Genomic DNA, 57,289 nt, shown 5'->3' with positions numbered 1-57,289 from the left:
GCGCCCACCCCGACGAGCCGGCCCTCGACGACGGCCGCACCGTGCTCAGCTACCGGGCCCTGGCCGCCGAGGTCGAGCAGTTGCGCCGTCGCCTGTCCGCCGCCGGGATCGGCCCGGGCGACCGGGTCGGCGTCCGGGTGCCCTCCGGCACCAACGACCTGTACGTCTCGATCCTCGCCGTACTCGCGGCCGGCGCCGCCTACGTCCCGGTGGACGCCGAGGACCCGGACGAGCGCGCCCAGCTGGTCTTCGGCGAGGCCGCCGTGGCCGCCGTCCTCGGCGCCGGGCGCGCCCTGAGCGGCACCGCGGAGCGCGCGCCCGCCCCGGAGCGCCGCCCCTCCCCCGCCGACGACGCCTGGATCATCTTCACCTCCGGCTCGACCGGCAAGCCCAAGGGCGTCGCGGTCACCCACCGCAACGCCGCCGCCTTCGTCGACGCCGAGGCCGCGCTCTTCCTCCAGGAGGAGCCGATCGGCCCCGGCGACCGGGTGATGGCCGGCCTGTCGGTCGCCTTCGACGCCTCCTGCGAGGAGATGTGGCTGGCCTGGCGGCACGGCGCCTGCCTGGTGCCCGTCCCCCGCTCCCAGGTGCGCAGCGGCGCCGACCTGGGCCCCTGGCTGGCCGAGCAGGAGATCACCGTGGTCTCCACCGTCCCGACCCTGGCCGCGCTGTGGCCGGCGGAGGCGCTCAACGAGGTCCGGCTGCTGATCTTCGGCGGCGAGGCCTGCCCGCCCGAGCTGGTGCAGCGCCTGGTCACCGAGGGCCGCGAGGTGTGGAACACCTACGGCCCGACCGAGGCCACCGTGGTCGCCTGCGCCGCCCTGCTGACCGGTGACGGCCCGGTCCGGATCGGCCTGCCGCTGGACGGCTGGGACCTCGCCGTGGTCGACGAGGCCGGGCAGCCGGTCGCCCCCGGCGGCACCGGGCAGCTGGTGATCGGCGGGGTCGGCCTGGCCCGCTACCTCGACCCGGAGAAGGACGCCGAGAAGTACGCCCCGCTGCCCTCGCTGGGCTGGGAGCGCGCCTACCGCAGCGGTGACCTGGTCCAGGCCGACCCGGCCGGCCTGCTGTTCCTCGGCCGCACCGACGAGCAGATCAAGCTCGGCGGGCGCCGGATCGAGCTCGGCGAGGTGGACGCCGCGCTGCAGGCGCTGCCCGGTGTGGCCGGTGCGGCCGCGGCCGTGCGGACCGCGCGCGGCGGCAACCAGCTGCTGGTCGGCTACCTCGTGGTCCAGGACGGCTTCGACCGCGAGCGGGCCGTGGAGCGGCTGCGCGCCGAGCTGCCCGCCGCCCTGGTGCCGCTGCTCGCCCCGGTCGACACCCTGCCCACCCGCACCTCCGGCAAGGTCGACCGCAACGCCCTGCCCTGGCCGCTGCCCGAGCTGGAGGCCGCCGGGCCGGGCGAGCGGCTGTACGGCACCGAGGCCTGGCTGGCCGAGCAGTGGTCGGAGATCCTCGGCGTGCAGGTGGCCGGGGCCCGGGACGACTTCTTCGCCATCGGCGGCGGCAGCCTGGCCGCCGCCCGGCTGACCACCCTGCTGCGCACCCGTTACCCGAACGCCGCAGTGCTGGACATCTACCAGCACCCGACGCTGCGCAAGCTCGCCCGCCACCTGGAGCGCACGGCCACCGCCGACGGCGAGGCCCGTACCGTCACCCTGGTGCCGACCAGGGCCAAGCTGCTCCAGCTGCTCCTGCTGGTCCCGCTGTTCACCGTGGTCGGCCTGCGCTGGACGGTCGCCCTGCTGGCCGCCGGGAACCTCCTCGCGCACGTCGGCGACTACCCGTGGGCGCCCACCGCCTCCTGGTGGGCGGTCGGTGCGGGCGCGCTGCTGCTGTACAGCTCGCCGGGCCGGCTCGCGATCGGGGCCGGCGGCGCCCGGCTGCTGCTGCGCGGCCTGCGCCCCGGCCGCTACCCGCGCGGCGGCGCCGTGCACCTGCGGCTGTGGGCGGCCGAGCGGCTCACCGAGCTGAGCGGTGCGACCGAGCTGTCCGGCGCCTGGCTGGTCCCCTACGCCCGGGTGCTGGGCGCCAAGGTCGCGAAGGAGGTGGACCTCCACTCGCTGCCGCCGGTGACCGGGATGCTCAAGCTGGGCCGGGGCTGCGCCGTCGAGGCCGAGGTCGACCTGTCCGGCTACTGGCTGGACGGCGACCGGCTGGAGGTCGGCCAGATCAAGGTCGGCGCCGACGCGGTGGTCGGCACCCGTTCGACGCTGCTGCCCGGTGCCCGGATCGGCAAGCGCGCCCAGGTGCTGCCCGGCTCCAGCGTCACCGGCCAGGTGCCGACCGGCCAGCGCTGGGGCGGGGCGCCCGCCGTCAAGCTGGGCCGGGCCGAGTGGTCCTGGCCGACGGAGGCCCCCGTGCGCCGACCCGTCTGGGCCGCGCTGTACGGCGCCGGCGACGCCCTCATCGGCCTGCTACCGGTGCTGCCCGCCGCGGCCGCCCTCGCCGTGCTCTCCCGGTTCGTCGAGCAGGGCGCGGACCTCGGTGCGGCCCTCGGCGGCGCCCTGCTCGGCCTGCTGCCCGCCACCCTGGCGTACGGCACGCTGTACGCGGCGCAGCTGGTGGTACTGGTCCGGGCACTGAGCACCGGTCTGGTGCCCGGGGTGCACCCGCTGCACGGCCGGGTCAGCTGGCAGGCGTGGACGGTCAGCCAGCTGATGGACCGGGCCCGCGAGGTGCTCTTCCCGCTGTACGCCGGACTGGTCACCCCGCTGTGGCTGCGGGCGCTGGGGATGCGGGTCGGCCGGGGTGCCGAGGTGTCCACGGTGCTGGCGCTGCCCAGCCTCACCACCGTCGGGGACGGCGCGTTCCTGGCCGACGACACCCTGATCGCCCCGTACGAGCTGGGCGGCGGCTGGATGCGCCTGGGCGAGGCGAAGGTCGGCGACCGGGCCTTCCTCGGCAACTCGGGGATGACCGCGCCGGGCCGCTCGGTGCCCAAGCGGGGCCTGGTCGGCGTGCTGTCGGCGACGCCGGCGAAGGCGAAGAAGGGCAGCTCCTACCTGGGCATGCCGCCGGTGCGGCTGCCGCGCGCGGCCGACCGGGCGGACCAGAGCCTGACCTACGAGCCGCCGGCCCGGCTGCGCTGGGCGCGCGGGCTGGTCGAGCTGGCCCGGCTGCTGCCGGTGCTCGCCTCGGGGGCGCTGGGCCTGCTGACCGTGGCGGCGCTAGCCTGGCTGGCGGACGGCTCCCCGCTGGCGGCGGCGCTGCTGTCCGGCCTGGTGCTGCTGGCGGCGGGCGGGGTGGCCTGCCTGGTGGCGGTGGCCGCGAAGTGGCTGCTGGTCGGCCGGTTCCGGGCGGTGGAGCACCCGCTGTGGAGCGGCTTCGTGTGGCGCAACGAGCTCGCCGACACCTTCGTCGAGGTGCTGGCGGTGCCCTGGCTGGTCGGCGCGGTGCCCGGCACCCCGGTGCTGAACCTCTGGCTGCGCGCGCTCGGCGCCAAGGTCGGGCACGGCGTGTGGTGCGAGAGCTACTGGCTGCCGGAGGCTGACCTGGTCACCCTCGGCGACGGGGTCAGCGTGAACCGGGGCTGCGTGGTGCAGACCCACCTCTTCCACGACCGGATCATGCGGATGGATACTGTGGTCCTCCGCGAGGGCGCCACCCTGGGCCCGGGCGGGATCGTGCTGCCCGGCAGCACGGTGGGCGAGCGCAGCACGCTGGGCCCGGCCTCGCTGGTGATGCGGGCCGAGTCCGTCCCCGCGGACACGCGGTGGCTGGGCAACCCCATCGAGGCGTGGCAGACCACGTCGTGACCACCCCTCCCCCTGGTACGACCACCCCCACCCGTCCCGGCCCGCAGGAAGCGCCCGCCCCCGTGAAGCCCAAGCACGCCCCGCCGGCCGCCGCCGGTCCGGACCCGTACTTCCCCCACAGCGGCGACCACCGCTACCGGGTGCACCGCTACGAACTCGCGCTGGACTACCGGCCCGGGCCCAACCGGCTGGCCGCCTCGGCCCGGCTGAGCGCGGTCGCGGACGCGGCCCTGGCCGAGTTCGCGCTCGACCTGGCCGAGTTCCGGATCGGGCGGGTGCTGGTCGACGGCCGGGCCGCCCGCTACACCCACCGCGGCGGCAAGCTGCGGATCCGCCCGGCGAAGGCCCTCGCGACCGGTGCGGCGTTCACCGTCGAGGTGCACTACACCGGCAACCCCCGCCCGGTGCGCAGCCCGTGGGGCGGCCTGGGCTGGGAGGAGCTGACCGAGGGCGCGCTGGTGGCCAGCCAGCCGGTCGGCGCGCCGTCCTGGTTCCCGTGCAACGACCGGCCCGCGGACAAGGCGACGTACCAGGTGGCGGTCACCACGCCGTCCCCGTTCACGGTGCTGAGCGGCGGACGGCTGCTCACCCGGACCACCCGGGCGTCCAGCACCACCTGGGTGTACGAGCAGAGCGCGCCGACCTCGCCGTACCTGGTGACGGTCTCGATCGGGCACTACCGGGCGGTGCCGCTGGCCGCCCGGCCGTCGGTGCCGCAGACCGGGTACGTGCCGGAGCGGCTGGCCGGGGACTTCACCCGGGACTTCGCCCGGCAGCCCGAGATGATGGCCCACTTCGCCGAGGTCTTCGGGCCGTACCCGTTCGGCGAGTACGCGGTGGTGGTCGCGGACGAGGAACTGGACGTCCCGGTGGAGGCGCAGGGCGTGGCCACCTTCGGCACCAACCACCTCGGCGGCGGCTGGGAGCGGGAGCGGCTGATCGCCCACGAACTGGCCCACCAGTGGTTCGGCAACAGCGTCACGATCGCCGACTGGCGGCACATCTGGCTGAACGAGGGCTTCGCCAAGTACGCGGAGTGGCTCTGGTCCGAGCACACCGGCGGCCCGGCCGCGGCCGTGCACGCCGCCGCCGCGCACCGGCTGCTGGCCGGGCTGCCGCAGGACCTCCGGCTCGGCGACCCGGGCCGCCGGCTGATGTTCGACGACCGGCTGTACCAGCGCGGCGGCCTGGTGGTGCACGCGCTGCGGCGGGCGCTCGGCGAGGATGCGTTCTTCGCGATGCTGCGGGACTGGGCCGGCGTCAACCGGCACGGCGTGGTCACCACCGGCGACCTCCTCGCACACGCGTCCCGGTACACCACGGCCCCGCTCGGCCCGCTGTTCGAGGCGTGGCTGGAGCGGCCGGAGCTGCCGCCACTGCCGGGCTGAGCGGATATTCGGCCGGTTCCCGGGCCGGTTGGGCTACTGTCCGGGCATGCCGAACAGTGATCATCTGACCGACCTGCCCGACCGCCTGCTGCCCACCACCGCCCGCGCCCTCCTGCACCGCACCGCCGTCGCCCAGGCCGAGGGCCGCACCCCCTCGATGGTGGCGGGCGTGGTACGGGACGGCCGGCTGGTGTGGACCGGCGCCCGCAGCATGGTCGACGGGCACGGACCGGACCTGGACGTCCAGTACCGGATCGGCTCGCTCAGCAAGACCTTCGCCGCGGTCCTGGTGCTGCGGCTGCGCGACGAGGGCCTGCTCGACCTCGCCGACCGGCTCGGCCGCCACCTGCCCGGCACCCCGGCCGACGACGTCACCGTCGCCCAGCTGCTCGCCCACTCCGGCGGGCTCGCCGCCGAGACGCCCGGGCCCTGGTGGGAGCGGACCGACGGCGCCCTGCGACCCGGACTCGGGGACCTGCTGGAGGAGTCGAGCCCGGTCAAGCACCCGGCCGGGCGCCGCCACCACTACTCCAACCCCGGCTACGCGCTGCTCGGCGCCCTGGTCGAGCGGCTGCGCGGCGAGCCCTGGGGCGAGGTGCTGCGCCGCGAGGTGCTGGCCCCGCTCGGCATGGACCGCACCACCCTGCTGCCCGAGCACCCGCACGCAGGGGGCTTCGCCGTCCACCCGTGGGCCGACGTCATGCTCCCCGAACCCCTCACCGACACCGGGCTGATGGCCCCGGCCGGTCAACTCTGGTCCACCGGCGCCGACCTGGCCCGCTGGGCGGCCTTCCTCGCGGCCGGCGACGACCAGGTGCTCAAGGCCGACAGCCTCGCCGAGATGCGCCGCCCCGAGGTCGGCCCGGAGGACGCCGAGTGGACCTCCGCCTACGGCCTCGGCGTGCAACTCTCCCGCCACGAGGGCCGGGTGCTGTACGGCCACACCGGTTCGATGCCCGGCTTCACGGCCTGCCTGTGGATCAGCGCCGAGGACGGCCTGGCCGCCTTCGCGCTGGCCAACGCCACCGGCACCGGCACCGGCCGGCTGACGGCCGAACTGATCGGCATCACGGCCGCCCACGAGCCCCGGCTGCCCGAACCCTGGCGCCCGCTGCCGGAGGTGGACGAGGAACTGCTCGCCCTCACCGGGCCCTGGTACTGGGGCGCCGCGCCCAACGCCCTGCGGCTGCGCGCCGAGGGCGTCCTGGAACTGACCCCGCTGACCGGCGCGGGCCGGGGCTCCCGCTTCCGGCCGCAGCCGGACGGCACCTGGCTGGGCCTCGACCGCTACTACGCGGGCGAGACCCTGCGGGTGGTCCGGCACCCCGACGGCACGGTCAGCCACCTGGACGTCGGCTCCTTCGTCTACACCCGCGAACCGTACGGGCCGACCGACGCCGTCCCGGGCGGCGTCGACCCGGCGGGCTGGCAGGCCTTCTGACCTTCGGGCCGACCCCGGACCGAACCCCGGGCCGAACCCTTGGCCCGCCCCTCGGCCCGCCCCTCGGCCCGAGCCTCGGCCCGCCCCTCGGCTCGACGCTGCGGGCATTCTCCGGGGGCGCGTACGCATCAGGTACGCGCCCCCGTTGTCCACTCCGGACGAACGACCGCCCGGTGCCGGGCAGATGACCGACAGGCCAAGGCCCGCCGTGGGTGGTCCCATTCAACAGGTGCACATCTGCGCTCCTCCGGCCCGCAACGTGAATGCCAACCGGCTTGGAGACACATACGGGGACCGGTCCGCGCCCGATGCACGACCCCTGCGGGCCGGGACGGTGCCCTGGCGATCCACGGCACCGCCGATCGTGCTGCCCTGGAGGGTCCGCCATGACCACCGTCCCCACGTACGCTCCGTCCGCAGTCGCCCCCACCCACGACACCCCGGCGGTCCCGGCGCCCCGCACCCGGCCGGCCCCGGCGCCGACCGCCTACACCGTCTCCCTCGCCCGCGACGAGGACGACGTGCGCGCCGCCCAGCGGCTGCGCCACCAGGTCTTCGCCGCCGAGCTCGGCGCCGTCCTGCACAGCCCCGTCGCCGGACTCGACATCGACCCCTTCGACGAGTACTGCGACCACCTGCTGGTCCGCGAGGGCGAGGACGGGCCCGTCGTCGGCACCTACCGGCTGCTCCGCCCCGAAGCCGCCCGCCGGGCCGGACGGCTGTACTCCGACGGCGAGTTCGACCTCTCCGCGCTCGCGCCCGTCCGGCCCGGCCTGGTCGAGCTCGGCCGCTCCTGCATCAGCCCCGAGCACCGCGGCAGCGGCGCCGTCATCAACCTGATGTGGGGCGGCATCGCCCGCTACCTCGCCGACACCGGCAACACCTGGGTCGGCGGCTGCTGCTCCATCGACCTGGAGGACGGCGGCGCCACCGCGGCCCGGGTCTGGGACACCGTCAGCGCCAAGTACCTGGCCCCGGCGGAGTACCGGGTCACCCCGCACCGCCGCTGGGACGCCACCGGCGTGCCGCGTGCCGAGCGCGGCGCCCTGCCCGCCCTGCTCCGCGGCTACCTGCGGCTCGGCGCCTGGGTCTGCGGCGAACCCGCCCACGACCCGGACTTCAACTGCGCCGACCTGTACGTCCTGCTGTCGCTGGAGCGCACCGACCCGCGCTACCTGCGGCACTTCCTGTCCGGAGCGGCCGCCCCGGGCAGCTCGTCATGAGCGTCTGGCTGCCGACCGCGCCCTGCCGGCCGGAGACCTGCCTGCGCGAGCGCGCACCGGAGGTCTCGCACCCCCGGCGGGCACTGCGGCTCACCGCCTGCCTGGTGGTGGTGGCGGCCGGCGTGCTGCTCACCCTGCCGGTGCGGCTCCTGCCCTACGGCGCCCGGGACCGGCTGATCCGGCTCTGGGCGCGGATGGTGCTGCGCTCCCTCGGGGTGACCGTGCACCTCGGCACGGCCCGGACGCCCGGGGCAGCCGGGCGGACCGGGGCGGATGGCTCCGCCCGGAGCGGCTCCGCCCGGAGCCGGGACGGCCGGGCGGTCGGTGCCGACGGGGCGCTGGTGGTCGCCAACCACGTCTCCTGGCTGGACATCCCGCTGCTCGCGGCCGGTCGCCCGGGGCGGTCGCTGGCCAAGACCGAGGTCCGGCGCTGGCCGGTGCTCGGACCCCTGGTCGCCTGGGGCGGCACCGTGTTCCTGGACCGCGACCGGCTGCGCACACTCCCGGACACCGTGGCGGCGGTGGCCGAGGTGCTGCGCTCCGGACACCCGGTGATCGTCTTCCCGGAGGGGTCGACCTGGTGCGGGCGGGAGAGCGGGCGCTTCCGGCCCGCGCTGTTCCAGGCCGCGGTGGAGGCCGGCGCCTTCGTCCAGCCGGTGACGATCCGCTACCGGCTCGCGGACGGGCGGCCGACCAGCGCGCCCGCCTTCATCGGCGACGACGGGCTGCTCACCTCGCTCGCCCGGGTGGTCGCGGTGCGCGGGCTGGTCGCCGAGGTCACCTTCCTGCCGCCGATCCCGCCGCCCGGACCGCAGCCCACCCGGGCGGGGGCCCGGCGGGAGCTGGCCCGGGCGGCCCAGGCCGCGGTGGAGGGGATCCGCTGAGCCGGCGGGGCCCCGGATGTCAGCACAGTCCGGTAGCGCCCGCCCGGGACACCGCCCGCCCGGGGCACTGTCCCACCGGGGCGCCGGCCCACCGGGACTTACTGGTGCGCCCCGGCCAGCTCCTCCGGCTGCGCCGCGCCGGGGGCGTTCCGGGCGATCGGGCGGGCCCGGCCCAGCAGCACCGCGACCAGCACGGCGGTGACGGCCAGAGCGGCCGATCCGCAGCGCAGCGCCAGGTGGATGCCGTCGACGAAGGCGCCGTCCACCGCCTGCTGGACCGGCCCGGGCAGCGCTCCGGCCGGGCCGCCACCGCCGTGCGCGGCACCGGTGGGCGCGTCCGCGATCGGCCCCACCGCCCCGGCCGGAACACCGAGCCGGTGCAGCGCCGAGGTCAGCTCGTCCGTCATCCGGTTGGTCAGGACGGCGCCGAGCACCGCGATCCCGAGCACTCCGCCGAGTTCGCGCAGGGTGTTGACGGTCGCCGAGGCCATCCCGGTCTGCGCCGGAGCGACCCGCCGGAGCACCGCGATCGAGATCGGGGTGAAGGTGAGGCCCATCCCGAAGCCCAGCGTGAACAGCGTCCAGAGGTAGTCGACGTAGTGGGCACGGTCGCCGTACAACGACAGCCCGCCGAGGCCGACCGCGCAGAGCGCGAGCCCGAGCACCATCGGCGGCTGGGGGCCGTACCGGGCCGCCAGCCGGCCGGACAGCGGACCCGCCACCACCAGCATGGCGGTCATCGGCAGCCCGCCGTAGGCCGCGCCGGAGGGGGACCAGCCGAGCACGCCCTGCATCATCAGCGGCAGGAAGAACAGCGCCCCGAACATCCCGAAGCTCACCATGAATCCGCTCAGCAGCGCTCCGTTCAGCGCGCTGTCCCGGAACAACCGCAGCTCCAGCATCGGCTCGGCCAGGCGCAGTTCGAGCAGCAGGAAGGCGAGCAGCAGGGCGAGCGCGGCAGCGCCGCAGCCGACCACCAGGGAGTCGGTCCAGCCCCGTGACGGGCCCTCGATCAGGGCGTACACCATAAGTCCGAGGCCCGTTGCGGAGAGCGCGAAACCCCCGAAGTCGATCCGCCGGGCCCGTGGCGGGATGCCCGGGAGGACCTTGGCGGCGAGCACCACGCCGACCACGCCGATCGGCACGTTGATCCAGAACACGCCGGCCCAGCCGAGGTGTTCGACCATGGGGCCGCCGATCACCGGGCCGACCGACAGGCCCAGCGCGGACACCCCCGACCAGAGGCCGACGGCCCTGGTGCGCTCGCGCTCGTCGGTGAACACGTGGCCCAGCAGGGTGAGGCTACCCGGGGTGAGCAGCGCGGCCCCCACGCCCTGGACCATCCGACCGCCGACCAGCACCTCGATCGTCCCGGCGAGCGCGGCCACCGCGGAGCCCGCCGTGAACAGGCCCAGGCCCAGCACGAACATCCGGGTGCGGCCGTGGCGGTCGCCGAGTGCGCCGCCGGTCAGCACGAGCGCGGCGTAGACCAGGCTGTAGCCCTCGGCGACCCACTGGAGGCCGCTGATCCCGGCGTCCAGGTCCTGCCCGATGCGCGGTAGGGCGACGTTGACGACGACGTTGTCCAGCATGGCCATGAACATGGCCACGCAGAGCGTCAATAGCGCGAGCCGCTTGCGGCGGGCGCTCGTTCCTTCCATGGATTCCCTCCCACGCCTGAGCCCCTAACACCGTTAGGGGCTGGTCCGGTGCCCACAGAGTGCCCCTAACGGTGTTAGATTGCAAACGGGATTCCGCAGCCGCACCCGCACCCGGAGGTGTCCGCACAGCCGTGCCGGAGAACGACAGCGCCACACCGGCGCACCACACCACGCCCCCCGCCCTGACCAGGGAGGCCCTCGCCCAGGCGGCGCTCCGCGTGCTGGAACGGGACGGCCTGGCCGGGCTGTCCATGCGCAAGGTCGCCGCCGAGGTCGGCGTCAAGGCCGCCTCGCTGTACTGGCACGTCCGCAACAAGGAAGAACTGCTCGACCTGCTCAACGACGCGATCATCGCCTCGGCCGAGCCCCCGCCCCGCGAAGGCGGCTGGCGGGTCCAGATGCGCGGATACTGCTGGAACTACCGTCGACTGCTGCACGAGAACCGCGACGCCGCCAAGGTCCTGGCCGGGCGCCTCGCACCGGGACCGCACATGCTCGGCCTGCTGGACGACCAGCTGGACCGCCTGCGCGAGGCCGGGTTCTCCGACACCCACGCCGCCCTGACCACCTACCTGCTGAGCTCCTTCGTCCAGGGCTTCGTCCTCCAGGAGCAGTCGCCACTGTCGGCCGCCGAGGCCGAGGGCGCCAGCCGGCTGGACGTCGTCACCGAGGTCCGGGAGCGCTTCCGCGCACTGCCCGTCGAGGAGTTCCCCAACCTGGTCGCGCTCGCCGCCGACCTCACCGAGCCGAACCTCGACGTCCGCTTCGAGTTCTGCGTCGAGCGCATCCTCGACGGGCTGGCCGCCCTGCTGCCGCCGGACCACCGCTGACCTGCGGCGGCGCCGCGAGGATCCGCTACGCTACCCACCTGGTAAAGGGTGGGCAAAGGAGCGGGTGGGGCATGGCCGGGGAGCAGACAGCACCGGAGCAGGCAGGACCGAAGCAGGCGGCACCGGGGCAGGCAGCACCGGAGCCAGGGGCGGAGCCGGTCGGACACCAGCCCGGGGACCCGACCCCCGTCCCCGGCGGCCAGGTCGGACTGGCCACCGGCCTCGCCCGCCACTCGGCCGGCTGCCTCGGCGAGTTCGTCCTCGAAGCCGTCGGCGGCGTGGTGCTCCTCGCGCTCACCACGGCCTCGCTGGCGGGCGCGTTCCTCCTCGCCCAGGCGCTCCACCGGGCCAGCCCGGCCGCCGCCTACGCACTCGCCGCAGCGGGCCTGCTCGGGCTCGTCCACGGCATCCGCCACCGGCGCAGGCCGAAGGAACACCGCAGCCGGCTCGGCCGGATCACTGCCGGGATCGTGGGCGCGCTCGGCCTCTGGCTGATCCTCTGCGTCGGGTACGCCTCCTTCGACACCGCCTTCGGGCTGAACATCGGACTCTGAAAACCAGGCTCCGAACACCAGACTCTGAACACCAGGCTCCGAACACTGGCCTCCGAGTACCGGACTCCGCCCGGCCCGGCAAGGGGTAGGCTCGCCCGGCGCCCCGTCCGAACGTCCACGGAGGAGTCCCCCCGATGCCCGAGCCGTACCAGCACCACGAACCCTACGCACAGGGCCTGTTGGACGTCGGCGACGGGCAGCGTATCCACTGGAACACCTCCGGCACCCCGGACGGGAAGCCCGCCGTCGTGGTGCACGGCGGGCCCGGATCGGGCCACACCCCGGGCAGCCGACGGTACTTCGACCCGCAGCGCTACCGCGTCGTCCAGTACGACCAGCGCGGCTGCGGACGCAGCCTGCCGCACGCCGCCGACCCGTCGACCGGACTGGAGCACAACACCACCGCCCACCTGGTCGCCGACCTGGAGCGGCTGCGCGAGCACCTGGGCATCGACAAGTGGCTGCTGTACGGCGGCTCCTGGGGCTCCACCCTGATTCTGGCGTACGCGCAGGCCCACCCGGAGCGGGTCTCCGCGATCGTGCTCTGCGGGGTGACCACGACCCGCCCGGCCGAGACCGAGTGGCTCTATCAGGGGGTCGGCCGCTTCCTGCCGGGCCCGTGGGCGGAGTTCCGCGACTTCCTGCCCGCCGCCGACCGGGACGGCGACGTGTTCGACCTGCTCTCCGCCTACAGCCGGCTGCTCAACAGCCCGGAGGAGGGCACCCGTCGGGCCGCCGCCCGGGCCTGGGTCGCCTGGGAGGACGCGGTGATCTCGCACGAGGTGCTGGGCAAGCCGAACGCCTACTCCGACCGCCCCTCCGACGCCCTGATGGCCTTCACCCGGATCACGGCGCACTACTTCTCGCACCGGGCCTTCCTCCCGGACGACCAACTGCTGCGCGACGCCGGCCGGCTGGCCGGGATCCCGGGCGAGCTGATCCACGGACGACTCGACCTCGGTGGCCCTCTCGACACCGCCTGGCACCTGGCCGAGGCCTGGCCGGACGCCAAGCTGACGGTGATCGACGAGGCCGGGCACACCGGCAGCCCGAAGATGGCCGAGGCCCTCCACGCGGCGGTCGACCGCTTCGCCTGATCCACCTCTCCACGCCTCCCCCTACGATACGAACCATGCTCGCCTATGCTCCAGCCGCCCTGTTCTTCCTCCTGTTCGGAATCGGGGTGGTGCGCGACCGCCGCCAGTTCAGCAACGCCGTGCTGCTCGGCATCGCCGTCTCGCTCCTCACGCTCGCCCTGCTCGCCGAACTCCGCAAAGCCCCCACGCTGGTGGCGGAGCTCGCGGCCGTGGCGATCGTCCTGCTGCCCACCGTCGGAACGGTGGCGCTGGTCTGGTTCCTGCTCTCCAACGGCGTGACGATGATCCGCAAGGAGGGCACCCGTCCGGCCAACCTGCTGTCCCTGCTGGCCGGACTCGGCATCATCGCCGTGATCGCACTGCTGGGCGCCGCCCTCGTCACCCACTCACCGCGGCTGGCCATCCTGGCCGGCACCGCCGTCCTGGTGGTCGGCTACATCTCCTTCCTCTTCGTCTGCTTCGTCGGCTACGCCTTCCTGTACAGCCGCCACCGGCCGCGCCGGGACGTCGACTTCGTGGTCGTCCTCGGCTCCGGACTGATCGGCGGCGAACGCGTACCGCCGCTGCTGGCCAGCCGACTCAACCGGGGCCGCGAGGTGTACGAGGCCCAGGCCACCCGCGGCAACCCGCCGGTGCTGATCACCTCCGGTGGCCAGGGCCCGGACGAGAAGCTGCCGGAGTCCCACGCCATGGCCGACTACCTGGTCGAACGCGGCTTCCCCGCCGAGCACATCGAGCGGGAGGACCGCTCGCGCACCACCGAGGAGAACCTGCTGTTCAGCCGGGCCATCATGGAGCGGGCCAAGCCCGACTACCGCTGCGTCGTGGTGACCAACAACTTCCACGCCTTCCGGGCCGCGTTGACTGCCCGCAGGACCGGCGTCAACGGGCACGTCTTCGGCTCGCCCACCGCCCGGTACTACTGGCCGAGTGCGACCATCCGCGAGTTCGCGGCGATCTTCCTCTCGCACAAGCTGGTCAACTTCGGCATCTGCGGTCTCCTCGCGCTCTGCGGCGTGCTGGCGGCGCTCTGAGCAGTCCCCCTGCCCCCGGCCCCGGCCCCGGCCCGTCAGGGCGTCGGGCGGGGCGTCAGGATCGCACAGGTGGTGGCGGCGTGGGCGTACAGCTTGCCGGTCTCCGTGCCGACCGCCCGGGCCTCCGCCGCCGCCATGACGGCCGGCGGCTGCTGCTCGGGAGTGGGGCTGGGGTGGGGGTAGGGGTAGGGGTAGGCTGAGAGTTCGTCATGAGATCAACCCGCCCTCTTCGAACGCCCGGCTCAAGGCCTGCCGGACTCAAGGCCCTCCCCACTCACGGCCGATCGCTCATCTGCTCCTCCTCCCCGGCGTTCCGGCCGACCCGCAGCCCGGCGAACAGGTCGGTCTCCACCGCACCCGCCCCGCCCTCGGTGCCCGCCCCGCCGGCGCCGTCGGGACCGGCCACGAAGCTGCGCGCCAGGTGGTAGTCCTCGGTCGGCCAGACCTCGCGTTCGACGTCCCGCGAGTGGGCCATGAAGGCCACCCCGGGCTGGACCTGGGTGGCGTGCGCCAGCATCGCCGCGTCCCGGACGGCGAACTGCTCGGCGCACGCGATCCGGGTGGTGGTCGCGAGGGTGGGCGGGGTGTCGGGCCACCCGGCGAGCAGTTCACCCATCGACGAGGGGATCCCCCGCTCCGTCATGGCGTCGTGCATCGTCTGGAACCAGGGCCGGGAGAGCGCCAGGTGGTAGTAGAGCTTCGCCGTCTGCCAGGGTTCGCCGGCCTCGGGGTGGCGCTTCGGATCAGCGGCGGCCTCGAAGGCCTCCACGGCGACCTTGTGGGTCATCACGTGGTCCGGGTGCGGGTACCCGCCGGTCTCGTCGTAGGTGATCAGGACGTGCGGACGGAACTCCCGGATCAGCTCGACCAGCGGCGCCGCCGCGGCCTCCACCGACTGGGCGGCGAAGCAGCCCTCCGGCAGCGGTTCGTCCGGGCCCGGCACCCCGGAGTCGACGAAGCCGAGGAACTGCTGCCGCACGCCGAGGATGTCGCGCGCGGCCGCCATCTCCTCGCGCCGGATCCGGGTGAGGTCGGCGCGGACCTCCGGGCGGTCCAGCTCCGGGTTGAGCACCGACCCGCGCTCGCCTCCGGTGAAGGTGGCGACCAGGACGTCCACGCCCGCCGCGGCGTACCGGGCGAGGGTGGCCGCCCCCTTGCTGGACTCGTCGTCGGGGTGGGCGTGCACGGTGAGCAGCCGCAGGCCGCCGGGGTGCTTGGTGAACACGGATACCTCCGAGGTCGTGGTGCGAGGAGGGAACTGCGGAATGATCTTCGGTCAGGCCGCCCTGCGGGCGGCACCCGGGTAGAGCAGGGCCGGCGCGATCGAGAGTGCCGACAGGGCCAGCACCCACCAGAAGGTCGTGCCGAAGGCCGCGTCGGGAAGGCCCGGCCGCTCCGCTTGTGCGTGCTGGAGGACCAGCGTCAGCACCGCCGTGCCGAGTGCCCCGCCGAGCCGGTTGAGCACGTTCACCGCACCGGCGGCAGCGGGCACCTGAGCCTTGTCGACGCTCCCGTACACCGCCGCCATGCCGGGGATCACGATGATTCCCATGCCCACCCCGCGCAGCACCAGCGAGCCGACGATCAGCCAGTCCGCCGGGCCGGAGCCACGCCCCAGCTGGGTGAAGGCGAGGGTGCCGAGCAGCGAGCAGCCGATGCCGAGCAGGATCAGCGGGCGCGGCGCGACCCGGTCGGCTATTCGGCCGGACAGCAGCGAGGTGACCGCCGTGCCGAGCGCCTGCGGCGCGAGCAGCAGCCCGGCCGCGACGGCACCGGTGTGCTCCACCTGCTGGTAGTAGAGCGGCACCAGGAACATCGAGCTGTACAGCACGGCCCCTTGCAGGAAGCTGTTCGCCGTCGCCACCGCGAAGCCCCGCCGGGCGAACAGCCGCAGGTCGATCAGCGGGGCCCGGCCGGCACGGCGCCCGGCCCGCATCGCGTGCCACCCGTAGGCCACCAGCAGCGCCGCTCCCGCCGCGACCGCCACCCGGCCGAGCGCACCGCCCTCGCCGCCCTCGCCGATCGTGGCGAGCCCGTAGACCAGGGCGGTCAGACCGGGCGACAGCAGCGCCAGGCCCGTCACGTCCAGCCTGGGAACCGGGAGTTCGGACCGCTCCGCGGCCGGGAGCCACCGGGCCGCCAGCAGCACCGTCACCAGCCCGACCGGGACGTTCAGCAGGAACATCCAGCGCCAGTCCAGGTGCTCCAGCACCAGCCCGCCGAGGATCGGCCCCAGGACGGGAGCCAGGCTGATCGGAAGCAGCAGCGTGCCCATCACCCGGCCGATCCGGGACGGCCCGGCCGCCTGCACCATGATCGTCTGCCCCAGCGGCTGGATCATCCCGCCGCCGACGCCCTGCAGCACCCGGAAGGCGATCAGGCTCCCCGTCGACCAGGCCAGGCCGCACAGTGCGGACCCGAGCACGAACAGCACCACCGAGGCCAGCCAGGCCCGGCGGGCCCCGAACCGACCGGCGGCCCAGCCCGAGAGCGGCATGGTCAGCGCTATCGCCAGTAGATAACCCGTCGCCACCCACTGCACCGCCGCCACCGAGCTGTGCAGCTCACGGGTGACCGCATCGATGCCGACGTTCACGATCGTGGTGTCCAGCAGCGCCAGGACCGGGCCCAGCGCGAGCACCGCCCCCGTCTTCCTCAGGCCCGGCGGCAACGGCTCCGGCCCCGCCGACCGGGCCGCCCCCGGCCTGCCCTTCCTCGTGACCGAGATGGCCATGTGCCCTCCCCAGGCTCGTTCCTCCAGCAGCCGCTCCGGCCGCCGAGGAAGAACTTAGGACGGACCCATCGATTGGGTCAAGCCTAATTACTGTGACCGACCCAGCGAACTGCGCTAGGCTCACCGCCATGACCGACACCGGGACCGCACCGAACCTCCGCGAGCTCAACAAGCGCCGCACCCGCGAGGCGATCTCGCACGCCGCGACCAGGCTCTTCATCGAGCGCGGCTTCGACCGCACGACCATCGCCGAGGTCGCGACCGCGGCCGGGGTCGCCAAGATGACCGTCACCAACCACTTCCCGCGCAAGGAGGACCTCTTCTTCGACCTGCACGAGGAACTCGCCGGCCGGCTGGCCCGGACGGTCGCCGAGCGCGCCCCCGGCGAGTCCGCCCTCGGCGCGCTGCGCCGCGACTGCCTGGCCGGGCTCGACCGCCACGACCCCCGACTCGGCTTCTCCGGCCCGGACTTCGCCCGGACCGTCGCCGAGAGCCCCGCCCTCGGCGCACGGCTGCGCGAACTGCACGAACTGAGCGAGACCGCACTCGCCGAGGCACTCGCCGAGGCCGTGCACGCGATACCCGTCGACTTCGAGAGCCGGGTCGCCGCCGCCCTGCTCGCCGCGGTCGACCGGGCCGTGCTCGCCGAGGTCTTCCGCCGCACGCTGGCCGGCGAGGACCACGCCACCATCGCCGCCGCCGTCCGCCCCTCGGCCGTCCGGGCCTTCGACCGGCTGGAGGGCACCCTCGGCTCGTACGCCGTCCGCGAGGAGCCGGAGGGCCGGGCGGACGCGGGCGCTCCGGAGGAACGGCGGTGAGGCGGGAGGGAACGGCCCGGGCCGTGACACCCCGTCGGATCCGACAGCGATGAGCACTGGCAACGGAGGTGACGGACGCTCTTATCCTTCCCTTAGAACGTCCACCTAGCGTCTCGCCCATGATGACGCCACGCAGTGCATTCGGAGCCGTCGCCCTCACGGCCGTGACCCTGGCGACCACCGTCGGGGCGGCCGCCCCCGGCCAGGGCGCCGCAGCTCACACCCCCGGCAGGGCCGCCGCCCCGGCGTCCTACGCCCCGACGTCCTACGGCAAGGCGACGGACAAGGCGACGGACAACCTGTACATGTCGCTCGGTGCCTTCGAGGACGCCACGTCCGGCGCGGACCCGAGGGTCAAGGCCATGATCGACCGTGCCGACATCGGCGGTGTCCAGGTGGTGGCCCCCTGGAAGGCGTTGGAGGGGAAGAAGGGGGAGTACAAGTGGTCACGACTGGAGAGCGCGCTGGAGTACCTCCAGGAACGCCACAAGAAGTTGTTCGTCCAGGTTCAGGACCGCTTCTTCGACGTGGCCGTGGGGGACGCCAACCTTCCCCAGTACGTGAAGGACGAGGGCGGGGTCACGCCGACGGTCGACGAGAACCCCGACAACCCGACCACCCACGGGGCCATGGCCGCCCAGTGGAACACGCAGGTGCGGGCGGACTTCCAGGCCATGCTCAAGGCGATGGCGGAGAGGTTCGACGGCAGGCTCGCCGGGGTGAACCTGCCGGAGACCGCGGTCGAGGTGGACACCGAGAAGGACCGGACCGGGTACACCTCGGCGTCCTACATCGATGCCGAGATCGACAACATGCGCTACGGCAGGAAGGTCTTCACCAGGACGCAGTTCATCCAGTACGTCAACTTCCTTCCGGACGACGACGACCACAAGCGCATGAAGGAGATGTTCGACGTCGCCAGGGAGAAGAAGATCGGCATCGGAGGGCCGGACACCCTGCCGGACCGGCCGTACCAAATGGAGAACTCCTACAAGTTCCTCCACGAATACCGGAATTCCCTCCCCCTCGTCGCGATGGCCGTCCAGGAACCCGACATCAACGCCAAGGACCCGAAGACCGGCAAGCCGTACACCCGCGAACGGTTCACGGACTTCGCACACGACTACCTCGGCGCACGCCAGCTGTTCTGGACCGTCGAAGCGGACTGGCTGCAGCGACCCGAGGCATGACACCCGAACGAGTGCGGCCACCGGCCGGGCGGCACCCGATATGCTTCCCCGGCCACAATTCGCGACGTGACGATGGGGTGAATGCGATGCCTCTTGAGGGCGAGTACGAGCCGAGCACAGCACAGTGGGTGCGCGATCAGGTCGAGTTGTACGAGAGTTCGGGCGGCACCCAGGGGACGACGCTGCGGGAGACGGGCCTGCCCGTCATCATCCTCACGACGCGCGGCGCGAAGAGCGGCAAGATCCGCAAGACCCCGTTGATGCGCGTGGAGCACGAAGGCCGGTACGCGGCCGTGGCCTCGAAGGGCGGCTCCCCGCACCACCCGGTCTGGTACTTCAACGTGACCTCGGACCCGCACGTGGAGCTCCAGGACGGCCCGGTACGGCAGGACATGACGGCCCGCGAGGTCACCGGGGACGAGAAGGCCGAGTGGTGGGAGCGCGCGGTCGCCGCGTACCCGCCGTACGCCGAGTACCAGGAGAAGACCGACCGCGAGATCCCCGTCTTCGTGCTGGAACCCGCGCGGGGCTAACTCGCAGGGCGCGTCACACGACCGCCCGCGCCATCCGGAGCGGGGTCGAGACGGCGCGCCCGACCGGCCCGGCGGATACGTGCGGCCCGGCGGGTGCGTCCGCGCCGTCGAGCAGGAGCGCGGCGACCTCCGCCGGGGCCTCGCGCATCGCGTTGTGGCCGGTCGGCAGGTCGTGGACGGTCCAGGCCGGGTCGGCGAGCAGCCGGCTGCGCTGCGCCGCGAAGGGCGTACGGTCCTCCCACCCCGAGCAGTAGACGAACTCGCGCCGGGGGACGGCGGCGTGGGTGCCCGTCAGGTGGACCGCCTGCAGGAAGGCGGCGAGCGGGTGTGGGCGGCGCCGCGGGTCGCCGTCCGGCCGCCACGGGGGCCGGACGGCGTAGCCGGTGGCGGCGGCACCGGCGACGAACGACTGCCGGTAGCCCTCGTTCATGAGGGACCAGCAGGACTCGCCGTCACGCGGCACGCAGGCGTCCAGGTACACCAGGCGGGAGACCCGGCCGCCGGCGCGGTCGGCGGCCGCGGTGATCACCATTCCGCCGTAGCTGTGCCCGACCAGCGTCACGTCCTCCAGGTGGACGCGCTCCAGCAGGCGGAGCACGTCGGCGGCATGGGTGTCGAGGTTGGCGGCGGCGATCACGGCGGGATCGTCGTGGGGATGCAGGCCGGTCAGGGTCAGGGCGTGGACGGTGTGACCGGCCCGCTCCAGCAGCGGGACCACTGCCTCGAACGCCCAGGAGCCGTGCCAACCACCGGGCACCAGAACGAACGTCGCCATGGGACTTCTCCTTCGCACTGCTCGGCCGTGGCACCGGGGGCCACCGCTCACGACCGGAAGTCTCGTCGGGGCACGTCCTGGCGTGCCACCGGTAGAGTGCCAACCGATGCCCGTTCCCCGCCAAGCCCGTCCGGAAGCCGGCGCCACGTCCCTGACCTGGCCCTCCGGCGGGCGCCACCTGTGGTCCTCCGGCGGCAGCAGCGAGGAACGGGTGCACGCGCGCGGGCACCTGGTGTACGCGGCCAGCGGCGTGCTGGTGCTGCACACCGCGAGCGGGACGTCGATCGTCCCGGCCAACCGGGTCGCCTGGACGCCCGCCGGGTTCGCCCACCGCCACCGCGCCCACGGGGACACGGACATGCGGATCGTCTTCCTGCCGCCGTCCCTGGCCCGGCTGACGCCGGGGCGTCCGGCGGTGTTCTGCGTCTCCGGCCTGGCGCGGGAGGTCCTGCTCGCCCTGACCGGCCCGCGCGGCGACGGAGGCAGGAGCCGGGGCGAAGGCGGCGCCGAGGGCGGCATCGAGGGCGGAGCGGTGCCCGGTTACGGCCGCGCCGCGCGTCAGCGGCTGCTGCGGGTCCTGGTCGAGGAACTGCGCGAGGCGGACGAAGAACCGCTGCACCTGCCGCACCCGCGCGACGACCGGCTGCGGGCGGTGGAGCGGATCCTGTCTGAGACGCCCGCCGACACCACCACACTGGCCGGGCTCGGCCGGCAGGTCGGCGCCGGCTCCCGCACCCTGAGCCGGCTGCTGCGCGACGAACTCGGCATGACCTTCTACGAGTGGCGGACGCAGTTGCGCGTGCACCACGCGCTCGTACTCCTGGCCGAGGGCCACGACATCACCCACACGGCCCACGCCTGCGGCTGGGCCAACCCCAGCGGCTTCATCGCCGCGTTCACCGACCTCGTCGGCACGACCCCTGGCCGCTACCGGTCCGGCCACTGACCCAAAGCCAGGGCCAGGGCCGGGAGCACGGGCCGGGAGCACGGGCCGGGAGCAGGGGCGGGACCGACTCGGCTCGATCCGAAAGCCCTGCTCATCCGGGAGGAGACCGCAGCGCGTGCTCCCCGCGGAGGCGAGGTCGACCGCAACCGTCCACACCCACAGGCCCAGTTGATGGATCATCGGATCCCTGCGTGACGACGGCCCGCTGCGCGCGGAGAAGTCGCACGCAACGGGCCGTCGGGCACGCGCCGTACGGGCGGGCTGCCTCCGCCCCCCGCGTCACCCACCCACACCCGCCACCGCAGGGCCGACCGCCCGGAGCCGAGGAGCCGGAACGGTCAACACGCCCTTCGGAAGCGTATATTGAGCAGCGCGGGTCAGCGCACGGTCACGGTGAACACGGGCGAGGCGGTGTTCCCACCGATGATGCGCAGCTCGTTCAGGCCCTTGATGCCGAGCTTGACGCCGAGCGAGTAGGCCCCGTTGCGGTTGGTCTGCACGGAGGCGGGCAAGGTGACCCACGCGCCGTGCTGCTTCTGCTGGAGGGTCACCGTGCTGCCTGCCTTGAGGCCGGTGGTGGTGCCGGTGACCCGGAACAGCTGCCAGGCGGTCACCGAGGCGGCCGACGGCTTCGCGGTGATGGACGCCGACGCGGACACCGCGGCGGACGCAGGCGCGGAGGAGGAGTCGGAGGCGGGGGCGACGACCGCGGGAGCGGTCGCGGTCGCGGGCAGGGCCGGCGCGGCCGGACCGGCCGCCATGGCGGTGCCGGCCGTTCCGACGAGCAGCGCGCCCAGGGTGACGACGGCGGCCAGGCGCAGGGAGTTCCGCTTGGAGACGATCACGGGTGTACCCCTCTCAGGGGAGGTGGTCGTTCGACCCGAAGCACGGTCGGTGCGATCGGGTGCTGTCACCAAGGAGGACGTCCCACCCGGAGCCACCGGTTGTGTGCGGAACGTCACTGTCATGTAACAGTCGCCCGGCCCACCCGAACTCCCCAACCGACAGGGCCCGTAAGGTCGTTGCACCTCTCCCAGGGACCCCTCCCGGCCCCCGCGCCCCAGGCTCCTCAGCCCTGCGCCGTGGGCCGGACGACGATCTCGTTGACGTCCACCCCGGCCGGCTGGTCGATCGCGTAGCGGATCGCTTCGCCGATCGCGGTGGCGGGGATCGCTATCCCCATCTGCCCCTCCACCGCCGCCCTGACCGCGCCGTCGCCGATCGACCCGGTCAGCTCGCTGCGGGTCAGGCCCGGGCTGATCACGGTCACCCGCAGCTCCAGGCTCTCCTGGCGCAGGCCCTCCGACAGGGCCCGGACGGCGTGCTTGGTGGCGCTGTACACGGCAGCGGTCGGATCGACCCGCAGCCCCGACACCGAGGCGATGTTGACGATGTGTCCGGCGCCCTGGGCCCGCATGATCGGCAGGACGGCCGCGATGCCGTGCAGCACCCCGCGCAGGTTGACGTCGATCATGCGGTTCCACTCGTCGGTCCGCAGGGCGTCCAGCCGCGACAGCGGCATCACACCGGCGTTGTTGACCAGGACGTCGACCCGCCCGTAGCGGTCGTGGGCGGCCCGCACGAAGGAATGCACCCCGGCCGGGTCGGTCACGTCCAGCACGTGCGGGAAGGCGTCGCCGCCCCCGTCCCCGATGGACTCGGCGAGGGCGGCGAGTTGTCCGGTACGCCGTGCCCCGAGCACGACCCGGTGGCCGTCGGCGGCGAGCAGTCGGGCGGTGGCCTCGCCGATGCCACTGCTGGCACCGGTGATCAGGACCACCTTCGACACGGGGACAGTGGACGAGCGGGGCACGGTGATCCCTCCGGACGGTTCGGACCGGGGGTCCGCCGGTCCGTCCCCACCAGGGTGTTCCCGGTCGCGCGGATGCGGCAGGACGGGTCTTCCTGGGTGCGCCGCACCCAGGAACGGACGACGTACGATCCCGCCATGAGCCGCTACGAACTGGGCGAGTTCCTGCTGGCGCGCCGCTCCCGACTCAGCCCGGCCGACGTGGGACTGCCGACCTCCCGCAGCCGCCGGGTGAGCGGGCTGCGGCGCGAGGAGGTCGCCGTCCTGGCGGGAGTGAGCGCCGACTACTACACCCGGCTGGAGCAGGGTCGCGAGCGCCACCCTTCCGGCCAGGTCGTCGACGCCCTCGCGCGGGCCCTGAACCTCGGGCCCGACGCCTGCTGGCACGCCTACCGCCTCGCCGGACTGGTGCCCGGAAACCCCGCCCGCGCCCCCGCCACGGACGCGGACGGCGCGGACGGCGCGGACGGCGCGGAGGACGAGGAGCCGGTCGCGCCGGAACTGCTCCGCCTGCTGGACGCGTTCCCGTCGGCGGTCGCGTACGTGGTCGGCCGGCGGCTGGACGTCCTCGCCTCGAACGCACTCGCCGACGCCCTGCTCTCGCCACTCACGGACCGGCGCGGGATGGTCCGCGCGCTGTTCCTCGACCCGGCCGCCCGGGAGTTGTTCGCCGACTGGCCGGACGTGGCCCGCGACACCGTCGCCGCGCTGCGACTGGCCCACGGCCAGCACCGGCGCGACCCACGCACCGCCGCCCTGGTCGACGGACTGCGCGCGGACAGCGAGGAGTTCGCGGCGCTGTGGGACCGCCAGGACGTCGGCCGGCTGGGGAGCCGACACAAGACCTTCCGCCATCCGCGGGTGGGGCAACTGACGCTCACCTACCAGACCTTCGACGTCCAGGCCGCACCCGGGCTGCACCTCCTGGTCGGCACGGCGGAGCCCGGCAGCCCCGATGCCCTGCGCCTGGCCCGGCTCGTCCAGCCGCCGACCGCCTGACACTCGGCCTCCCCGCCCGCCCGTGGCGGCGGCGACCGCGGGCAGCGCCGGACGCCTCCGGGCAGCACGAAGGCCCGGTCGGCGCCGCCGGACCGGGAGTTGACGCCTGTGCGTCCTTCCACCACCCTTCCACTAATCGAATAGTGAAAGGGTACTTTCTCGATGCCCGTGGCCTTCACCCCGCTCGACTCACCGAGCCCACCGGGCCCGCAAAGCCCGCACCACCCGCTCACCCCACACGGCCCGGCGCCCCGCCCGCGCCTGCGTCAACGCCAACGCCCGCGCGACCACCAACGCCCGCGTCAACGCCAGCACCCGACCCGCCTCCTACGCGCCGTCCCACTCCCCCGCCGCCCCGCCGTCCTGGCCTGGGGCCTGGCCTTCTGCTTCGCCGCGCTCTACACCTGCGTCGGCGTCAACCGCCACCGGCGAGGCCTCACCAAGGCCTACGACCTGGGGATCTTCGAGCAGGCCCTCCGGGCGTACGCCGACGGCCGGGCGCCGATCGTGCCGCTCAAGGCGCCCGGTTACAACCTCCTGGGTGATCACTTCCATCCGCTGCTCGCCGTCCTCGCCCCCGCCTACCGCGCGTTCCCGAGCCCGCTCACCCTGGTCGTCGCCCAGGCCCTGCTGATGGCGCTGGCCGTCGTCCCGCTCACCCGCTGGGCACACCAGGTGGCCGGGCCGCGGGTGGCACTGCTGGTCGGCTGCGCCACCGGGGCCTCCTGGGGGATCGTCCGGGCCGCGGCGGACGACTTCCACGAGATCGCGTTCGCCGTCCCGCTGCTCGCGTTCGCCGCCACCGCGCTCGGCCGGCGCCGGCCGCTCGCCGCCGCACTGTGGTCGCTGCCGCTGCTGCTGGTGAAGGAGGACCTGGGGCTGACGGTCGCCGCTGTCGGCCTGCTGATCGCCCACCAGGCCCGGCAGGACCGACGCACTCCGCTGCCCGGACTCGCCCTCGCCGTCACCGGTGTCGCCGCAGTCGCGCTCACCCTGGTCGTCGTCCTCCCCGCGTTCAACCCCAACGGGGGCTTCGACTACTGGCAGCAACTGCACACCGACGGCGGGCAGGCCCCGCTCTGGACGCTCCCGCTCCGCCTCGGCTGGCCGCCGATCAAATGGCTGCTGCTGTTCCTGCTGGCCGCCACCACCGGCTTCCTCGGCCTGCGCTCACCGCTCGTCCTGCTCTGCGCACCCACCCTGGGCTGGAGGCTGCTCTCGACCAACCCGCACTACTGGGGCGTCAGTTACCACTACAGCGCGGTGCTGATGCCGATCGTGTTCGCCGCCCTGGTCGACGCCGTCCGCCACGCCCGCGACCAGGCCACCGTCACCTCCACCTCCATCTCCGGAGAGACCGCCACGGGCCCGACACCCGCCACCCCCCGCCGGGTCCGGCGCGCCCTCGCCGTGACCGCCCTGGTGACGGTCGTGACGCTGCCGCTCTACCCGCTGCACGAGGTGGTGATGCCCGAGGCCTGGCGCACCTCGCCCCGGCTCACCGAGACCCGGGCGATGCTCCGCCTGATACCCGACGGCACCACCGTCGCCGCCTCCAACCGGCTGGCCGCCCAGCTCACCGGCCGGGCGGAGGTCACCCTGGTGTGCCAGGAACCGGTCGGCCCCGGCCCCGACTGGGTGGCCGTCGACCTGCGCGATCCGAGCGTGCAGTCCCCGTGCGCCACCGCCGCCACCGCCCGCATGCTGGCCGCCTACCGGAGCCGGGGCTACCACCGACTGATCGACCAGGACGGCCTGCTGCTCCTCGAACACCCCTGAGCGGCCGCATCGGTGGCGAGACGGGCAGGGCAGGACCAGCGGGGCGGGTGCGGGCGTCGGCGTGAGCAGGGCCGGTGGCGGCCCAGGTCACCGGCCGTGCGCCCGCACCGGCGAACGACAGTCGGATGACTGATGCCGGGGCGTCGGCGTCCGCAGGGCAGTGAGGGGCCGGGCAGCGCCCCGACCCCACGGGGGCGCGCTCCCCCTGCCCGGGCCGGTGTTCACCATGCCCGTCGTCGCGCCCCGTCGCACGCCGCCGGCGGCGCCGGCACGGCGAGCGCCGACGTGCCGTTCCGCACGGTGAAGCACGTCCGACTCGACCTCGACGGGGCCGGTGGCGCGATGCGGCGGGACTACCCGGCCTTCACCACCGGCCCGCGGCAGGCCACCGGTCACGACTGGCAGCAGCGCATGCGGCAGACGCAGGTCGCCGCGTCGGGCAACGAGCTGATCCGGGCCGACCTCAACTCCGGTTCCGCCCGGGTCCAGCTGTGGATCAGCCCCGGCGACCTGTACGGCCGCGGTTGGGTCCAGCGTCGGTAGGTGCCTCAGACCGTTCCAGCGCGGTCCTCGGTAGGTGCTGATCGCCGCTGTGGTGCCCGCGTCGTGCGTGTCTCACAGAGCGGTTGGCTCTTTCGGATGGCGCAAGGGCATGTCGGCCGGAACTTCCGATTGGCGTGTTCACGCCCGTGCCACTCTGGGATTTCCAGTGAGGAAGTCTCCGAACGAGAGGGAATCGGTGCCATGAGGAGAATCGCGCGCGGGCTGGCAGTACTCGGGGTGGTCGCGGCGACGGTTGCGCCTGTGCCGGCGCACGCGCAGATCCGGCTGTTCCATCCTCCGGAGCTCGGAATCCGGTTCAACCCCGATGGTGTTCCCGGCCAGTGCGGCGGAAGGACCGGTGATCAATGGGCCGAGGAGAGAACCTGGACCGACGCCATCCGTTTCGATACCGACAGTCGTCCGGGCGGCTGCCAGCTGGCGTTCGGCGTCTACGACCCCGACGGCGACCTGGAGGGCGTGTCTCTCACCTACGAGCTCCGCTCCACCCCCGGCGGGGACCCGGCACAGTGCGGCAACCAGGGCACGTTCAGGATGCCGATCAGCAAAGATGCCCGAACCTTCGGTCCCGCCGTCCGGATCGACACCGACAGTCGTCCGGGCGGCTGCAACCTCACCTTCGCCGTGCCGCAGATCAAGCAGACGTACGTCGCCCTCGACATCCAGTACGACCCGGACGGCGACCCGGCCCAGTGCCACAACACCGGGCGCAGATGGGCCGAAACCGACCGTGGCCCGGTGACGATCGGCATCGACACCGACGACCGTCCCGGAGGGTGTCGGCTCCAACTCCGGCTCACGGTAGGAGCGGGCTGACCGCAAGGAGGCCCCCGGGTGGCTCCGCACGCCGCCACCCGGGTACGAAGTACCGGTGGGCCCCGAGTGATCTCGGTGCCCACCGGCCTCGCGCAGTCCTACGCCGAACACCCCTGACCACCGCGAGGAGCGGCGTCCCCGGATTGCCTGGCAAGGCACTGATCACGCCGCTGAAAGCCTTTGCGCGTGCTGCCGTCCGGATGATGAGGTAACACGGTGATTGATCGTCATGGAGCAGTGCCCGTAGGACCGTTGGCGCTGGCCTGGGTCCGCCGACACCTGTCCACCGGCGAACGGATCGTCGGCACCGAGGCACTGCGCGGCGGCATCACCGCCGACGTGCGGAGGCTGGCCATCGCCACCCGGGACAGCGGCACCCGTGACCTGGTGCTGCGCTCGTTCGTCGACCCGTTCTCCGTGGAGCGCGCCGAGGACTGGCTGAACCGGGAGGCCGGCGCCCTGACGCTGCTGGCGGGGACCGATGTGACGGCTCCCGGACTGGTCGCGGTCGATCCGACCGCCGCGCACTGCGAGTACCCGTCGCTCCTCATGACACATCTGGCGGGCCGCGCGGTCCTCGATGACGAGGGACTGGAGACGCGCGTCCCGCTGCTGGCCCGGCAGCTCGTGGCGATCCATGCCGTGCGGCCCGTCGAACGGCCCCGGGAGTACGAGGCGTTGACGACCGCCGACACCGTCGTGGTGCCGAAGGACGCCGACGCGGCGGCTTGGGCCGCGGCGATCGACGTGATCCGCAGGCCCGCGCCGCGCTACGAAGGGCGGTTCCTGCACCGGGACTTCCAGCCCGGCAATGTGCTGTTCGACGTGCCGACCGCGAGGTCGGCGGGTGCGCGGATCACCGGCGTCGTCGACTGGGCAGCCACCTCCTGGGGCCCGGCGGACCTCGATGTGGCGCACTGCTCCACCAATCTCGCGCTGCTGCACGGCCCGGCCTGGGGGCAGCGGTTCGCCGAGGCGTACGAGGAGGCCGGCGGGGCGCTGGCCGCGACCGCGGGCGAGCGACTGTACTGGCAGGTGCGGGACCCACTTGCCCTGTCGGAGGAGGTGCCGCTGGTGGCGCGGGCCTGGCGGGATGCGGGGCGGGCGGAGTTGACGACGCGAGCCGTGGAGGAGCGGCTCGATGCCTACGTCACCGGCCTGATGGACGCGCGGGGCTGAGCCGAGACGGTCCGGGGCTAGGCTTCCCCACGCGAACGCGCGCCCGTCCCGGCTTGACCCGCGGGCCGCCGTGGGCCACCATTCCACTATTGAACTAGTGAAAGGCCGCAACGGGTGTGATCGAGTACCGCATCGATCGGCGCAGCGGGGTCTCCACGTACCAGCAGATCGTGCAGCAGACCAAACAGGCCCTGCGGCTGGGGATGCTGGAGCCCGGGGACAAGCTGCCGACCGCCCGCGAGGTGGTCGAACTGACCGCCATCAACCCCAACACCGTGCTCAAGGCCTACCGCGAACTCGAACGCGAGGGACTGGTCGAGCCCCGCCCGGGGCTCGGCACCTTCGTCCGGCGTTCGCTCGCCCGGCCGGAGGCGGCGGCCGACGGACCGCTGCGCGCGGACCTGGTCGGCTGGGTGGACCGGGCCCGCGAAGCCGGGCTGGAACGCGAGGACATCGCCGCACTGATGGCCTCCGTGCTGGAGCAGCGCTTCGACGCCGGGGTTCCGCCGACGCCACCGAACTGACGCACGCCGGAACGGGGACCGGCCGGACCGAACAGGCACGCACCGCAGACACGCACCACAGACACGCACCACAGCCGTACACCACATCCGTACAGAGCAGCCGCACGCCGGGCCACCCGGCAGCACCGAACCGAGAACAGTGGGGGGACCGGGTGAACGACCCGACAACCGTGACTCCGGCACTGGAGGCCGTCGGGCTGGGCAGGCGGTACCGGGGCGAATGGGCCCTGCAAGCCTGCGACTTCACCGTCCCGACCGGACGGATCTGCGGGGTGGTCGGCCCCAACGGCGCCGGCAAGAGCACCCTGCTCTCCCTCGCTGCCCGCCAACTCGTCCCCACCGAGGGCGAGTTGCGAGTGTTCGGCGTGCCGGCCGACACCCGCGAGGAGCGCGCCCGAGTCGCCTACGTAGCACAGGACAAGCCGCTCTACCCGGGCCTCACCGTGGCCGAGACCCTCCGGATGGGCCGCGAGCTCAATCCGGTCTGGGACCAGGGGACCGTCGAACAGATCGTCGACCAGGGCGAGTTGCGCCTCAGGGCCCGGATCGGCTCGCTGTCCGGCGGCCAGCGCACCCGGGTCTCCCTGGCGCTCGCCCTCGGCAAGCGCCCCGACCTGCTGCTGCTGGACGAGCCGATGGCCGACCTCGACCCGCTCGCCCGGCACCAGCTGATGGGCACCCTGATGTCGGCCGCCGCCGAGCGCGGCACGACCATCGTGGTGTCCTCCCACATCCTCCCGGAACTCGACGGCGTCATCGACCACCTGCTACTGGTCCAGCGCGGACGGATCCGGCTGTCCGGCGACCTGGACGACATCCTCGCGGGGCACCAGCTGCTCACCGGCCCCGCCGGGGGCGCCGACCTCCCGCCCGGCCTGGTGGTCGAGCAGCGGGCCGCCGGCCGCCGGGCGACCGCGCTGGTACGCACCGGCGAGCCGCTGGGCGGCCCTTGGGAGAGCGAACGGCCCAGCCTGGACGAGCTGTTGCTCGGCTACCTCCGTGCCCCGGCCGAACCGGCCCCGACCAGGTCAGTTCCGACCGAGCCGACCGAGCCGACCCCGACCGGTTCGACCCCGGGCACCCCTGGCACGACCACGGGCACCCCTGGCACGCCCCCGGCGAACGACGAGAAGGCAGCATGAGCACGGACGCCCTGACCGACCCCGCGAAGCCCGCCCCGGCCCCCGGGTCCGCCGCCCCGGACCGTTCCGGAACCCCTCGGATGCGCGGCCTGCTCTGGCTGACGTGGCGCCAGAACCGGTTGTCGCTCTGGGTGCTGGCGGCACTGCTGGTCCTGCTGGCGGCCGACCTCCTCTGGATCCACGTCGTCGCCCAGCACATCACGGGCGTGCTGCGACGGACGGGCTGCTACAGCCCCGGGAGCTGGGACAGCAACAAGTGCTGGGTCCTCCTCTCGCCGATCAACCGACCGAACTTCTGGTTCGTCTCCGTGCTCCAGCCGCTGGTCACCGCCGTCCCGCTGCTGATCGGCGTGTTCGTCGGCGCGCCACTGCTGGCCCAGGAGCACGAACGCGGCACGATCAGCCTGATCCGGGCCCAGTCCGTCAGCCCCGCGCGCTGGCTGGCCGCCCGCCTCACGGTGCCGGGCCTCGCCGTGCTGGCCACCACCGGCGTGCTCGCCTCGCTGATGACCTGGGTGTGGTGGACGGACATCGTGCACGGTCCGGTCGCGTTCGACCCGCCGTTCCTGTTCTTCACCTACCCGGCCCTCGGGCTGGCGCCGGTCGCCTGGTCCCTGTTCGCGCTGGCCCTGGGCGTCCTGGTGGGCCAGCTGGTGCGCCGGACCCTGCCCGCGATGTTCCTCACCGGTGCACTGGTGGCGGTCGTCCACGGCCTGGTGCGCTGGGCCCGCCCGTCCTTCTACCCGACGGTCGACGAGGTGGCGCCGCTCCAGGCCGCGCAGCCCACCAACGCGTGGCTGATCGACGCGAAGACCATCCTGCCCGACGGCAGCCGGGTCGACTCCGTCGCGTGCATCGGTACGCATCGGTGCGACGGGGCCACCGGCACCTGGCTGAGCTACCACCCCTCCGCCCACCTCGTCCCGGTCCAACTCGTCGAGACCGGGATCCTGTTGGCGCTCACCGCCCTCGCCCTCACGGCCGCCTTCCGCCTCCTCCGCCGTTAACCCTCCGGGCAGCACGCCGACCGCACTCCGACCGTGCGCCGACCGAGCGCCCACGCCTCGCCAGCAGCACGCCGACACCACCCAGGGCCAGGCACCACCCCCCTCCCCACCTGCGGCGCACTTGACGAAAGGTTGACCTGTTCACGGCAGATAGTTGACGCCCGGCGCCCCTATGGTCGGCCCATGCCCTCACAGCCCATCAGGCCGACCGCCCTGCCGGTCCTGCCCTACCGCAAGCCCACCCGCGGCCGGGACTACTGGGTCCTGGACAACGTCCTCCCCGACCCGGACGCCGTCCGCGAGCGCGTCCTGGCCCGCGGCGAGTGGACCGAGGGCTACCCGTACCGCCCCGAGACCTGGCCCGGCCTGCGCACCATGCCCGGCCTCGAACCGGACGAGCTGGCCCGGGTCGAGGCCCAGGTCCGCAAGGCCACCGGCGCCTCCCGGCTCTGGGTGCAGAGCACCCCCGGCGGCGGCACGCTCAACCACAACTGCGTCCAGGTCGTCGGCGCCGGGGAGTCGGAGTCCCGCCCGCACACCGACTCCCGCGCGCTCTGCCGCTACGCCGCCGTGCTCTACCTGAGCCCCGGCGCCCCCAAGGACGCCGGCACCAGCTTCTACCGCCAGCAGTTCCCCGGCGGCCGCCTCGGCGGCAACCTGGTCAACGCCCCGCACAACAACCTGGTCGAGGCGCTCGGCACCCGCCACGTCCCCGCCGACCACTTCACCGAGGACGTCCGGGTCCCCAACCGCTACAACCAGCTGCTCCTCTACCACGCCAACCTGATCCACAGCGCCACCGACTACTACGGCGCGGAGCTGGCGGACCGCCGGATGACCGCCGTGTTCTTCTGGATGGCCTGACCTGGATGCCCTGACCTGGATGCCCTGACCGGCGGACAACGCCGGGCCGGGACCCCTCGGACCGGTTCGAGCCGCGCCCGCCCGGGGACGCTCCCCGCATGAACCCCGACGCCGTACCCCCCACCGAGACGGTCCGCCCCGACTGGGCCGCCATCGACCGGCTGCCCACCGCCGACCTGCTCCGCCTGATGAACGCCGAGGACCGCACCGTCCCCGCGACCGTCGCCGGGCAGCTGGCCCGGATCTCCGCCGTGGTCGACGCGGCGGCGGCGAGGATGGCACGCGGCGGGCGGCTGGTCTACGCCGGGGCGGGCACGGCCGGGCGGCTCGGGGTACTGGACGCCGCCGAGTGCCCGCCGACCTTCGGCACTGACCCCGGGCTGGTGGTGGGCATGATCGCGGGCGGCCGGAGCGCCGTGACGGAGGCCGCCGAGGGCGCCGAGGACCGTACCGACCTCGCCGAGGCCGACGTGGCGGCGCTCGCCCTCACCCCGGACGACACCCTGGTGGGCGTCTCCGCATCGGGCCGCACCCCGTACGCGGTCGCCGCCGTGCGCGCCGCCCGGGCGGCCGGGGCACTGACCGTCGGACTGGCCTGCAACCGCGGCTCGGCGCTGGTGGCGGCGGCGGAGCTGGGGATCGAGGTGGAGGTCGGCCCGGAGGTGCTGGCCGGGTCCACCCGGTTGAAGGCGGGCACCGCGCAGAAGCTGGTGCTCAACATGCTGTCCACGGCCGTGATGATCCGGCTCGGCCGGACGTACGGAAACCTGATGGTCGATCTGCGGGCCACCAACGTCAAACTCCGCGAGCGCGCCCGCCGGATCGTCGCGGAGGCCACCGGCGCCGACGCCCCGACGGTCGACCACGCCCTCACCGCCACCGACGGCCGGACGAAGGACGCCGTCCTGCTACTGCTCGCCGACGTGGACGCGCCCACCGCCGCCCGGCTCCTCGGCGCCTCGGCCGGACGGCTCCGCGACGCCCTCGAACTCGCCCGCCGCCAGGGCCCGTTGTCCAATTAGCCGGGCAGCCGCGACCACGTCACCCGGGGAGGACGGGGTTCCCGTCCGCACTGGACCCACGGACCCAGGGACCCACGGACCCACGGCCACCGGTCCGACCCCGACCCCCGACCCCCGACCCCGGCCCGATCTCCCGCGCTACCCCAGCCGCAGGTCCGCGGCCGCCACGACCTCTCCCAGACGCGGGAAGTCCAGCTCCACCGAGGCCCGGTGCTCCGCCTCCGTCAGCCCGGCCATCGCGTCCTCGACGAACACCAGCCGGTAGCCGTGGTCGCCGGCCGCGCGGGCGCTCGACTCCACGCCGAGGTTGGTGGCGATCCCGGCGAAGACGAGTGTCTCCACGCCCCGGGCCCGGAGCAGTTCGTGCAGTCCGGTGCCCTGGAAGGCGCCGATGGTGCGCTTCACCACCACCTCGTCGGCCGCCGCCGCGACCTCGGCCACCAGCCCGCTGCCGGGCGGCTGTTCGGCGACGCCCGGCCGTTCGACCCGCACCGCGACGACCGGGGCGCCGGCCGCCCGGAACTCCTCGGCCAGGCGCAGCGAGGCCGCCACGACCTCGGGGCCGGAGTGCGGCGCGAGCCGGTTGGCGACGATCCGGTCCATCAGGTCGATCAGGACCAGGGCCGTGCTGCGGGGGTCAAGGGTGGTCATGGCGCTCACGCTAGCCCATCGCCCACGACGCCCGGCCCCGCCCCTGCCGCTCCCCCATCCGCCTCCGGCCACGGCGGCCGGGGCCCGTCCCGCGCCGTGCGGGCGCCGGACGACCCCGCCCGCCAGGCCGTCGACCACCGAACCCCCGGCTATCCCCCGGCCGGCAACAGGTACCCCAACTGGGAGATCACCGACCAGAGTCGGTCCGACAGCTCGGCCGCGGCCGCGACCGCCCCGACGAACAGCTCGGGCGCACTCGCCGCCGCGGCCAGCCCGCCCTTGGCCACCGCCCCCAGCCCGGCCACCGCACCCGCCCCGACCGCCGCCCACACCCCCAGGGCCAGCAGCCCGACCGCCCCCAGCCCGGCCAGGAACAGTTCCCCCTCCGGGGTGAACAGCCGCCGGTCCCGCTCGATCGTCACCGCCAGCTCGGGCACCAGGGTGGGCCCCAGGGGCGCCGGCCGCTGCCGGGCCCGGACCAGGTTGAGCATCGCCTCCCGGATCCTGTCCGGGAGTTGCACGGCCCGCAGCGGCACCCGGTGGATGTGGTACAGCACCAGCCCGTCGTACCCAGGACGGCCGTTGGCCGGCCGCGGGTACTCGCGGAACTCGGCCCGGTCGGTGGGCCAGTAGCAGATCCAGTCGACGTACGTCTCCCCGTTCTGCTCGGTGACGTTGACCGGCACCGGAAGGATCATCAGTCCGGCACCGAGCCGCCAGTCGGTCGCCGTGGCCACCACCGAGAACGGCAGCTGCTTGACCGCGGTGCGCTGCAGGGCGATCAGCCGGTTCTCGATGATCCGGCCGCACGGGTCCCGCAACACCGCGACCTTGCCCTGGAGTTCGCGGTAGGTGTCGAGCGCGGTGCGCTCGGTGCCGACCTCCAGGGCCTCCATCCGCAGGTCCGGGACGTGGTTCTGCAGGCCGAGCAGGTCCGGCTTGAGCGCACCGCCCGGGGTGAGTTCGCGGACGGCCTTGACCAGTTTGACCGCCGGGGTGCTCCGGTCCTTGAGCATCCGCTTGATCGCGTCGACCTTGGCCGCCGGAAAGGTGTTGGTGAGGTCCTCCGACAGCACCTGGAGCACCATCCGCAGCACCGGGTCCTGCGGCTGGGCGGTGAGCCGCCCGTACGGCAGCGCCTCCTCGGGGCCCAGCCGCTCCCGGCGGGGCGTGCCCCACCACTCGGCGATCCGGTCGAGCTGGAAGGTCACCCAGGTCGCTCCGGGGCGGGCGTCGAAGTCCACCCCGAAGTGGTGGCGCACCCACAACTCGGCGGCCAGGTACTCGAAGACCGTCGGCGGCTCCTCCCGCGCCGGCCCCAGCAGCAGACACGTGTCCTGGTCCCTGAGGAAGCTCACGCGATGTCCTTCAACGGGCTGCTCACCGCGATGTCCGTCCCCGAGGTCGGCGTGTACTCGTTCCACTCCGCGATCAGCGTGCCCCGGTGGCCGGGCCGGCGGACCGGGAACGGCGTCAGGGTGCCGTCGTGCCGGTGGGTCAGACCGCTGAGCAGCAAGTGGGTGTCGTCCGGCACCCGGACCACCCGGGCGGTCTCCTGGATCCGCCGGTCGTCGTACTCGTCCACGACGACCGCGGTGTCCGGGGCGAAGCCGGCGCTGGAGGCCACCGGCACCAGCACCGGCGCTCCCCCGGCGGGCGGGTCGACCACGGCGGCGCAGGTGGTGACCGCCTCGTCCTCCAGCAGCAGCGAACTGCTGCCCGGGTTGGCCGGCGGGATGCCGGGGTAGTTGCGGTCGTCGTAGGCGGCGATCTCCCGGGCGATGCTCAGGTACGGGTGGTCGGCGGGCAGTTGGGCGCCGTGGAAGCCGCCCTCCGCGAACCGCACCCAGGCCTCCTCCCAGCCCTTGCGCACGGTGAGCACCACCCGGGCGCTGCCCGCCCGCAGGAAGGCCTGCCGGTTGGCGTCGGGGTGGCTGATCCGGCTGACGAAGGGCCAGGCGGCCGGGGCGTCCCAGAAGTAGGAGTAGAGGAAGGTGACCACGTTCTCCCACTCGATGGCCTGGTTGACGAAGGCCACCTCGGCCTCGTGCCCGAGCACCGCCGCCCAGGCCGCGGCACTGACCCCGAGCGCGCCGGTGTCGTCGCCGGGGAAGCCCGCGCCGTGGCCCAGCCGGTCGGGGTCGCTCGCGACCGAGGCCTTGAAGGCGTCCACCACGTCGGAGGGCATCAGGTGGTAGTCCACGCCGAGCAGGAAGCGCAGCACGCCCTTCATGATCTCGTCGCTCTCCTCGCGCCGGAGTGTGAGGGTGTCGACCCCGTTGAGGCGTTCGCGCAGTGCGGCGGCGCGGGCGGCGAGGTCCTGCTGCTCGGCGTAGTACTTGGTCTGGGCCGCGTTGAACAGGGCCGCCCAGACGTCGTTCTGCCACTGCCGGCGGGCTTCGTCGGTGGGTTCGACGACGGCGGTCAGGTTGAGCCAGGTCTGCCGGTTGTTGACCAGGTGGAAGCTCACCGTGCACGGCCCGCCGGCGTGCCGCAGCAGGGCGCCGTTGGCCGGGTCGGCGAGGTCGACCGGTCCGTGCGTGCCGAACGGCTCGTTCCACTCGGGGATGGTGCTGCCGAGCACCTTGAGGTTGTAGTTGTAGTCACCGGTGCGGCTCTCGGAGGCGAACTGGAACCAGAGGTTCTTGATCCAGTACCGGTCCGGGACGTTCAGCGGCGGCGCGTCGAAGATGCCGGCGCCGTCGTTGTTGGGCGCGGTGACGTTGACGTGGAGGTCCGGGTGCGGGCCGGGGGCGAGCGGCACCACAGCGCCGTACCGCTCGGCGAGCACCAGGTAGTGCGGCTGGCTCTCGCCGGAGCGGACCTCCTCGGTGATGTCGGAGTGCGGCACCTCGAACCGGAACGGCCCCAGCTTCGCCTCGATGGCCGCGAGTTCGGCATAGGCCTGGCGCAGGGCGCCGGCCGGTTCGGGGATGGCCAGGTCGTAGGTCAGCCGGAGCCCGGAGCGGTAGAGCCGGACCCGCCACTTGCGCATCATGCTGAAATAGTCGATCCGGACCGGATCGGTGGCGCTGGCGTTCTTCAAGGTGCGGGTGGTGGTCTCCGAGGAGCCGGTCACGGTGGTGGTCGTGATGGTGACCTTGTGCTCCTGCTTGGTACGCGCGGAGGCCTTCTGGGTGATCGTGGTCGCGTGCTTGCGGCTGTCGGTGGCGGACTGCGAGTCGGCGCTCTGGCTGGTCATGCCGGAGGTGGCGGAGCCGGAGATCAGCGGGATCCCGCCCGAGACGGTGCCGGTGACGTTGAACTGGTTGCTGTGCTGGAGCTGGTTGGTGGTGGACTGGGCGAGTTCGGTGTTGTCGGTGACGCCGGTCTCGCTGACGTTCTCCAGCGAGTCGGTGACGATCGAACTGAACTCCTTGGAGGTGACGGACCACTCCTTCTGGGTGACGGCCGTCTCCTCCAGCGGCGCGAGCGGGATGGTCGCGACCAGTTCGCCGCGCTCGATCCCGGCGGGGGCCATCTCCAGGCGCTCCAGGTTCATCATGCCGATCGGGTCGACGGCCGCGTTGTGGTCGTACGCGGCGTTCGCGACGGCGGCCAGCCCGGCCCGGGCCCGGCCCGCCGCGGTGGTGTCGGCCCGGCGCAACCGCTCCAGCTCACGGCCGAGTTCGCGCAGCGCGGGACCGTCGGCGGCGGCCAGGACGGCGGCCCGCAGCGGGCGGTCGGCGGGGTCGGCGGCGGAGGCGGCGAGCAGCTCCCAGGGCAGCTCCGCCGTCAACCGGCCGCGCAGCGCGGTCACTTCGTCCGGTCGGAGGTCGAGCCCGCGCAGGTAGGCGTGCGCGACCAGGCCCGGCCCGCGCTGCGGACCGGGCACCTTCAACGGGACGAGGGTGGCCTTGTCGATGCTGCGGGCCGCGTGCCCGAGCACCGGCGGCGGCTGGGCGCCGCCCGGCCAGGGCGGCACGGGCGGCACCGGCAGGCCCACCGCGGCGGGCGGCGGCGCGACCCGGGGCGGGGGCAGGGCCTCGGGCAAGGGCGTGAGCTCGGGTGTCTCCGGGGTGCGATCCGACATGACGGTCCCCTCCGTAATCCGTCCGGTTGCTGCTCGCCACCTACCCGGCGCCGCCGGGCGGACGCACCGCACCCGAACGGCTCGCGGAGCGCGCGCCGTTGCGCGGAGGTGCGCACCAGCGTGCAAGCCTGCTGCACGCCCTCCCATCGGCCTGCACGCCCTCCGTCCGCCCTCGGCCTGGGCTGACGCTTCGGCCGGCCGGCCCGGGCCCCGCCCCTCACAGGGTGAGGGCCCGCGCCGACGCCCGCACCGGGGAGGGCAGTTCGGTCCGCCCCCGCAGGTAGCGGTCCACCGCCGCGGCCGCCGCCCGGCCCTCCGCGATCGCCCAGACGATCAGCGACTGGCCCCGCCCGGCGTCCCCCGCGACGAACACCCCGTCGGCGGCGGTGCCGAACCCGTCGTCCCGCTCCAGCGTCCCCTCCGGCCCGATGCCCAGGCCGAGTTGGGCGTACAGCGGCTGGTCCGGCTCCGGCCCGGCGAAGCCCAGCGCGAGCAGCGCCAGCTGCGCCGGGAGCACCTGCTCGGTGCCCGCCCGGGGGCCGCGGTCGCCCGGCTCGGCCTCGGCGTAGCGGACGGCCGCCAGCCGCCCGTCCGACCCCGGCTCGAACCCGACCGTGACCGCCGCGAACACCCGGCCACCGGCCGCGGACGACCGGCCCGCCTCCTCCCCCGACAACGACGACACCGCCGCCCGCCCCGCCAACTCCTCGTGCGAGGTGGTCTCCCGGTACACCTTGGGGTGGACCGGCCACGGCTGCCCCGGCTCGCGCCGCTCCGGCGGACACGGGTTGATGTCCAGCTGGGTCACCGAGGCCGCGCCCTCGCGCAGCGCCGTCCCTAGGCAGTCGGACGCGGTGTCCCCGCCCCCGACGACGACCACCCGCCGCCCCCGCGCGGACAGCGGCGAGACCGCCCGGTCCCCCTCGTCCACCCGGTTCGCCCAGGTCAGGTACTCCAGGGCCGGGTGCACTCCGGCCAGCTCGCACCCGGGCACGGCCGGCACCCGCCAGGCACCGGCCCCCACCGCGACCACCACCGCGTCGTACCCGGCCCGCAGTTGCTCCCCGGTGACGTCCCGCCCGGCCCACACCCCGGTGCGGAACTCGGTACCCTCGGCCCGCAGCTGCGCCAGCCGCCGGTCCAGCCGGTGCTTCTCCAGCCGGAACGGCGGGATCCCGTAGCGCAGCAGCCCGCCCGCCCGGTCGGCCCGTTCGTAGACGGTGGTGGCGTGCCCGGCCCGGGTCAGCTGCTGGGCGGCGGCCAGCCCGGCCGGCCCGGAGCCGATCACCGCCACCCGCCCGCCCGCTGCCGGCCGCTCGGGCGGCTGCGCCGCGTCCCAGCCCTCGGCCCAGGCCCGGTCGGCGATCGCCAGCTCCACGTTCTTGATCGTCACCGCGTCCCCGTCGATCGCCAGCACGCAGGCGCTCTCGCACGGGGCCGGGCAGAGCCGCCCGGTGAACTCGGGGAAGTTGTTCGTCGCCAGCAGCCGGGCGGCCGCGGCCCGCCAGTCCGCGTCCGCGACCAGCCGGTTCCACTCCGGCACCAGGTTCCCCAGCGGGCAGGCGGCGTGGCAGAACGGCAGCCCGCAGTCCATGCAGCGCTCCGCCTGTCCGCCCACCAGCGGCAGCAGTGCCCCCGGCCGGTACACCTCCCGCCGGTCCCCCAGTCGCTCCTGGGCGTCCCGACGCGCCCGCTCCGCGCGCGGGGTGGTGAGGAAGGCCATCCGCTCTGCCATCGAGGCCTCCGGCGGGGCGTACCGAAACGGACCGGCGGCCCGCCCGGCGGCACGCCACCGTGTGGCCACCGTACGCCCACGAAGCGGCGGGCGACACCCGTGCCGGCCGGGAATCCGTGCCCCGCTCTCCACTGCCGTGAGCACGCCAGGGAGAATCTCCCGCATGAGCCACACCGTGCTGATCGCCGAGGACGACCGCGCCATCCGCGACTCGCTCACCCGCGCCCTCACGCTGGAGGGCTACCGGGTGCGGATAGCCGCGGACGGCACCCAGACCCTGGCCGTCCTCGCCGAGCAGCGGCCGGACGTCCTGGTGCTCGACGTGATGATGCCCGCGCCGGACGGCCTGGAGGTCTGCCGCCGGCTGCGCGCGGCCGGCGACCGCACCCCGGTGCTGATGCTCACCGCCCGGGTCGAGGTCCCGGACCGGATCGCCGGGCTGGACGCCGGGGCCGACGACTACCTGGTCAAGCCCTTCGACGTGGAGGAGCTGTTCGCCCGGCTGCGCGCCCTGCTGCGCCGCAACCCGCCCGCCGACACCCCCCAGGACGTCCTGACCGTCGCCGACCTGCGGGTCGAGCCCCCGGCCCGCCGGGCCTGGCGCGGCGGCGCCGAACTGGAGCTCTCCCGCACCGAGTTCGACCTGCTGGAGCTGCTCGCCCGGAACGCCGGCGCCGTCCTCGACCAGACCACCCTGTACGAGCGGATCTGGGGCTACGACTTCGGCCCGGGCTCGAAGAACCTCGCGGTCTTCATCGGCTACCTGCGCCGCAAGCTCGACCGCCCCGGCCTCACCCCGCTGATCCACACCGTCCGCGGCGTCGGCTACACGCTGCGCGAGCCGTGACCGGCCCGGCGGCCCGCCGCCCCCAGCTGCCGCGCCCCGGCCTGCGCACCACCCTCTCGCTCGCCTTCGCGGTGATGGCGGCCCTGGTCGCGGTGGTGATCGGCACGCTCGGCTACCACGCGGCGGCCGCGCTGATCCGCGACGACGAGTCGGACGACTTCAACTCGGCCGTCCACGCGGTCAGCGGCCAGGTGGACCGCCAGAAGCTGTTCCCGGGGGACTTCAACAGCCCGAGCGGGCTGAGCGAGCAGCTGCTGCACCCGATCAGGGTCACCGCCCAGGCCCTCGACTCGCACGGGGCCATCCTCCCGGGCACCGCGCACCTCGCCCTGCCGACCACCGGGACCGACCGCGAACTCGCCGGCGCCGACGCGCCCGCCCGCACGGTGATCGACGTGCGCCGGGTCGGCGGCCGGACCTGCCGGGTGGGCGTGGTCTCGCTCGGCGGCGGCCGGGGCGCCGTCCAGGTCGTGCTGCAACTCGACGACATCGAGGAGCTGTTGGAGGTGCTGCGGCACCAGATGGCGGCCGTGGTGGCCGCCGTCGTGCTGGTCGCGGGCGGATCCGGCTGGCTGGTCGCCGGGCGGATCACCGGCCGGCTGGTCCGGCTCACCGACGCGGCCGAACGGGTCGCCGCCAGCGGCCGCCTGGACGTCCCGGTGCCCGCCTCCGGCCGGGACGAGGTGGGTCGGCTCGGCCGCGCCTTCGACCGGATGCTGGTGCGCCTGGCCACCGCCAAGGAGAACCAGCGCCGACTGGTCCAGGACGCCGGGCACGAGCTGCGCACCCCGTTGACCAGCCTGCGCACCAACCTGTCGGTGCTGCCCAGCATCGACCGGCTGCCGCCCGCCGAACGCACCGCGCTGCTCGCCGACCTGGCCGAGGAGGCCCGGGAGCTGACCCAGCTGGTGGAGGAGCTGGTGGCGCTGGCGGCGGACAGGAAGGCCGACGAGGACCCGGTCGAGGTGGTGCTGGCGGAGGTGGTCCGCTCGGCCGCCGCCCAGGCCCGTCGGCGCAGCGACCGGGAGATCACCGTGGTCGCGGACGACACCGTCGTCATCGCCCACCCGGACGCGCTGGCCCGCGCGGTGGGCAACCTGCTGGACAACGCGGCCAAGTTCGACCCGGCCGGGACGTCCCCGATCGAGCTGGTGGCGCACGGCCTCCGGGTCGAGGTCCGGGACCGCGGTCCGGGCATCGACGAGACCGACCTCGACCGGGTCTTCGACCGCTTCTACCGGGCGACCGCGGCCCGCAGCCTGCCCGGCTCGGGCCTGGGCCTGGCCATCGTCGCCGAGGTGGCCCGCTCGCACGGCGGCACCGCCTACGCCGCCAACCGGGCCGGCGGCGGCGCGGTGATCGGCTTCACCCTCGGCGGCTGAACCCGCCCGAGCAGGCCTGAGCGCGTCAGAGCACGCCGAACGGGCCCGGCGCGCACCAGGCGCACCGGGCCCGTCAGGGTGCCCGACCGGTACGGACCGGCTCAGGCCGCGGCGAGCAGTCCCCGCCCGAGCCAGTCGGCATCGTCCTTCACGCCCGGCAGGACGAAGAAGTACCCGCCGCCGGTCGGCGAGATGTAGTCGACCAGCGGCTCGTCGATCAGCCGGGTCTGGGTGGCCTCGAACTGCCGCACCACGTCCTGCTGGTAGCAGCAGAACACCAGGCCCATGTCCAGGTTGCCCGCCTTGTCCATGCCCCGGTCGTAGTTGAAACCGCGGCGCAGGATGCGCGAGTTGTCGGTGTCGGCGGTGCGCGGGTTGGCCAGCCGGATGTGCGCGTTGAGCGGGATCGCCTTGCCGTCCGGGTCCTTGCCGTAGTCCGGCGCGTCGTTCTCCTGGTGCCCGTCCAGCGGCGCGCCGGTGTCGCGGCGGCGGCCGAACATCTTCTCCTGCTCGCTGAGCTTGACCCGGTCCCAGAACTCGATCAGCATCCGGATGATCCGGATCACCTGGTAGCTGCCGCCGGTCGCCCAGGCGGGCTCGCCGGCGCCGTCGGTGACCCAGATCAGCCGGTCGGTCTCACGGGCCGAGGTGACGTCCGGGTTGGCGATGCCGTCCTTGAAGCCGAGCAGGTTGCGCGGGGCGCCGTCCGGGCGGGAGGCGCTCTTGAAGCCGTCGATCCGCCAGAGGATCTGCATCGCCCCGCGGGTGTGTCGGGTTATGTCGCGCAGCGCGTGCAGCACGGTGTCCTGCTGGTCGGCGCAGATCTGCAGCGAGAGGTCGCCGTGGAGTTCGCCGGGCTGGAGGTTGTCGTTGGGGAAGGTCTTCATCGGCGTCAGCTTGACGGGCTTGGCCTTGGCGAGCCCGTAGCGGTCGTCGAACAGCGAGGCGCCGACGCCGACCGTGACGGTGAGGTTGTCGGTGGGCACGGTGGGGCCGAGGATGCCGCTGTCCGAGGGCGGGGCGCCGACGCCGAGGTCGGGCGGGGTGCCGCCGGCGGTGAGCAGGCGGATCCGCTCGGTCAGGGTCCTGAACAGGTCCTCCAGGCCCTTGCGGTCCTGGGCGATGACCTGGCAGGAGACGAAGGCGGCGAAGCCGGGGGCCGGGGTGACGACGCCGGCCTGGTGGGCGCCGTGGAACGGGACGGCCCCGTTCGCCGGCTGGTGGCTGTCCCCGGCGGCGGCCGGTTCGGCCCCGAGGGTGAACGCCCCGCCGGCCAGCACGGCGGCCCCGGCGCCCGCGCCGAGCGCGGCCCGGACGAAGCTGCGCCGGGCCGGGCCGGCCGGGCAGCCGCCCTGGTCGGCATCGGCGACCGACTCGGCGACCGGTGCGGCGGCAGCGGCGTGCGGGAACGGGCAGGAGCCGGTGGCTGCGGTGTGGTCGGTCATCAGGCGGCCTTCCGGATCTCGAGCAGGGCGGGGACGGGCGAGAGGTCTTCGAGCAGCTGGCCGGTGGCGCCGTTCAGCTGGCGGCGGGTGCCGTCGGGCAGCTTGTCGAGCGGGGTCCAGCCGTCGGCGGTGTGCGCCGCGGCGACGAGGTCCCCGACCCGCTTCATCCCGGCGTTGACCCGGACCAGCACCTGCGGGTCGCGCTCGTCGAGCAGCGGCTGGAGCAGCGTCAGCAGCTCCTGGGTGCCGGCCAGGTTGGCCTGGGTGGTGGCGAGGTTGGTGCCGCTGCCCATGTCGGTGTCGCCGGTCAGCTCGAACTGGAGGGTGTTCTCCAGGATCTCGTGGGCGCGCAGCGGGAGGTCGCCGGGGTCGAAGTCCTGGGTGGGGAAGTCGTGCACCAGCTTGGCGACGTTCTGGGCGAGTTCGTCGGCGACCGGCGTCAGGTCGGCGGCGGACTGGCCGTGCCAGAGGCCGTACTCCAGCCGCAGGAAGCCGGTGAAGCCCGGGTCCTGGGCCTTGTCGGCGTAGCCGTCGGCGCGGCCGTCGATCTTCTTGTCGAGGTCGGCGAAGGTGCCGTAGGCGGCGCCGAGCGAGGCGTACTGGAGGTGGGCGGTGAGCCAGTCGGCCTTGGCGGCGTTGAGGTCGCCGCCGTGCACGTCGGTCTGGATCTTCTGGGTCTGCGTCATCAGGGTCGCGAGGCCCTTGGTGACGTAGTCCTTGTAGCTGTCCAGCGGGGCCTTGAGGTCGTCCTCGGAGACCGGCTTGACGGCCTTGACCTCGGCGCCGCCGGAGACGTGCACGGTGGCGGAGGTGGCGGTGGTGCCGCCGGTGGGCACGCAGCGCCAGGCGTAGTCGCCGGAGCCGATGGTGGCGGTCAGCGCCCGGGTGGTGCCGGGGGCCAGGCCCTCGATCTCGCCGTAGACCGCGCCGGTGCCCGGGTTGACCAGGTAGACCTCGGAGACCTTGTCGCCGGTGTTGTGCATCTGGAACACCTGCTGGCCCGGCTGGGGGTCGCCGAAGCCCTTGCCGCACTCCTTCTCGGAGACCGCGACGGTGGCGGAACTGCCCTGCTTGCCGTCGCTGACGGCGATCACGGCGCCGGCCACCACGACCGGTACGGCGACCAGCGCGGTCGGCAGCACCCAGCGCGGCCGCCCGGCGCGCACCGGCTCGGCCGGCTCCGCGGCCGCGGCCTTCGCCTCGGGCTCCGCCGCCGCGGCAGCCGGGGCCGGAGCCGCCTTGCCGCCGCGCACGCCCTCGACGAACAGGGTCATCACGATGCTCAGGTAGGCGATGTAGCCGACGACCTGGAGGACCGTCATGGTGACGGTCAGGTTGAGGGTGCCCTGGACCAGGGTGGCGTACCAGGACGAGGCGTCCAGGTGCCCGCTCAGGTCGAAGGCGTACGTGCTGCCGCCGCCGACCAGCCCGGACTCCTGGAGGTCGCGCAGGCCGTAGCCGAGCACGCCCGCGGCGACCACGATCAGGCCGGCGCCGGTGATGGTGAAGAACTTGGTGAGGTTCATCTTGAGGGCCCGGCGGTACAGGCCCCAGCACAGCGCGACGGAGAGCAGCAGGCCGACGGCGGCGCCGATGATCGGCCCGGTGGACTCCCCGGCGGTGCGGGCGTTAGTCCACAGGAAGAGCGAGGTCTCCAGGCCCTCCCGGGCGACGGCGAGGAAGCTGGTGAGCACCAGCGCGCCCGCGCCCATGGCCAGCGAGGCCTGGACCTTGTCCTTGATGTCGGCGGACAGGGTGCGCGCGGAGCGGCGCATCCAGAACACCATCGCGGTGACGAAGCCGACCGCGATCAGGCTCAGCACCCCGCCGAACGCCTCCTGGGCGTGGCCGGAGAGGTTGGCGGCGGTGAAGGTGAGCACCGCGCCGAAGCTGAGGCTGAGTGCGACGGCCGCCGCGACGCCCGTCCAGACCTGGGGGAGCCGGCCCTTCTGACCGGCCCGTACCAGTGTGGCGACCAGGATCGAGACGATCAGGCCCGCTTCGAGTCCCTCGCGCAGCCCGATCAGAAAGCTGGGAAACGCCTCATCCCACATGCAGCGGGCTCCTCCCCCGGGCCGCCCCGGGTCGTACCTGTTCTGGAGCGCACCGCCGCGGCAGCGGCGGAACGGCACGGCGAACGCCCCGGACACCGTGGTCCAGGGCGTTGCGCTTAGCTTAGGCAAACCTTAGAGGGGCGGCGGTCAACTGCACCCCGCGTTCAGGTAAGGGTTCGGTATGAGAACACCCATGCTCCAGCCAACTCCGCAGGTCGGAGCCGTCGGGGCCGCCCAGGGCCGGGCCCGGTCACCCCCACCACTGCTCGGGCGCCGCCCCGGGCCCGGGCTCCGGAGGGACCGTCACCGGTTCGGCGCAGCGCACCAACAGCTCCCCCTCCTCCGTCCCGGTGACGAGGAAGCCCCGCTCCCGCAGGACGAGCGCGGCCGCCCCGCTCAGCGCCGCCCGCGCCGGCCCGGAGGGCGGGCCGTCCGCCTCCGTCCCCGGGGACCAGCCGACCGCCACCCCCTCGGGGTGACGGTCGATCGACAGCGGCGAGGTGCCCGGCGCGGTGTCGAACCCGGCGCGGGACAGGGCCTCGGTGACGGACTCGAGGAGTTCACGGTGATCCACCATTGGCGCAGCGTAGGCCCGGCCCCGCGCGGCGCCCGGACGCGGCACGCGCCGAAACGGTTCAGCTGCACCCGGGCGCAGCATCACCCCCGCCCGCCCCGACCGGCGGCCAGCCGATCGGGCGTCAGGAGCCCCCGTCCGGCCCGACACGAGCGGCCGGACGGCCCGATGGACGTGCACAGTCGGCCCCCTGCCGACAGCATGACAGAGTAAGCGCTCCATCACCCTGAGCAACGGGTCCAGTGAACCGCCCAGGTCCGCGCGCCGGTCCACCCGGCGGACCCGTATCGAGAGGTCCCATGATCACAACACTTCGCCGGCCGGCGTCCTCGCCGACGGGCCTCCACGCCGGCACGCCGAGAACGCCGGGGAGCCCGTCGTGAGAACCGACCAGCAGTCGCAGCCGGGACCGGTGACCAGCACCCGCGCCAAACCGGCCAACCAGGCCGAAGCCCTCGCCGACTGGACCGACGGCCGGCTCGGCATCTACTCCCTCGCCAAGGCCAACCTGCGCAAGATCTTCCCGGACCACTGGTCCTTCATGCTGGGCGAGATCGCGCTCTACACCTTCGTCATCATCATCCTGACCGGCGTCTGGCTGACCCTCTTCTTCAAGCCGAGCATGGGCGAGGTCGTCTACGACGGCTCCTACGTCCCGCTCAAGGGCATCCGGATGTCCGAGGCCTACGCCTCGACCATCAACATCAGCTTCGAGGTCCGCGGCGGCCTGCTGATGCGCCAGATCCACCACTGGGCCGCGATCGTCTTCGTCGCCTCGATGCTGACCCACATGCTGCGGGTGTTCTTCACCGGCGCCTTCCGCAAGCCCCGCGAGATCAACTGGATCTTCGGGGCGCTGCTGCTGTTCCTCGGCATGTTCGACGGCTTCATGGGCTACTCGCTGCCGGACGACCTGCTCTCCGGTACGGGCATCCGCTTCATGGAGGGCGCGGTGCTGTCCGTGCCGATCGTCGGCACGTACCTGCAGTTCTTCATCTTCGGCAGTGAGTTCCCCGGCACCGACATCGTGCCGCGGCTGTTCACCGTCCACATCCTGCTCATCCCGGGCATCATGGTGGGCCTGCTCGCGGCGCACCTGATCCTGGTCTTCTACCACAAGCACACCCAGTTCGCCGGGCCCGGCCGGACCAACGACAACGTGGTCGGCATGCCGCTGATGCCGGTCTACATGGGCAAGGCCGGCGGCTTCTTCTTCCTGGTCTTCGGGGTCGTCTCGGTCATGTCGGCGATCGCCACCGTCAACCCGATCTGGGCGTACGGACCGTACCGGCCCGACCAGGTGTCCACGGACGCCCAGCCGGACTGGTACATGGGCTTCTCCGAGGGCCTGGTCCGGGTGATGCCCGGCTGGGAGATCAGCGTCTGGGGCGGCCACACCCTGAACCTCGGGGTGTTCATCCCGCTGATCATCTTCCCGAGCGTGCTCCTGGCCATCTGGTGCTGGCCGTTCCTGGAGGCCTGGGTCACCGGGGACCGCGGCGAGCACCACATCGCCGACCGCCCGCGCAACGCCCCGGTCCGCACCGCGTTCGGCGCGGCCTGGATGAGCCTCTACCTGATCCTGCTGGCCGGCGGCGGCAACGACCTGCTGGCGACCCACTTCCACCTGTCGATCAACGCGATCACCTACGCCGTGCGGATCGGCTTCTTCGCCCTCCCGGTGGTCGTGTTCGTGATCACCAAGCGCTGGTGCCTGGGCCTGCAGCGGCGCGACAAGGAGAAGGTGCTGCACGGCCGGGAGACCGGTGTGATCAACCGGCTGCAGCACGGCGAGTTCATCGAGGTGCACGCGCCGCTGCCGCAGGGCCGGCTCTACACCCTGACCTCGCACGAGCAGCCCGAGCCGGTCGAGCTGCAGCCCGAGGTGGACGAGAACGGCGTGGCCCGCCGGGCCGGCCTGTGGACCCGCACCCGGGCCAAGCTGTCGCGCGGCTTCTACGGCGAGGGCAGCCAGATCGCCAAGCCCACCGTCGAGGAGCACGAGGAGATCACCAGCGGCCACGGCCACCACTGACCGCGCTCCCGGCACGACCAGGGCCCGCTGCACCGGAAACGGCGCGGCGGGCCCTGAGGCGTGTCCGGTGGCTCAGGCCGGCGGTTCAGCCCCGCAGGGCCGCCGGGACGACGGCGAACAGCGCCGCCGCCAGGGTGACGGAGAGGCAGATTGCCGCCCAGCGGGTGCAGATCCGGCGGCACTCGGCGCGGTAGCGGGCGGCCAGCCGGCGGCAGCGGTCGACGGCGCGGTCGACGACCTCCTCGGCGTAGCGCAGCCGGTCGGCGGCGTAGGCCCGCTCCAGGTCCTCGCGCTCGGCCTCCGGCAGCCAGGGGAACTGCGCGGCGAAGGCCCGGGCGTCGCGTCCGGCCGCCGCGACCTCGGCCTCCCAGGCCAGGAAGCCCTCGATGCGGGCGATCTCCACCCGGGGGTTCATCCGGCCGCCGCCGGCCGCGCCGCCCTGGCGCGGGGTCCGCGCCCGCGGTGGGCGCCGTCTGCCACTCATGACCGCTCCTCACGTCCTGCCGGGTCGTCCCGCCGGGTCGTCCTGCCGGCTCGTCCTGCCGGAAATTCCTGCGCGGACGGGCTCCCGTACGGAGTCGCTCCGCGACCACGCAACTACTACCAGCGACGAACCGCAGGTGGCGGGCGGCTCGCCACGACCCCGGGGGGGGCCGGATAAACTTGCGTGGCACGCACTATTGCGCAGCACGCACTTTTGACGGGAGAGTGGTGCCATGACGGACGGAGAACCCGGACTGCGGGAACGGAAGAAGGCCGCGACGCGGGAGGCGCTCAGCTGGGCGGCACTGAGCCTGGCGGTGGAACGGGGGCTGGAGAACGTCCGGGTCGAGGACATCGCGGCCGCGGCCGGGGTCTCCCCGCGCACCTACAACAACTACTTCTCCAGCAAGGCCGAGGCGATCGTCTTCCGGCACCGCAACCGGATCATGCGCGCCGCCGAGGCCCTGGCCACCCGCCCGGCGGAGGAGCCGCTGTGGGAGGCGCTGTCCCAGGCCCTGGTCGAACCCTTCGACGGCGCCGAGGAGGAGCCCGCCCCCGGCTGGATCGCCGCCGTACGACGACTGCTGCGCGAACCCTCGCTCCAGGCCGAGCTGTTCCGCGGCGGCGCGCAGACCAGGGCCGGGCTCACCGCCGCGGTCGCCGCCCGCACCGGCACCGATCCGGACCGGGACCTCTACCCGAAGCTGGTGGCCGCGGCCGCGCTCTCCGCACTGCAGGTCGCCAACGAGCACTACCTGGTCGCCGATCCGGTGGTGCCCTTCAAGCCGCTGTTCGCCGAGGCGCTGCGCCGGCTCGCGGCCGGGCTGCCCGATCCGTCCACCCGGTGAACCCACCACACCCCTGGGGGAATTGACATGACCAACGAGGTCGTCATCGTCGGCGCCGGCCCGGTCGGGCTGTTCCTGGCCTGCGAACTGACCCTGGCCGGCGTCCGGCCGGTGGTCCTCGACCGGCTGCCCGAGCGCTCCGGCGAGCAGAAGGCCAACGGCCTGGTCGGGCAGGTGCTCCGGCTGCTCGACCACCGCGGCCTCCACCGGCCGCTCAGCGGTACCGCGGGCGCGCCGCGGCCGATACCCCGGTTCGTCTTCGGCGCCTTCCCGCTGGAGCTGCACCGGCTCGACGGAAATCCGCTGCACGCCCTGCCGATCCCGCAGCACCGGATCGAGGCGGTCCTGGAGGAACACGCCCTCGCGCTGGGCGTCACCGTCCTGCGCCGGTGCGAGGTCACCGGCTTCACCCAGGACCGGGACGGGGTCACCGTGGACCTCCACGACCCGGACGGCGCACGGCAGTTGCGCACCCGCTACCTGGTCGGCGCGGACGGCGGCCGCAGCACCGTCCGCAAGCGCGCCGGGATCGGCTTCCCCGGCGTCACCTCACCCGACCCGGTCTCCCGGATCGCCCACGTGCTGCCGCCCGAGGGCCTGCGCACCACCGACGACGGCAGGCTCCTGCTGCCCGGCTGCCCGACCCCGTTCGGGCCGTGGACCCACACCCGCACCGAGCACGGCGTGTTCGTCATCTCCCCGTTCGGCCCGGACGCCGCCATGATCGCCACCATGGAGTGGGGCGGCCCGCCGGTCGACGAGGCCGGCCCGCTCACCCTGGACGAGCTGCGTGCCAGCATCCGCCGGGTCACCGGCGCCGACCTGCCGCTCTCCCCGGCCCGGACGGCGGGACCGTTCACCCCGCGCCGCACCGTCGGCCACAACACCCGGCTCGCCGAGCGGTACCGCGAGGGCCGCGTGCTGCTGGTCGGCGACGCCGCGCACGTGCACGCCGCGACCGGCGGCCCCGGCCTCAACCTCGGCCTCCAGGACGCCGCCAACCTGGGCTGGAAGCTCGCCGCCGAGCTCCGGGGCTGGGCCCCGCCCGGCCTGCTGGACAGCTACCAGCAGGAGCGCCGGCCGGTCGGCGAGCGGGTCTTCATGCACTCCCAGGCCCAGATGGCCCTGATGGCCCCCGGCCCCGGCATCACCGCGCTGCGCGCCCTGGTCGGCGAGCTGATCGCCCACCAGGACAACCTGGCCCGGATAGCCGCCCTGATGGCGGGCAGCGATGTCCGCTACGACACCGACTGCCCGCACCCGCTCGCCGGGGGCTTCGCCCCGGAGCTCGCCCTCTCCACCCCGGCCGGGAGCACCCGCCTGGCCGAACTCACCCACGGTGGAAGGCCGTTGCTGCTCGACCTGACCGGCGGCGCGCTCGGCCTCGCGGACCGGGCGGCCGGCTGGCAGGACCGGGTCGACGTCCTCGCCGCCGACTGCCCCCGGACGCCACCGCCCGCCGGAGCACTGCTGCTGCGCCCGGACGGCTACGTCGCCTGGGCCTGCGCCCCCGGCGAGGCCGACCCGGAGGGACTGGACCGGGCGCTGCGCGACTGGTTCGGCGCGCCGCGGATCTGAGTACCCGCACCCGGGCGGACTGAGTACTCCACCCCTGCCGGGGCGTCGGGAACCGCCGCAAGACTGGGCGCATGAGCGAATCCGTGCCCACCACAGCCGCCCCGACCGGGACCGTACCGGACCGCTGGTGGCGGGCCCCGTTGATCTCGACGGCGCTGACCGTGACGCTGCTGCCGCCCGCGGTCATGCTCCGGGGCCTCGGCGAGATGGCCACCGACCCCTGCACCTCCACGGACCCGTGCCGCGCCGTGCCGTACCTGGCGGTCGCCTCGGCCGCCGTGATCACGGCGATGATCGCGGTCGTCCTCCAGTGGCCCGCGGCCCGGCTGTTCCGACGGGCCCGGGTGGCCCTCTCCCTGGTCGCGCCGGCCGCGCTCGCGGTGGAGCTCTTCGCCATCATGAGCATCGGCCCCGGCGCGTGACCCCGGCAATCGCACCCGACCGGCACCGGGTCAACTAGGGTCGTCGCGGCCGCCCTTCGACGGGCGGAGGGAACCGGACGAACGGGGAACCATGCGCATCGGAATCATCGGCACGGGCGTGGTCGGGCAGACCCTCGCGGACAAGCTGGTCTCGCTCGGCCACCAGGTGGCCCTGGGCTCCCGGAGCAAGGACAACGAGAACGGACTGGCCTGGGCCCAGCAGGCCGGCCCCGCCGGCAGCTGCGGGACCTTCGCCGAGGCGGCGGCCTTCGGTGAGGTGGTGCTGAACGCCACCGGCGGAACGGTCTCGCTGGCGGCGCTGCGCGCGGCCGGGGCGGAGCACCTCGCCGGGAAGCTGCTGATCGACGTGTCCAACCCGCTGGTGTTCGGCCCCGAGGGCGTCACCCTCGCCCCGGCCAACACCGACAGCGTCGGCGAGCAGATCCAGCGCGAGTTCCCCGGGGCCCGGGTGGTGAAGGCGCTCAACACGCTGAACTGCGAGCTGATGGTCGCACCGGGTAAGCTGGCCGGCGAGCACAACCTGTTCATCGCCGGGAACGACGCCGCCGCCAAGGCCGAGACGGTCGCCCTGCTGGGCGAGTTCGGCTGGCCGGCCGAGTGGATCGTCGACCTCGGGGACATCACCGGCGCCCGGGCGACCGAGATGATGATGCCGTTCTGGCTCCGGATGATGGGCCACTTCGGCGACGCCGCGTTCAACTACTCCTTCCGGCGGCCCGCGTAACACCCTGGGCCCGCCCCTCCCGGCGGTGGGGCGGGCCCGGTGGGCGCCGACCGGGCGTGGGGGACAATGGTCGGCATGTCCCGACGTCGTTCCGCGCCCCGCCCCGCCGCTCCCCGGCTGCTGCCGTCCTCCCCGTGCCCGTGCGGCCTGCCCGCCGCCTACGGCGACTGCTGCGGCCGGCTGCACCGCGGCCAGGCGAAGGCCTCCACCGCCGAGTCGCTGATGCGCTCCCGGTTCAGTGCCTTCGCCGCCCAGGACGAGGCCTACCTGCTGCGCACCTGGCACCCGGACACCCGGCCCGACGAGGTCGACTTCGACCCGGCGCTGCGCTGGACCGGGCTGGAGGTGGTCTCCACCAGCGAGGGCGGCGCCTTCCACGCCGAGGGCACGGTCGCCTTCCGCGCGCACTGGACCGAGGGCGGCGAGCAGGGCGTGCTCAGCGAGCACAGCCGCTTCGTCCGGCACGAGGGCGCCTGGGTGTACCTCGACGCCCTCTCGCTCGGCTGAGGCCCGGCCGGCCGGGGCCCGCCCTACAGGTAGTCGTCCAGGCGGCCCAGCGAGTAGCCGGCCGCGGTGACCTCGCCGAGCACCTTGCGCAGCAGGTCCGGCATGGTGGCCTTCCAGTCGGAGGTGCCGCGGAAGTGGGTGAGGATGATGTCGCCCGGGTGGAGCTTCCGGTCGTCGTAGCGCCACTCCATGTGGTCCGGGAAGGCCTCCTCGTTCCACAGCGGGACGGCCTGCACCCCGCAGGAAGCGGCGGCGCGCAGGGTGTCGTCGTTGTACTCGCCGTACGGGGGGCGGAACAGCCGGGGGCGCACGCCGATCTGCTGTTCGAGCTGGTCCTGCTGGTCGCAGATCTCCCGGCGCTGGGTCTCGTAGTCGAGGACCTTGAGGTTGCGGTGGTTGATCGTGTGGTTGTTGATCTCCACGCCCTGCTTGTGCAGGTCCCGGAAGTAGCCGTAGTTGTCGCGGACGAGGTAGTCGGAGAGGAAGGCGCTGAGCGGGATGCCCAGTTCCGCCGCCATCCGGGAGAACTCCGGGTCCTTCTCGAAGCCGTCGTCGATGGTGAGGAAGACCACCTTGTCCTCGGTCGGCACCCGGAACACCACCGGCGGGCGGCCGTCCTTGAGCTTGACGCCCTGCACCGGGGTGAGGACGGTCCGGGCGGCCGGGCGGGCCGGGGCCTTGAGCGGCGGACGGTCCAGGCCCCAGCGCTGGGCGGTCTCCAGGGCGGCGCGGGCCACGTCGGCCTGGCGGGCGGCCGCCTCGCTGCTGGTCTCCTCCTGTTCCCGGGCCAGGCCGGGGAGCAGCGGCGGCGCGGGCTGGGCCGCCCCGGTGGCGGCCGGGGCCGCAGCGGATCCGGCGGGCGCCGCGAAGGCTTCGGCGGCGGGTGCCCCGGCGGCCGGGGCGGGCCTCGAGTGGGCGGCCGGACCGGCACAGCCGGTGACCACGGCGGTGAGGCAGATGGCGGCCAGCAGTCCGGTGCGTGCGCCGCGCCGCTTCTGACCTCTCCTCAGATCCCCACTAATGCGACAAACTGATGGTCCGTTCATAGCTGCTACTGCTCCCCCGCCAGGCGCCCCCGCCAACCCTCCGTCACCCGCCCGGGGCAACGGCACGCCGCCCGCCTTGCCGATCCTTTGCCGAATCCTCCGCAACCGGCACGAAAACCCTTTGCGACCACGGCACCCGGAAACGGATCATGCGCGCATGACCGACCGCTGGACCATCACCACCGCCGACGTGACCACCCCCGAGGCCACGGACCTGCTGCGCGAGTACTACTACGACGTGGCCAACCGCTACTACCGCCTCCACCTGGGCCGCGAGGGCACCCCGGAGGAACTGGAGTCCGGCCTCGCCGGCACCCCCAGCGACGACCTGGCCGCCCCCACCGGCCTCTTCCTGCTCGGCCGCTACGACGGCGCGGCCCAGTCCTGCGCCGGCCTGCGCCGCCACGACGCCACCACCGTCGAACTCACCCGGGTCTTCGTCCGCCCCGGCCTGCGCGGCACCGGCGGCGGCGCCCAGCTGCTCGCCGCCGTCGACCGGGCCGCCCGCACCATGGGCGCCGAGCGGATCGTCCTGGACACCCGCCTCGACCTGATCGAGGCCCGCACCCTCTACCTGCGCAACGGCTACCGGGAGACCCCGGCGTACGGCGACACCGGCCCGTACTCCGAGGTCTGGTACCGCAAGGACCTCACCGAGCCGACTACCCACGGGAGTTGAGCAGCGGCCGGGCGGCGGCTACCGCGCCCCGGCCGCCCGGCGGCGCTCCAGGGCCGCGGCCAGCTCGGCGGCCGAGGGCGGGTTGGCGCCGGGACGGGAGACGGTCAGCGCGGCGGCGGTGACGGCCTCGGCGAGACCGTCGGCCAGCTCGGCGCCGGCCGCGCGGGCGTGCAGCAGGGCCGCCATGAAGGAGTCGCCGGCGCCGACGGTGTCCGCCACCGCGACCGGGACGGCCGCCACCCGCTCCCGGCGACCCGCCGCGGTGAGCGCCAGGGCGCCCTGCGCGCCCAGGGTCACCGCGACCACGGCCGGCCCCAGCGCGAGCCAGCGCTCGGCCACCGCCTCGACGGGCTCGCCCGGGTAGAGCCAGGCGAGGTCCTCGTCGCTCGCCTTCACCAGGTCGCTCAGCCCCACGCAGCGCTCGACCCGGCGCACCGCCGCCGCCCGGTCGCCCATCAGCGCAGGGCGCACGTTCGGGTCGTAACTGACCGGCACCCGATCGCGCCACCGTTCCACCAGGGCGAGCACCGCGGCGGCGCCCGGCTCGGTGACCGCGCCGATCGAGCCGAGGTGGATCGCGGCGGGGGCCGTGGGCAGTTCGGTCGGCGGCAGCGTCCAGCCGATGTCGAAGGTGTACTCGGCCCGCCCCTGCCCGTCCAGCCGGACCACCGCCGAGGGCGTCCGGGCCACCTCGGCCGCCCGGACCACCACCCCGGCCGACTCCAGGTGGCGGCGGATCAGCCGCCCGTCCTCGTCCGGCCCCAGCTCGGTGAGCAGCACCACCGGCTGGCCCAGCCGGGCCAGGCCGTACGCGACGTTCGCCGGGCTGCCCCCGGGGTGCACCCGGTCGGGGGCACCGTCCGTACGGACGATGTCGGCGACGCACTCACCGATCACCAGAAGGTGTGAAGCGGGGCTGGTCACGGCGGCTCCTGGCATCCGGTACGCGGGCGTCGTCCGGGGGCAGCCTACGCGGTGCGTCCGGGAAGGCGTCCGGGCACAGGAGTACGGCCGCCGGACCTGGCCAGGTTCTCCGACGGCCGTGGCCCCGTCCGTCAGGGGACGAAGCACTACGAACGCTAGCCCCGGCCCGGGGGCGCCGCCAGCACCGTGGTCCGTCCGGGGGACGCCCGCGTGTCAGCACGGCTCCGGCCGGTTCCGGCGGGATCCGGCCGGTCGTCACCGGGCAGGAGCCGACGGCCCACTGGCCTCCGTGGCCGGTGCGGCGCGCACCACCACCCGGGACGACCTCCGCACCGCCTCCGGGGTCTCCGGGCAGGACCTCACCGGCATCCTGGACGACCGGCTGTACGGGCGGCGCACCCCGCCGGTGCCCGGCCACCCGGAGGACTGGACAGTGGCGCCCGTGACCACCGCACCGGGCCCCGCCGACGCACGCCCCGTCGGCCGCCGGAGGCCGGAGCACTCGGGAACGGTCCGACCCGCTTCGCGGCGTCCGACCGGCTTGCGGAGCTTTCGGAGCTTTCGGACGCTCCGTCGCCGTTCGCCCGCCCGGGCGCGCCACCGTGCACGCCCGGGCGCCCCCGTGCGCCCCTGGCCGTCCGGGGGCGGACGGGCCATGGTGGTCCCCACGGCCCGCCTGCCGCCCGGCCTAGCCCCGGCCGGCACGCGGGCCGTCCAAGCCCTCGCTCCCCGCACCACCGGGGCCGCGCCGGGGCGACCCACGGCTCCGCCGACCGGATGCGGGAGGCTCCAGCAGGTTGCGGTCAGGCCGGCGGCTCGGCGGTCCGGCCCCCGTCGAAGCGGTAACCGGTCTGGCCGAAGCCGCCCTTGGCGAAGGCGAGGACCTTGGCGGGCCGCACCGCGAAGACCAGGGACAGGCCCCCGTCCTGGTGGGCGAAGCCGTCCGCCGTCACCCGGAACCGCCACTCGCCGTTCCACTTGGCCGTCCAGGCGGCGGCGAGGCGTTCGAGCGCGGGGCGCTCGGTGACCCGCACGGCCGGACCCTCCACCACCACGTCCAGCCCCCGGTCCCAGTGGTTGCAGCCGGTGGAGAGCGCCACGTATCGGTTCCCGCCCAGGTTCACGGCCTTCTGCTCCTCGGCGCCGGTGGTGAAGTGCAGCTGCCCGTCGAGCCACACGGCCACCAGGGGCGTGACGTGGGGGCGTCCGTCGGACCGCACAGTGGTGATCCAGAACAGCTGTGCCTCCTCCAGCACCGCGCGGACGGTCTCCCACGGCGTCGCGCCCGCTCCGGGGTCGCTGAACCGTTCGTCGAACCGGACTTCCGGGTCGTTCACGCTCATTCGTCACTCCTGTCAGGAGGAGGTGGCCGGACACCACCGCACCACGATCGGCGGCTACAGGGCAAGGTAGCCGCCGGTACCGGCCGTTGACGGCGACACGCCCCCACCGTGCGCCCTTGCGGCCGGAGGGCCGTCGCGGCGACCCTTGGGGCGAACGGCGGCCGGCTCACCCTCGCGTTCGAAAGGGCGTCCCCATGCCTCAGGACACCGCGTTCACCCTCCCCTTCGACGCCGCGACCAGCCCGGACGCCGACGCCGCCCGGCGACGCAGCCTGCTCTGGAGCCGCCGGCAGGGGCTCGTCGGGGACCCGGCCGACGAGGCGCGCTTCCTGCGCTGGGACATCGCCGGACTGATGGCCGTCTGGAACCCCAGGACGAGCGGGGCCCGGCTGGACCTGACCGTGGACGCCGTCGTGGTCGCCACCTTCCTCGACGACCACATGGACGGCCCACCGGCCGACCGGCCGGACCAGGTGGGCGCCGACTGCGCGGCCCTCGCCCGCGTCATCGCCGCCGACGGCCGGCCTCCGGCCGGTGCCGGCCCACTACTGCGGGCGTTCGGCGACGTGTGGCGGCGCCTCGCCGACGGCGCCTCCCCCGCCTGGCTGGAGCGCACCGGCCAGCACTGGCAGTGGTACCTCGGCGCGTACACCCAGGAGGCCCGCAACCGCGCCCGCCGACGCGTCCCGACCCTCGCCGAGTACGCCGAACTGCGTCGCCGCTCCGGCTTCGTCCACGCCATGCTGGACCTCAGCCAGAAGGCCTACGGCTTCGAACTCCCCGACCGGCTGTACACCCAGCCGGTGGTGCGCCGGATGCTCGACATCACCGCGGACGTCGTCGACACGCTCGACGACGTCCACTCCGTCGAGAAGGAGGAATCGCGCGGCGACCTCCACAACCTCGTCCTGGTCATCGAGAACGACCCGGACCGGGCGCACGCCCGCGCCGGAGGGCGGAGCCGGGACAGGGACAGGGACAGGGACAGGGACAGGGAACGCGCGGACAGCGTCCGGGAGATCCAGGGCATGGTCACCGCCTGGTGCGAGGAGTTCCTCGTCCTGGAGCGGCGGCTGTCGAGCGGCGTCGGGGCACGGGACGCCGCAGCCGCAGCCCTGATCACCGACTGCATGCGCACGGCCATGAGCGGATACCTGGAGTGGAGCAGGACCACCCGCCGCTACTCCCACCTCGTGCCCGCCGGCGAGGCCGCCCTCGCCGCCGACCTCGCCGCCGACCTCGTGCAGGCGAACTGACCTTCCCCATAGGGCCGTTCGGCCGTGGGGGGGGGGGGCGGGGGACGCAAGGGGGGGGGGGCGGAGAGGGAGAACAGAAACGTGGGGTGGAATCACGCCCCAGACCGCGCGGGATGGGGGGGGTGCCGAGAGT

General features: G+C 74.0%; 50 protein-coding genes (1 of these 50 cut by a window edge). 33 read left to right on the top strand and 17 right to left on the bottom strand.

Going from position 1 to position 57,289, the window contains the following annotated elements:
* The 5 genes from ACZ58X_RS17235 to ACZ58X_RS17215 all read left to right on the top strand — a co-directional run.
* A protein-coding gene (locus ACZ58X_RS17235; protein ID WP_470334460.1) for a Pls/PosA family non-ribosomal peptide synthetase crosses the window boundary here: on the top strand, positions 1-3,758 show its 3' portion. Its footprint begins 169 nt before the window's first position; the window shows 3,758 of its 3,927 coding nt (coding positions 170-3,927); its start codon lies beyond the left edge, outside the window; its stop codon occupies positions 3,756-3,758.
* A 62-nt stretch (positions 3,759-3,820) separates the two neighbouring features.
* Complete coding sequence (locus ACZ58X_RS17230; RefSeq protein WP_470334459.1) at positions 3,821-5,146, top strand: M1 family metallopeptidase; 1,326 nt, start codon at positions 3,821-3,823, stop codon at positions 5,144-5,146.
* 46 nt (positions 5,147-5,192) lie between these two features.
* Positions 5,193-6,587: a serine hydrolase domain-containing protein gene (locus ACZ58X_RS17225; protein WP_470334458.1), complete on the top strand. Its 1,395-nt coding sequence runs from the start codon at positions 5,193-5,195 to the stop codon at positions 6,585-6,587.
* Positions 6,588-6,973: 386 nt separating this feature from the next.
* Positions 6,974-7,810, top strand: a complete 837-nt coding sequence (locus ACZ58X_RS17220) for a GNAT family N-acetyltransferase (RefSeq protein WP_470334457.1) — start codon at positions 6,974-6,976, stop codon at positions 7,808-7,810.
* Complete coding sequence (locus ACZ58X_RS17215; protein ID WP_470334456.1) at positions 7,807-8,694, top strand: lysophospholipid acyltransferase family protein; 888 nt, start codon at positions 7,807-7,809, stop codon at positions 8,692-8,694. Before ACZ58X_RS17220 ends, ACZ58X_RS17215 begins: the two co-directional genes overlap by 4 nt.
* 98 nt (positions 8,695-8,792) lie before the next feature.
* Here ACZ58X_RS17215 and ACZ58X_RS17210 read toward each other — a convergent pair whose 3' ends face one another.
* Positions 8,793-10,355 (bottom strand): MFS transporter, encoded by a 1,563-nt coding sequence (locus ACZ58X_RS17210; RefSeq protein ID WP_470334455.1) that lies wholly within the window; start codon positions 10,353-10,355, stop codon positions 8,793-8,795.
* 131 nt (positions 10,356-10,486) lie between these two features.
* Here ACZ58X_RS17210 and ACZ58X_RS17205 point away from each other — a divergent pair, with 131 nt between their 5' ends.
* From ACZ58X_RS17205 to ACZ58X_RS17190, 4 genes are all read left to right on the top strand, one after another.
* A complete protein-coding gene (locus ACZ58X_RS17205) occupies positions 10,487-11,185 on the top strand; it encodes a TetR/AcrR family transcriptional regulator (RefSeq protein WP_470334454.1) in 699 nt (232 codons plus the stop codon).
* Positions 11,186-11,256: 71 nt separating this feature from the next.
* A complete protein-coding gene (locus ACZ58X_RS17200; protein WP_470334453.1) occupies positions 11,257-11,739 on the top strand; it encodes a hypothetical protein in 483 nt (160 codons plus the stop codon).
* A gap of 134 nt (positions 11,740-11,873) precedes the next feature.
* The gene (pip, locus tag ACZ58X_RS17195; RefSeq protein ID WP_470334452.1) at positions 11,874-12,836 is read left to right on the top strand and encodes a prolyl aminopeptidase; all 963 of its coding nucleotides are present in this window, start codon (positions 11,874-11,876) and stop codon (positions 12,834-12,836) included.
* Between the two features lie 35 nt (positions 12,837-12,871).
* Positions 12,872-13,870 (top strand): YdcF family protein, encoded by a 999-nt coding sequence (locus ACZ58X_RS17190; protein WP_470334451.1) that lies wholly within the window; start codon positions 12,872-12,874, stop codon positions 13,868-13,870.
* A gap of 274 nt (positions 13,871-14,144) precedes the next feature.
* Here ACZ58X_RS17190 and mca read toward each other — a convergent pair whose 3' ends face one another.
* Positions 14,145-15,095, bottom strand: coding sequence for a mycothiol conjugate amidase Mca (gene mca / locus ACZ58X_RS17185; protein WP_470334450.1), 951 nt, complete (start codon positions 15,093-15,095; stop codon positions 14,145-14,147).
* Between the two features lie 51 nt (positions 15,096-15,146).
* Complete coding sequence (locus tag ACZ58X_RS17180; RefSeq protein WP_470334449.1) at positions 15,147-16,604, bottom strand: MDR family MFS transporter; 1,458 nt, start codon at positions 16,602-16,604, stop codon at positions 15,147-15,149.
* A gap of 128 nt (positions 16,605-16,732) precedes the next feature.
* Here ACZ58X_RS17180 and ACZ58X_RS17175 point away from each other — a divergent pair, with 128 nt between their 5' ends.
* The 3 genes from ACZ58X_RS17175 (at position 16,733) to ACZ58X_RS17165 (ending at position 19,145) form a co-directional block, all read left to right on the top strand.
* Positions 16,733-17,422, top strand: coding sequence for a TetR/AcrR family transcriptional regulator (locus tag ACZ58X_RS17175; protein WP_470334448.1), 690 nt, complete (start codon positions 16,733-16,735; stop codon positions 17,420-17,422).
* Positions 17,423-17,541: 119 nt separating this feature from the next.
* Complete coding sequence (locus ACZ58X_RS17170; RefSeq protein ID WP_470334447.1) at positions 17,542-18,612, top strand: hypothetical protein; 1,071 nt, start codon at positions 17,542-17,544, stop codon at positions 18,610-18,612.
* 86 nt (positions 18,613-18,698) lie between these two features.
* Positions 18,699-19,145, top strand: coding sequence for a nitroreductase family deazaflavin-dependent oxidoreductase (locus tag ACZ58X_RS17165; protein WP_470334446.1), 447 nt, complete (start codon positions 18,699-18,701; stop codon positions 19,143-19,145).
* Between the two features lie 13 nt (positions 19,146-19,158).
* Here the strand turns inward: ACZ58X_RS17165 and ACZ58X_RS17160 are convergent, their stop codons facing one another.
* Positions 19,159-19,920 carry an alpha/beta fold hydrolase gene (locus ACZ58X_RS17160; protein WP_470334445.1) on the bottom strand — a complete coding sequence of 254 codons (762 nt, stop codon included), beginning with the start codon at positions 19,918-19,920 and terminating at the stop codon, positions 19,159-19,161.
* A gap of 106 nt (positions 19,921-20,026) precedes the next feature.
* Here ACZ58X_RS17160 and ACZ58X_RS17155 point away from each other — a divergent pair, with 106 nt between their 5' ends.
* A complete protein-coding gene (locus ACZ58X_RS17155) occupies positions 20,027-20,866 on the top strand; it encodes an AraC family transcriptional regulator (protein WP_470334444.1) in 840 nt (279 codons plus the stop codon).
* A gap of 377 nt (positions 20,867-21,243) precedes the next feature.
* On the opposite strand, the gene ACZ58X_RS17150 is transcribed toward ACZ58X_RS17155, so the two are convergent.
* Both ACZ58X_RS17150 and ACZ58X_RS17145 read right to left on the bottom strand, forming a co-directional pair.
* Positions 21,244-21,711 (bottom strand): hypothetical protein, encoded by a 468-nt coding sequence (locus tag ACZ58X_RS17150; RefSeq protein WP_470334443.1) that lies wholly within the window; start codon positions 21,709-21,711, stop codon positions 21,244-21,246.
* Positions 21,712-21,935: 224 nt separating this feature from the next.
* Entirely contained in the window at positions 21,936-22,655 is a 720-nt protein-coding gene (locus tag ACZ58X_RS17145; RefSeq protein ID WP_470334442.1) for an SDR family oxidoreductase, read from the bottom strand.
* Between the two features lie 159 nt (positions 22,656-22,814).
* Here ACZ58X_RS17145 and ACZ58X_RS17140 point away from each other — a divergent pair, with 159 nt between their 5' ends.
* The 10 genes from ACZ58X_RS17140 to murQ all read left to right on the top strand — a co-directional run bounded on the left by ACZ58X_RS17140 (position 22,815) and on the right by murQ (position 32,569).
* On the top strand, positions 22,815-23,675 hold the full coding sequence (locus ACZ58X_RS17140) for a helix-turn-helix domain-containing protein (protein ID WP_470334441.1): 861 nt from the start codon (positions 22,815-22,817) through the stop codon (positions 23,673-23,675).
* Between the two features lie 162 nt (positions 23,676-23,837).
* Positions 23,838-25,454: a DUF2079 domain-containing protein gene (locus ACZ58X_RS17135; RefSeq protein ID WP_470334440.1), complete on the top strand. Its 1,617-nt coding sequence runs from the start codon at positions 23,838-23,840 to the stop codon at positions 25,452-25,454.
* Between the two features lie 300 nt (positions 25,455-25,754).
* A complete protein-coding gene (locus ACZ58X_RS17130) occupies positions 25,755-25,997 on the top strand; it encodes a hypothetical protein (protein ID WP_470334439.1) in 243 nt (80 codons plus the stop codon).
* Between the two features lie 201 nt (positions 25,998-26,198).
* Positions 26,199-26,831: a hypothetical protein gene (locus ACZ58X_RS17125; RefSeq protein ID WP_470334438.1), complete on the top strand. Its 633-nt coding sequence runs from the start codon at positions 26,199-26,201 to the stop codon at positions 26,829-26,831.
* A 237-nt stretch (positions 26,832-27,068) separates the two neighbouring features.
* Entirely contained in the window at positions 27,069-28,010 is a 942-nt protein-coding gene (locus tag ACZ58X_RS17120) for a phosphotransferase family protein (protein ID WP_470334437.1), read from the top strand.
* A gap of 116 nt (positions 28,011-28,126) precedes the next feature.
* A complete protein-coding gene (locus ACZ58X_RS17115; protein ID WP_402476668.1) occupies positions 28,127-28,534 on the top strand; it encodes a GntR family transcriptional regulator in 408 nt (135 codons plus the stop codon).
* 170 nt (positions 28,535-28,704) lie between these two features.
* Entirely contained in the window at positions 28,705-29,676 is a 972-nt protein-coding gene (locus tag ACZ58X_RS17110) for an ABC transporter ATP-binding protein (RefSeq protein WP_470334436.1), read from the top strand.
* Positions 29,673-30,683, top strand: coding sequence for an ABC transporter permease (locus ACZ58X_RS17105; RefSeq protein ID WP_470334435.1), 1,011 nt, complete (start codon positions 29,673-29,675; stop codon positions 30,681-30,683). Before ACZ58X_RS17110 ends, ACZ58X_RS17105 begins: the two co-directional genes overlap by 4 nt.
* 183 nt (positions 30,684-30,866) lie before the next feature.
* Positions 30,867-31,547, top strand: a complete 681-nt coding sequence (locus ACZ58X_RS17100) for a DUF6445 family protein (protein WP_470334434.1) — start codon at positions 30,867-30,869, stop codon at positions 31,545-31,547.
* 98 nt (positions 31,548-31,645) lie between these two features.
* On the top strand, positions 31,646-32,569 hold the full coding sequence (gene murQ, locus ACZ58X_RS17095) for an N-acetylmuramic acid 6-phosphate etherase (protein WP_470334433.1): 924 nt from the start codon (positions 31,646-31,648) through the stop codon (positions 32,567-32,569).
* A 138-nt stretch (positions 32,570-32,707) separates the two neighbouring features.
* Here murQ and ACZ58X_RS17090 read toward each other — a convergent pair whose 3' ends face one another.
* From ACZ58X_RS17090 to ACZ58X_RS17075, 4 genes are all read right to left on the bottom strand, one after another.
* Positions 32,708-33,220 carry an isochorismatase family protein gene (locus ACZ58X_RS17090; protein WP_470334432.1) on the bottom strand — a complete coding sequence of 171 codons (513 nt, stop codon included), beginning with the start codon at positions 33,218-33,220 and terminating at the stop codon, positions 32,708-32,710.
* A 149-nt stretch (positions 33,221-33,369) separates the two neighbouring features.
* On the bottom strand, positions 33,370-34,578 hold the full coding sequence (locus ACZ58X_RS17085; RefSeq protein WP_470334431.1) for a hypothetical protein: 1,209 nt from the start codon (positions 34,576-34,578) through the stop codon (positions 33,370-33,372).
* A complete protein-coding gene (locus ACZ58X_RS17080; protein WP_470334430.1) occupies positions 34,575-37,253 on the bottom strand; it encodes a hypothetical protein in 2,679 nt (892 codons plus the stop codon). The genes ACZ58X_RS17085 and ACZ58X_RS17080 overlap by 4 nt, the downstream gene beginning before the upstream one ends.
* Before the next feature lie 217 nt (positions 37,254-37,470).
* Positions 37,471-38,988 (bottom strand): glutamate synthase subunit beta, encoded by a 1,518-nt coding sequence (locus ACZ58X_RS17075; protein ID WP_470334429.1) that lies wholly within the window; start codon positions 38,986-38,988, stop codon positions 37,471-37,473.
* Between the two features lie 163 nt (positions 38,989-39,151).
* Between ACZ58X_RS17075 and ACZ58X_RS17070 the strand changes: the two genes are divergently transcribed.
* Positions 39,152-39,835, top strand: coding sequence for a response regulator transcription factor (locus tag ACZ58X_RS17070; protein WP_470334428.1), 684 nt, complete (start codon positions 39,152-39,154; stop codon positions 39,833-39,835).
* Positions 39,832-41,217, top strand: coding sequence for a HAMP domain-containing sensor histidine kinase (locus ACZ58X_RS17065; RefSeq protein ID WP_470334427.1), 1,386 nt, complete (start codon positions 39,832-39,834; stop codon positions 41,215-41,217). The genes ACZ58X_RS17070 and ACZ58X_RS17065 overlap by 4 nt, the downstream gene beginning before the upstream one ends.
* 101 nt (positions 41,218-41,318) lie before the next feature.
* On the opposite strand, the gene efeB is transcribed toward ACZ58X_RS17065, so the two are convergent.
* The 3 genes from efeB to ACZ58X_RS17050 all read right to left on the bottom strand — a co-directional run bounded on the left by efeB (position 41,319) and on the right by ACZ58X_RS17050 (position 45,293).
* A complete protein-coding gene (gene efeB, locus ACZ58X_RS17060) occupies positions 41,319-42,662 on the bottom strand; it encodes an iron uptake transporter deferrochelatase/peroxidase subunit (protein WP_470334426.1) in 1,344 nt (447 codons plus the stop codon).
* The gene (gene efeU, locus ACZ58X_RS17055) at positions 42,662-44,716 is read right to left on the bottom strand and encodes an iron uptake transporter permease EfeU (RefSeq protein WP_470334425.1); all 2,055 of its coding nucleotides are present in this window, start codon (positions 44,714-44,716) and stop codon (positions 42,662-42,664) included. The genes efeB and efeU overlap by 1 nt, the downstream gene beginning before the upstream one ends.
* Positions 44,717-44,966: 250 nt before the next feature.
* Positions 44,967-45,293, bottom strand: coding sequence for a hypothetical protein (locus ACZ58X_RS17050; protein ID WP_470334424.1), 327 nt, complete (start codon positions 45,291-45,293; stop codon positions 44,967-44,969).
* A 409-nt stretch (positions 45,294-45,702) separates the two neighbouring features.
* On the opposite strand from ACZ58X_RS17050, the gene qcrB reads away from it, so the two are divergent.
* Positions 45,703-47,325, top strand: coding sequence for a cytochrome bc1 complex cytochrome b subunit (gene qcrB, locus ACZ58X_RS17045; protein WP_470334555.1), 1,623 nt, complete (start codon positions 45,703-45,705; stop codon positions 47,323-47,325).
* Positions 47,326-47,410: 85 nt separating this feature from the next.
* On the opposite strand, the gene ACZ58X_RS17040 is transcribed toward qcrB, so the two are convergent.
* On the bottom strand, positions 47,411-47,809 hold the full coding sequence (locus ACZ58X_RS17040; protein ID WP_470334423.1) for a hypothetical protein: 399 nt from the start codon (positions 47,807-47,809) through the stop codon (positions 47,411-47,413).
* 232 nt (positions 47,810-48,041) lie between these two features.
* On the opposite strand from ACZ58X_RS17040, the gene ACZ58X_RS17035 reads away from it, so the two are divergent.
* From ACZ58X_RS17035 to ACZ58X_RS17015, 5 genes are all read left to right on the top strand, one after another.
* A complete protein-coding gene (locus ACZ58X_RS17035) occupies positions 48,042-48,656 on the top strand; it encodes a TetR/AcrR family transcriptional regulator (RefSeq protein ID WP_470334422.1) in 615 nt (204 codons plus the stop codon).
* Positions 48,657-48,683: 27 nt separating this feature from the next.
* A complete protein-coding gene (locus tag ACZ58X_RS17030) occupies positions 48,684-50,234 on the top strand; it encodes an FAD-dependent monooxygenase (RefSeq protein WP_470334421.1) in 1,551 nt (516 codons plus the stop codon).
* Between the two features lie 71 nt (positions 50,235-50,305).
* Positions 50,306-50,656 carry a hypothetical protein gene (locus ACZ58X_RS17025; protein ID WP_470334420.1) on the top strand — a complete coding sequence of 117 codons (351 nt, stop codon included), beginning with the start codon at positions 50,306-50,308 and terminating at the stop codon, positions 50,654-50,656.
* Between the two features lie 91 nt (positions 50,657-50,747).
* A complete protein-coding gene (locus ACZ58X_RS17020) occupies positions 50,748-51,401 on the top strand; it encodes an NADPH-dependent F420 reductase (protein ID WP_470334419.1) in 654 nt (217 codons plus the stop codon).
* 75 nt (positions 51,402-51,476) lie between these two features.
* Positions 51,477-51,908 (top strand): YchJ family protein, encoded by a 432-nt coding sequence (locus ACZ58X_RS17015; protein ID WP_470334418.1) that lies wholly within the window; start codon positions 51,477-51,479, stop codon positions 51,906-51,908.
* A 23-nt stretch (positions 51,909-51,931) separates the two neighbouring features.
* On the opposite strand, the gene ACZ58X_RS17010 is transcribed toward ACZ58X_RS17015, so the two are convergent.
* Complete coding sequence (locus ACZ58X_RS17010) at positions 51,932-52,954, bottom strand: polysaccharide deacetylase family protein (RefSeq protein WP_470334417.1); 1,023 nt, start codon at positions 52,952-52,954, stop codon at positions 51,932-51,934.
* 157 nt (positions 52,955-53,111) lie between these two features.
* On the opposite strand from ACZ58X_RS17010, the gene ACZ58X_RS17005 reads away from it, so the two are divergent.
* Positions 53,112-53,633, top strand: a complete 522-nt coding sequence (locus ACZ58X_RS17005) for a GNAT family N-acetyltransferase (protein WP_470334416.1) — start codon at positions 53,112-53,114, stop codon at positions 53,631-53,633.
* Positions 53,634-53,651: 18 nt separating this feature from the next.
* Here the strand turns inward: ACZ58X_RS17005 and ACZ58X_RS17000 are convergent, their stop codons facing one another.
* Complete coding sequence (locus ACZ58X_RS17000; RefSeq protein WP_470334415.1) at positions 53,652-54,557, bottom strand: carbohydrate kinase family protein; 906 nt, start codon at positions 54,555-54,557, stop codon at positions 53,652-53,654.
* An 803-nt stretch (positions 54,558-55,360) separates the two neighbouring features.
* Positions 55,361-55,900 carry a pyridoxamine 5'-phosphate oxidase family protein gene (locus ACZ58X_RS16995; RefSeq protein WP_470334414.1) on the bottom strand — a complete coding sequence of 180 codons (540 nt, stop codon included), beginning with the start codon at positions 55,898-55,900 and terminating at the stop codon, positions 55,361-55,363.
* A gap of 194 nt (positions 55,901-56,094) precedes the next feature.
* Between ACZ58X_RS16995 and ACZ58X_RS16990 the strand changes: the two genes are divergently transcribed.
* A complete protein-coding gene (locus ACZ58X_RS16990) occupies positions 56,095-57,156 on the top strand; it encodes a terpene synthase family protein (protein ID WP_470334413.1) in 1,062 nt (353 codons plus the stop codon).
* The last annotated feature ends 133 nt before the right edge of the window (positions 57,157-57,289 follow it).

The organism is Kitasatospora sp. NPDC040550 (assembly GCF_055594965.1).
This window is presented reverse-complemented; position numbering and strand designations above follow the sequence as displayed.

Coding starts and splice junctions, on each gene's coding strand:
- ACZ58X_RS17155 (WP_470334444.1), top strand. CDS start 20,027: ATGCCCGTTCCCCGCCAAGCCCGTCCGGAAGCCGGCGCCACGTCCCTG.
- ACZ58X_RS17090 (WP_470334432.1), bottom strand. CDS start 33,220: ATGACCACCCTTGACCCCCGCAGCACGGCCCTGGTCCTGATCGACCTG.
- ACZ58X_RS17075 (WP_470334429.1), bottom strand. CDS start 38,988: ATGGCAGAGCGGATGGCCTTCCTCACCACCCCGCGCGCGGAGCGGGCG.
- ACZ58X_RS17040 (WP_470334423.1), bottom strand. CDS start 47,809: ATGAGTGGCAGACGGCGCCCACCGCGGGCGCGGACCCCGCGCCAGGGC.
- ACZ58X_RS17020 (WP_470334419.1), top strand. CDS start 50,748: ATGCGCATCGGAATCATCGGCACGGGCGTGGTCGGGCAGACCCTCGCG.
- ACZ58X_RS17030 (WP_470334421.1), top strand. CDS start 48,684: ATGACCAACGAGGTCGTCATCGTCGGCGCCGGCCCGGTCGGGCTGTTC.
- murQ (WP_470334433.1), top strand. CDS start 31,646: ATGAACCCCGACGCCGTACCCCCCACCGAGACGGTCCGCCCCGACTGG.
- ACZ58X_RS17080 (WP_470334430.1), bottom strand. CDS start 37,253: ATGTCGGATCGCACCCCGGAGACACCCGAGCTCACGCCCTTGCCCGAG.
- ACZ58X_RS17160 (WP_470334445.1), bottom strand. CDS start 19,920: ATGGCGACGTTCGTTCTGGTGCCCGGTGGTTGGCACGGCTCCTGGGCG.
- efeB (WP_470334426.1), bottom strand. CDS start 42,662: ATGACCGACCACACCGCAGCCACCGGCTCCTGCCCGTTCCCGCACGCC.
- ACZ58X_RS17015 (WP_470334418.1), top strand. CDS start 51,477: ATGTCCCGACGTCGTTCCGCGCCCCGCCCCGCCGCTCCCCGGCTGCTG.
- ACZ58X_RS16995 (WP_470334414.1), bottom strand. CDS start 55,900: ATGAGCGTGAACGACCCGGAAGTCCGGTTCGACGAACGGTTCAGCGAC.
- ACZ58X_RS17135 (WP_470334440.1), top strand. CDS start 23,838: ATGCCCGTGGCCTTCACCCCGCTCGACTCACCGAGCCCACCGGGCCCG.
- ACZ58X_RS16990 (WP_470334413.1), top strand. CDS start 56,095: ATGCCTCAGGACACCGCGTTCACCCTCCCCTTCGACGCCGCGACCAGC.
- ACZ58X_RS17200 (WP_470334453.1), top strand. CDS start 11,257: ATGGCCGGGGAGCAGACAGCACCGGAGCAGGCAGGACCGAAGCAGGCG.
- ACZ58X_RS17025 (WP_470334420.1), top strand. CDS start 50,306: ATGAGCGAATCCGTGCCCACCACAGCCGCCCCGACCGGGACCGTACCG.
- ACZ58X_RS17070 (WP_470334428.1), top strand. CDS start 39,152: ATGAGCCACACCGTGCTGATCGCCGAGGACGACCGCGCCATCCGCGAC.
- ACZ58X_RS17050 (WP_470334424.1), bottom strand. CDS start 45,293: ATGGTGGATCACCGTGAACTCCTCGAGTCCGTCACCGAGGCCCTGTCC.
- ACZ58X_RS17035 (WP_470334422.1), top strand. CDS start 48,042: ATGACGGACGGAGAACCCGGACTGCGGGAACGGAAGAAGGCCGCGACG.
- ACZ58X_RS17215 (WP_470334456.1), top strand. CDS start 7,807: ATGAGCGTCTGGCTGCCGACCGCGCCCTGCCGGCCGGAGACCTGCCTG.
- ACZ58X_RS17180 (WP_470334449.1), bottom strand. CDS start 16,604: ATGGCCATCTCGGTCACGAGGAAGGGCAGGCCGGGGGCGGCCCGGTCG.
- ACZ58X_RS17140 (WP_470334441.1), top strand. CDS start 22,815: ATGAGCCGCTACGAACTGGGCGAGTTCCTGCTGGCGCGCCGCTCCCGA.
- ACZ58X_RS17010 (WP_470334417.1), bottom strand. CDS start 52,954: ATGAACGGACCATCAGTTTGTCGCATTAGTGGGGATCTGAGGAGAGGT.
- ACZ58X_RS17220 (WP_470334457.1), top strand. CDS start 6,974: ATGACCACCGTCCCCACGTACGCTCCGTCCGCAGTCGCCCCCACCCAC.
- ACZ58X_RS17125 (WP_470334438.1), top strand. CDS start 26,199: ATGAGGAGAATCGCGCGCGGGCTGGCAGTACTCGGGGTGGTCGCGGCG.
- ACZ58X_RS17210 (WP_470334455.1), bottom strand. CDS start 10,355: ATGGAAGGAACGAGCGCCCGCCGCAAGCGGCTCGCGCTATTGACGCTC.
- ACZ58X_RS17005 (WP_470334416.1), top strand. CDS start 53,112: ATGACCGACCGCTGGACCATCACCACCGCCGACGTGACCACCCCCGAG.
- ACZ58X_RS17175 (WP_470334448.1), top strand. CDS start 16,733: ATGACCGACACCGGGACCGCACCGAACCTCCGCGAGCTCAACAAGCGC.
- efeU (WP_470334425.1), bottom strand. CDS start 44,716: ATGTGGGATGAGGCGTTTCCCAGCTTTCTGATCGGGCTGCGCGAGGGA.
- ACZ58X_RS17225 (WP_470334458.1), top strand. CDS start 5,193: ATGCCGAACAGTGATCATCTGACCGACCTGCCCGACCGCCTGCTGCCC.
- ACZ58X_RS17105 (WP_470334435.1), top strand. CDS start 29,673: ATGAGCACGGACGCCCTGACCGACCCCGCGAAGCCCGCCCCGGCCCCC.
- ACZ58X_RS17170 (WP_470334447.1), top strand. CDS start 17,542: ATGATGACGCCACGCAGTGCATTCGGAGCCGTCGCCCTCACGGCCGTG.
- pip (WP_470334452.1), top strand. CDS start 11,874: ATGCCCGAGCCGTACCAGCACCACGAACCCTACGCACAGGGCCTGTTG.
- ACZ58X_RS17100 (WP_470334434.1), top strand. CDS start 30,867: ATGCCCTCACAGCCCATCAGGCCGACCGCCCTGCCGGTCCTGCCCTAC.
- ACZ58X_RS17165 (WP_470334446.1), top strand. CDS start 18,699: ATGCCTCTTGAGGGCGAGTACGAGCCGAGCACAGCACAGTGGGTGCGC.
- ACZ58X_RS17190 (WP_470334451.1), top strand. CDS start 12,872: ATGCTCGCCTATGCTCCAGCCGCCCTGTTCTTCCTCCTGTTCGGAATC.